The 57,671-nt window shown below is 39.6% G+C and carries 52 protein-coding genes and 4 pseudogenes (1 of these 56 cut by a window edge); 29 read left to right on the forward strand and 27 right to left on the reverse strand.

Annotation, left to right across the window (positions count from 1 at the left end):
* The 3 genes from ACZ8ZH_RS07495 to ACZ8ZH_RS07505 all read right to left on the reverse strand — a co-directional run.
* Positions 1–102, reverse strand: partial view of an FKBP-type peptidyl-prolyl cis-trans isomerase gene (locus tag ACZ8ZH_RS07495; RefSeq protein ID WP_058951812.1) — the start only. The gene continues 381 nt to the left of window position 1, outside the view; the window shows 102 of its 483 coding nt (coding positions 1–102); the start codon lies at positions 100–102; its stop codon lies off the left edge, out of view.
* 138 nt (positions 103–240) lie between these two features.
* Positions 241–1,542, reverse strand: a complete 1,302-nt coding sequence (locus tag ACZ8ZH_RS07500; protein WP_119063375.1) for an NAD(P)/FAD-dependent oxidoreductase — start codon at positions 1,540–1,542, stop codon at positions 241–243.
* 127 nt (positions 1,543–1,669) lie between these two features.
* Entirely contained in the window at positions 1,670–2,980 is a 1,311-nt protein-coding gene (locus ACZ8ZH_RS07505) for a D-alanyl-D-alanine carboxypeptidase PBP6B (RefSeq protein WP_119063376.1), read from the reverse strand.
* Between the two features lie 179 nt (positions 2,981–3,159).
* Between ACZ8ZH_RS07505 and ACZ8ZH_RS07510 the strand changes: the two genes are divergently transcribed.
* The gene (locus tag ACZ8ZH_RS07510) at positions 3,160–4,863 is read left to right on the forward strand and encodes a M61 family metallopeptidase (protein ID WP_119063377.1); all 1,704 of its coding nucleotides are present in this window, start codon (positions 3,160–3,162) and stop codon (positions 4,861–4,863) included.
* 85 nt (positions 4,864–4,948) lie between these two features.
* On the opposite strand, the gene uraH is transcribed toward ACZ8ZH_RS07510, so the two are convergent.
* A complete protein-coding gene (uraH, locus tag ACZ8ZH_RS07515; protein WP_086210213.1) occupies positions 4,949–5,347 on the reverse strand; it encodes a hydroxyisourate hydrolase in 399 nt (132 codons plus the stop codon).
* Positions 5,348–5,769: 422 nt separating this feature from the next.
* Between uraH and ACZ8ZH_RS07520 the strand changes: the two genes are divergently transcribed.
* The 3 genes from ACZ8ZH_RS07520 to ACZ8ZH_RS07530 all read left to right on the forward strand — a co-directional run bounded on the left by ACZ8ZH_RS07520 (position 5,770) and on the right by ACZ8ZH_RS07530 (position 8,820).
* The gene (locus ACZ8ZH_RS07520; RefSeq protein WP_086210212.1) at positions 5,770–8,001 is read left to right on the forward strand and encodes an NADP-dependent isocitrate dehydrogenase; all 2,232 of its coding nucleotides are present in this window, start codon (positions 5,770–5,772) and stop codon (positions 7,999–8,001) included.
* A 99-nt stretch (positions 8,002–8,100) separates the two neighbouring features.
* The gene (locus ACZ8ZH_RS07525; protein WP_119063378.1) at positions 8,101–8,379 is read left to right on the forward strand and encodes a hypothetical protein; all 279 of its coding nucleotides are present in this window, start codon (positions 8,101–8,103) and stop codon (positions 8,377–8,379) included.
* 66 nt (positions 8,380–8,445) lie between these two features.
* A complete protein-coding gene (locus ACZ8ZH_RS07530; RefSeq protein ID WP_119063379.1) occupies positions 8,446–8,820 on the forward strand; it encodes a hypothetical protein in 375 nt (124 codons plus the stop codon).
* Positions 8,821–8,882: 62 nt separating this feature from the next.
* On the opposite strand, the gene ACZ8ZH_RS07535 is transcribed toward ACZ8ZH_RS07530, so the two are convergent.
* The 3 genes from ACZ8ZH_RS07535 to ACZ8ZH_RS07545 all read right to left on the reverse strand — a co-directional run bounded on the left by ACZ8ZH_RS07535 (position 8,883) and on the right by ACZ8ZH_RS07545 (position 11,117).
* On the reverse strand, positions 8,883–9,671 hold the full coding sequence (locus tag ACZ8ZH_RS07535; protein ID WP_086210209.1) for a pseudouridine synthase: 789 nt from the start codon (positions 9,669–9,671) through the stop codon (positions 8,883–8,885).
* Between the two features lie 534 nt (positions 9,672–10,205).
* A complete protein-coding gene (locus tag ACZ8ZH_RS07540; RefSeq protein ID WP_162622360.1) occupies positions 10,206–10,376 on the reverse strand; it encodes a hypothetical protein in 171 nt (56 codons plus the stop codon).
* Positions 10,377–10,433: 57 nt separating this feature from the next.
* Positions 10,434–11,117, reverse strand: coding sequence for a tetratricopeptide repeat protein (locus tag ACZ8ZH_RS07545; protein WP_119063380.1), 684 nt, complete (start codon positions 11,115–11,117; stop codon positions 10,434–10,436).
* 193 nt (positions 11,118–11,310) lie between these two features.
* Between ACZ8ZH_RS07545 and ACZ8ZH_RS07550 the strand changes: the two genes are divergently transcribed.
* Both ACZ8ZH_RS07550 and ACZ8ZH_RS07555 read left to right on the forward strand, forming a co-directional pair.
* A complete protein-coding gene (locus ACZ8ZH_RS07550; protein WP_086210207.1) occupies positions 11,311–11,805 on the forward strand; it encodes a hypothetical protein in 495 nt (164 codons plus the stop codon).
* Between the two features lie 287 nt (positions 11,806–12,092).
* The gene (locus ACZ8ZH_RS07555) at positions 12,093–14,240 is read left to right on the forward strand and encodes a TonB-dependent siderophore receptor (protein WP_162900255.1); all 2,148 of its coding nucleotides are present in this window, start codon (positions 12,093–12,095) and stop codon (positions 14,238–14,240) included.
* 107 nt (positions 14,241–14,347) lie between these two features.
* Here the strand turns inward: ACZ8ZH_RS07555 and ACZ8ZH_RS07560 are convergent.
* Together ACZ8ZH_RS07560 and ACZ8ZH_RS07565 are read right to left on the reverse strand one after the other, a co-directional pair.
* Positions 14,348–14,540 (reverse strand): annotated as a pseudogene (locus tag ACZ8ZH_RS07560) (DUF6500 family protein).
* A 78-nt stretch (positions 14,541–14,618) separates the two neighbouring features.
* Positions 14,619–15,544 (reverse strand): annotated as a pseudogene (locus tag ACZ8ZH_RS07565) (tyrosine-type recombinase/integrase); the annotation flags it as partial.
* A gap of 19 nt (positions 15,545–15,563) precedes the next feature.
* On the opposite strand from ACZ8ZH_RS07565, the pseudogene ACZ8ZH_RS07570 reads away from it, so the two are divergent.
* A pseudogene (locus ACZ8ZH_RS07570) lies at positions 15,564–16,028 on the forward strand (isocitrate/isopropylmalate family dehydrogenase); the annotation flags it as partial.
* Between the two features lie 291 nt (positions 16,029–16,319).
* Here the strand turns inward: ACZ8ZH_RS07570 and ACZ8ZH_RS07575 are convergent.
* Complete coding sequence (locus ACZ8ZH_RS07575) at positions 16,320–16,505, reverse strand: hypothetical protein (RefSeq protein ID WP_470247896.1); 186 nt, start codon at positions 16,503–16,505, stop codon at positions 16,320–16,322.
* Positions 16,506–16,815: 310 nt separating this feature from the next.
* On the opposite strand from ACZ8ZH_RS07575, the gene ACZ8ZH_RS07580 reads away from it, so the two are divergent.
* Positions 16,816–17,367 carry a M23 family metallopeptidase gene (locus ACZ8ZH_RS07580; RefSeq protein ID WP_086210205.1) on the forward strand — a complete coding sequence of 184 codons (552 nt, stop codon included), beginning with the start codon at positions 16,816–16,818 and terminating at the stop codon, positions 17,365–17,367.
* A gap of 210 nt (positions 17,368–17,577) precedes the next feature.
* On the opposite strand, the pseudogene ACZ8ZH_RS07585 reads toward ACZ8ZH_RS07580, so the two are convergent.
* Together ACZ8ZH_RS07585 and ACZ8ZH_RS07590 are read right to left on the reverse strand one after the other, a co-directional pair.
* Positions 17,578–18,780 (reverse strand): annotated as a pseudogene (locus tag ACZ8ZH_RS07585) (YbfB/YjiJ family MFS transporter).
* Between the two features lie 108 nt (positions 18,781–18,888).
* Positions 18,889–19,494: a flavin reductase family protein gene (locus ACZ8ZH_RS07590; RefSeq protein WP_119063382.1), complete on the reverse strand. Its 606-nt coding sequence runs from the start codon at positions 19,492–19,494 to the stop codon at positions 18,889–18,891.
* A gap of 159 nt (positions 19,495–19,653) precedes the next feature.
* Between ACZ8ZH_RS07590 and ACZ8ZH_RS07595 the strand changes: the two genes are divergently transcribed.
* From ACZ8ZH_RS07595 to ACZ8ZH_RS07605, 3 genes are all read left to right on the forward strand, one after another.
* Positions 19,654–21,042, forward strand: coding sequence for an L-cystine transporter (locus ACZ8ZH_RS07595; RefSeq protein ID WP_119063383.1), 1,389 nt, complete (start codon positions 19,654–19,656; stop codon positions 21,040–21,042).
* Positions 21,043–21,194: 152 nt separating this feature from the next.
* On the forward strand, positions 21,195–22,022 hold the full coding sequence (locus tag ACZ8ZH_RS07600; protein ID WP_119063384.1) for a PhzF family phenazine biosynthesis protein: 828 nt from the start codon (positions 21,195–21,197) through the stop codon (positions 22,020–22,022).
* A gap of 146 nt (positions 22,023–22,168) precedes the next feature.
* Positions 22,169–24,946, forward strand: a complete 2,778-nt coding sequence (locus ACZ8ZH_RS07605) for a M16 family metallopeptidase (RefSeq protein WP_119063385.1) — start codon at positions 22,169–22,171, stop codon at positions 24,944–24,946.
* A gap of 75 nt (positions 24,947–25,021) precedes the next feature.
* Here ACZ8ZH_RS07605 and ACZ8ZH_RS07610 read toward each other — a convergent pair whose 3' ends face one another.
* The gene (locus tag ACZ8ZH_RS07610; RefSeq protein WP_119063386.1) at positions 25,022–26,089 is read right to left on the reverse strand and encodes an amidohydrolase family protein; all 1,068 of its coding nucleotides are present in this window, start codon (positions 26,087–26,089) and stop codon (positions 25,022–25,024) included.
* 121 nt (positions 26,090–26,210) lie between these two features.
* On the reverse strand, positions 26,211–26,606 hold the full coding sequence (locus ACZ8ZH_RS07615) for a DUF3144 domain-containing protein (protein ID WP_470247897.1): 396 nt from the start codon (positions 26,604–26,606) through the stop codon (positions 26,211–26,213).
* A 114-nt stretch (positions 26,607–26,720) separates the two neighbouring features.
* On the opposite strand from ACZ8ZH_RS07615, the gene ACZ8ZH_RS07620 reads away from it, so the two are divergent.
* A complete protein-coding gene (locus tag ACZ8ZH_RS07620) occupies positions 26,721–27,353 on the forward strand; it encodes a hypothetical protein (RefSeq protein ID WP_086210198.1) in 633 nt (210 codons plus the stop codon).
* 68 nt (positions 27,354–27,421) lie between these two features.
* Here the strand turns inward: ACZ8ZH_RS07620 and ACZ8ZH_RS07625 are convergent, their stop codons facing one another.
* Together ACZ8ZH_RS07625 and ACZ8ZH_RS07630 are read right to left on the reverse strand one after the other, a co-directional pair.
* Positions 27,422–28,882 carry a CYTH and CHAD domain-containing protein gene (locus ACZ8ZH_RS07625; protein ID WP_119063387.1) on the reverse strand — a complete coding sequence of 487 codons (1,461 nt, stop codon included), beginning with the start codon at positions 28,880–28,882 and terminating at the stop codon, positions 27,422–27,424.
* 401 nt (positions 28,883–29,283) lie between these two features.
* Positions 29,284–30,744, reverse strand: a complete 1,461-nt coding sequence (locus ACZ8ZH_RS07630) for a CYTH domain-containing protein (RefSeq protein WP_119063388.1) — start codon at positions 30,742–30,744, stop codon at positions 29,284–29,286.
* A 285-nt stretch (positions 30,745–31,029) separates the two neighbouring features.
* On the opposite strand from ACZ8ZH_RS07630, the gene ACZ8ZH_RS07635 reads away from it, so the two are divergent.
* The 6 genes from ACZ8ZH_RS07635 to ACZ8ZH_RS07660 all read left to right on the forward strand — a co-directional run bounded on the left by ACZ8ZH_RS07635 (position 31,030) and on the right by ACZ8ZH_RS07660 (position 38,137).
* Positions 31,030–31,416 carry an Mpo1-like protein gene (locus ACZ8ZH_RS07635; RefSeq protein ID WP_086210195.1) on the forward strand — a complete coding sequence of 129 codons (387 nt, stop codon included), beginning with the start codon at positions 31,030–31,032 and terminating at the stop codon, positions 31,414–31,416.
* Positions 31,417–31,931: 515 nt separating this feature from the next.
* Entirely contained in the window at positions 31,932–32,552 is a 621-nt protein-coding gene (thiE, locus tag ACZ8ZH_RS07640) for a thiamine phosphate synthase (RefSeq protein WP_086210194.1), read from the forward strand.
* Between the two features lie 41 nt (positions 32,553–32,593).
* Positions 32,594–33,892 carry a glutamate-1-semialdehyde 2,1-aminomutase gene (gene hemL, locus ACZ8ZH_RS07645; RefSeq protein WP_086210193.1) on the forward strand — a complete coding sequence of 433 codons (1,299 nt, stop codon included), beginning with the start codon at positions 32,594–32,596 and terminating at the stop codon, positions 33,890–33,892.
* A gap of 75 nt (positions 33,893–33,967) precedes the next feature.
* Positions 33,968–34,393, forward strand: coding sequence for a GlcG/HbpS family heme-binding protein (locus ACZ8ZH_RS07650; protein ID WP_086210192.1), 426 nt, complete (start codon positions 33,968–33,970; stop codon positions 34,391–34,393).
* A gap of 404 nt (positions 34,394–34,797) precedes the next feature.
* Positions 34,798–36,483 (forward strand): aspartate-alanine antiporter, encoded by a 1,686-nt coding sequence (gene aspT / locus ACZ8ZH_RS07655; protein WP_119063389.1) that lies wholly within the window; start codon positions 34,798–34,800, stop codon positions 36,481–36,483.
* Positions 36,484–36,538: 55 nt separating this feature from the next.
* On the forward strand, positions 36,539–38,137 hold the full coding sequence (locus ACZ8ZH_RS07660) for a bifunctional aspartate transaminase/aspartate 4-decarboxylase (protein ID WP_119063390.1): 1,599 nt from the start codon (positions 36,539–36,541) through the stop codon (positions 38,135–38,137).
* 372 nt (positions 38,138–38,509) lie between these two features.
* Here the strand turns inward: ACZ8ZH_RS07660 and ACZ8ZH_RS07665 are convergent, their stop codons facing one another.
* Both ACZ8ZH_RS07665 and ACZ8ZH_RS07670 read right to left on the reverse strand, forming a co-directional pair.
* Positions 38,510–39,202: an aspartate/glutamate racemase family protein gene (locus ACZ8ZH_RS07665; protein ID WP_119063391.1), complete on the reverse strand. Its 693-nt coding sequence runs from the start codon at positions 39,200–39,202 to the stop codon at positions 38,510–38,512.
* A complete protein-coding gene (locus ACZ8ZH_RS07670; protein WP_086210244.1) occupies positions 39,199–39,411 on the reverse strand; it encodes a tautomerase family protein in 213 nt (70 codons plus the stop codon). The genes ACZ8ZH_RS07665 and ACZ8ZH_RS07670 overlap by 4 nt, the downstream gene beginning before the upstream one ends.
* A gap of 104 nt (positions 39,412–39,515) precedes the next feature.
* On the opposite strand from ACZ8ZH_RS07670, the gene ACZ8ZH_RS07675 reads away from it, so the two are divergent.
* Together ACZ8ZH_RS07675 and ACZ8ZH_RS07680 are read left to right on the forward strand one after the other, a co-directional pair.
* On the forward strand, positions 39,516–40,376 hold the full coding sequence (locus tag ACZ8ZH_RS07675) for a LysR family transcriptional regulator (protein ID WP_119063392.1): 861 nt from the start codon (positions 39,516–39,518) through the stop codon (positions 40,374–40,376).
* 130 nt (positions 40,377–40,506) lie between these two features.
* The gene (locus tag ACZ8ZH_RS07680) at positions 40,507–40,833 is read left to right on the forward strand and encodes a hypothetical protein (protein ID WP_086210187.1); all 327 of its coding nucleotides are present in this window, start codon (positions 40,507–40,509) and stop codon (positions 40,831–40,833) included.
* A 4-nt stretch (positions 40,834–40,837) separates the two neighbouring features.
* On the opposite strand, the gene ruvC is transcribed toward ACZ8ZH_RS07680, so the two are convergent.
* Positions 40,838–41,383: a crossover junction endodeoxyribonuclease RuvC gene (ruvC, locus tag ACZ8ZH_RS07685; protein WP_086210186.1), complete on the reverse strand. Its 546-nt coding sequence runs from the start codon at positions 41,381–41,383 to the stop codon at positions 40,838–40,840.
* Between the two features lie 122 nt (positions 41,384–41,505).
* Here ruvC and ACZ8ZH_RS07690 point away from each other — a divergent pair, with 122 nt between their 5' ends.
* Together ACZ8ZH_RS07690 and ACZ8ZH_RS07695 are read left to right on the forward strand one after the other, a co-directional pair.
* A complete protein-coding gene (locus tag ACZ8ZH_RS07690; RefSeq protein ID WP_119063393.1) occupies positions 41,506–42,087 on the forward strand; it encodes an FxsA family protein in 582 nt (193 codons plus the stop codon).
* Positions 42,088–42,215: 128 nt separating this feature from the next.
* A complete protein-coding gene (locus ACZ8ZH_RS07695; protein WP_086210184.1) occupies positions 42,216–42,857 on the forward strand; it encodes a LysE family transporter in 642 nt (213 codons plus the stop codon).
* On the opposite strand, the gene ACZ8ZH_RS07700 is transcribed toward ACZ8ZH_RS07695, so the two are convergent.
* On the reverse strand, positions 42,819–43,031 hold the full coding sequence (locus tag ACZ8ZH_RS07700; protein WP_119063394.1) for a hypothetical protein: 213 nt from the start codon (positions 43,029–43,031) through the stop codon (positions 42,819–42,821). The genes ACZ8ZH_RS07695 and ACZ8ZH_RS07700 overlap by 39 nt on opposite strands.
* Positions 43,032–43,345: 314 nt before the next feature.
* Here ACZ8ZH_RS07700 and ACZ8ZH_RS07705 point away from each other — a divergent pair, with 314 nt between their 5' ends.
* Positions 43,346–43,591: a hypothetical protein gene (locus tag ACZ8ZH_RS07705; protein WP_162900260.1), complete on the forward strand. Its 246-nt coding sequence runs from the start codon at positions 43,346–43,348 to the stop codon at positions 43,589–43,591.
* 96 nt (positions 43,592–43,687) lie between these two features.
* Here ACZ8ZH_RS07705 and metK read toward each other — a convergent pair whose 3' ends face one another.
* The gene (gene metK / locus ACZ8ZH_RS07710; protein WP_086210181.1) at positions 43,688–44,854 is read right to left on the reverse strand and encodes a methionine adenosyltransferase; all 1,167 of its coding nucleotides are present in this window, start codon (positions 44,852–44,854) and stop codon (positions 43,688–43,690) included.
* A gap of 720 nt (positions 44,855–45,574) precedes the next feature.
* On the opposite strand from metK, the gene tkt reads away from it, so the two are divergent.
* From tkt to ACZ8ZH_RS07730, 4 genes are all read left to right on the forward strand, one after another.
* A complete protein-coding gene (gene tkt, locus ACZ8ZH_RS07715) occupies positions 45,575–47,563 on the forward strand; it encodes a transketolase (RefSeq protein ID WP_119063395.1) in 1,989 nt (662 codons plus the stop codon).
* 117 nt (positions 47,564–47,680) lie between these two features.
* Positions 47,681–47,896: a hypothetical protein gene (locus tag ACZ8ZH_RS07720; protein ID WP_004696769.1), complete on the forward strand. Its 216-nt coding sequence runs from the start codon at positions 47,681–47,683 to the stop codon at positions 47,894–47,896.
* A 114-nt stretch (positions 47,897–48,010) separates the two neighbouring features.
* Positions 48,011–48,460, forward strand: coding sequence for a GNAT family N-acetyltransferase (locus ACZ8ZH_RS07725; RefSeq protein ID WP_119063396.1), 450 nt, complete (start codon positions 48,011–48,013; stop codon positions 48,458–48,460).
* A 123-nt stretch (positions 48,461–48,583) separates the two neighbouring features.
* Positions 48,584–49,162, forward strand: coding sequence for a YceI family protein (locus ACZ8ZH_RS07730; RefSeq protein WP_119063397.1), 579 nt, complete (start codon positions 48,584–48,586; stop codon positions 49,160–49,162).
* A gap of 678 nt (positions 49,163–49,840) precedes the next feature.
* On the opposite strand, the gene ACZ8ZH_RS07735 is transcribed toward ACZ8ZH_RS07730, so the two are convergent.
* The 3 genes from ACZ8ZH_RS07735 to ACZ8ZH_RS07745 all read right to left on the reverse strand — a co-directional run bounded on the left by ACZ8ZH_RS07735 (position 49,841) and on the right by ACZ8ZH_RS07745 (position 52,457).
* Positions 49,841–50,494, reverse strand: a complete 654-nt coding sequence (locus ACZ8ZH_RS07735; RefSeq protein ID WP_470247928.1) for a flagellar biosynthesis protein — start codon at positions 50,492–50,494, stop codon at positions 49,841–49,843.
* 564 nt (positions 50,495–51,058) lie between these two features.
* Positions 51,059–51,778: a glutamine amidotransferase gene (locus ACZ8ZH_RS07740; RefSeq protein WP_119063398.1), complete on the reverse strand. Its 720-nt coding sequence runs from the start codon at positions 51,776–51,778 to the stop codon at positions 51,059–51,061.
* Between the two features lie 106 nt (positions 51,779–51,884).
* Positions 51,885–52,457, reverse strand: coding sequence for a TetR/AcrR family transcriptional regulator (locus ACZ8ZH_RS07745; RefSeq protein WP_119063399.1), 573 nt, complete (start codon positions 52,455–52,457; stop codon positions 51,885–51,887).
* A 94-nt stretch (positions 52,458–52,551) separates the two neighbouring features.
* Here ACZ8ZH_RS07745 and ACZ8ZH_RS07750 point away from each other — a divergent pair, with 94 nt between their 5' ends.
* Together ACZ8ZH_RS07750 and ACZ8ZH_RS07755 are read left to right on the forward strand one after the other, a co-directional pair.
* Positions 52,552–53,319, forward strand: coding sequence for an SDR family oxidoreductase (locus ACZ8ZH_RS07750; RefSeq protein ID WP_119063400.1), 768 nt, complete (start codon positions 52,552–52,554; stop codon positions 53,317–53,319).
* Positions 53,320–53,330: 11 nt separating this feature from the next.
* A complete protein-coding gene (locus tag ACZ8ZH_RS07755; RefSeq protein ID WP_119063482.1) occupies positions 53,331–53,921 on the forward strand; it encodes a 2-hydroxychromene-2-carboxylate isomerase in 591 nt (196 codons plus the stop codon).
* Between the two features lie 49 nt (positions 53,922–53,970).
* Here the strand turns inward: ACZ8ZH_RS07755 and eutC are convergent, their stop codons facing one another.
* From eutC to eat, 3 genes are read right to left on the reverse strand one after another with little or no spacing between them, the layout of a single operon-like run.
* On the reverse strand, positions 53,971–54,786 hold the full coding sequence (gene eutC, locus ACZ8ZH_RS07760; RefSeq protein WP_119063401.1) for an ethanolamine ammonia-lyase subunit EutC: 816 nt from the start codon (positions 54,784–54,786) through the stop codon (positions 53,971–53,973).
* A gap of 10 nt (positions 54,787–54,796) precedes the next feature.
* The gene (locus ACZ8ZH_RS07765) at positions 54,797–56,182 is read right to left on the reverse strand and encodes an ethanolamine ammonia-lyase subunit EutB (protein WP_119063402.1); all 1,386 of its coding nucleotides are present in this window, start codon (positions 56,180–56,182) and stop codon (positions 54,797–54,799) included.
* Between the two features lie 14 nt (positions 56,183–56,196).
* Positions 56,197–57,651 carry an ethanolamine permease gene (gene eat, locus ACZ8ZH_RS07770; RefSeq protein ID WP_416332343.1) on the reverse strand — a complete coding sequence of 485 codons (1,455 nt, stop codon included), beginning with the start codon at positions 57,649–57,651 and terminating at the stop codon, positions 56,197–56,199.
* Positions 57,652–57,671 lie beyond the last annotated feature (20 nt).

Here is a 57,671-nt window from a genome sequence, read left to right on the forward strand (position 1 = left end):
ATATGCAAGTGGTTCACCTTGTGATTGGTCTAGCGTTTCGCCTTCTGCGTTAGTCAATTTGTAGTTGAAAGAAACCACGTGATCATTTGCGATAGCAGTCATGTTTTTCGTCCATTCATTTAGAATTTAAGGGGTATATCATAAAGTGAAAAGCAGCTTTTGTAGACTAAATTTAGTAAAAAACTGCATTTTCCACGTTCTTATGGCGTTTTTTTATTAGTGGGGACACATTTTTAGATTTCAATGCAATTTTATTTTTGGACCGACTTTTTTATTCATCAGATCCTTTGCGGTCATTAATCCAGCTTGAGTATAACCATGTAGGGTCGCTTGATGGAGTCGATATAAAGAAACATACATGGATTTTGCCAGCACGCCTTGCACATTGACTTGTCCAAGGAGTTCGCCGACTGCTTTATATTGGCTGAGGGAAACCAAAGAACCTTTGTCAGAAAATTTAAACATCGGCAAAGACTGACCATGAATGCGCGCTTTGAGCGCTCGAACCAAAAAGGCAGCTTGTTGACTAGCCACTTGAGCGCGTGGGCCAAGGACTGGCTCATCGGCAGCAGGTTGGCAGTGCGCACAGTCTCCAAAGGCAAAAATATTGGGATCAGTACGAGTTTGCAATGTCGCGTAGACGATTAAGCGACCAATCTTGTCTTTTTGGAAACTTTCAAGGCTATTTAAAACTTGAGGTGCTTGAATACCTGCCGCCCAAACTTTTAAATCAGCATCAATTTGTTGACCATCGGCAAAATAAATATGGTCTTTGTCTAATTTTGCAACACGGTGATGAGTGAGGACTTCAACACCAAGCTTTTCCAATTGCGCATGAGTGTGATTTGCCATTTTGGTGGATAGGGCGGGAAGAAGACGATCCGCTGCCTCAATCAAGGTGACTTTCACTTTGTTTGGGTCAATTTTATTGAGACCGTATTTAAAAAAGGTGCTTTTCGCATGGACCAATTCGGCAGCAAGCTCAACTCCTGTGGCACCTGCACCAATAATAGCAATATTGAGTGCACGTGTTTCGGGACGGTTTTGTGCATCTAAATACAAATGTAGAAGGTCTTGCTGGAAAATTTCAGCTTGTTGGCGACTGTCGAGGAAATGGCAGTAATGTTTAGCGCCTTCGGTCGCAAAGTCGTTAGAGGTCGAACCAACTGCAAGGACTAAGCTGTCGTAGTTGAGTGCAAACTGCGTGGTTTCACTGCTTTGTTTGGCATATTGGCGTGCTTCAAGTTTTACTTGTTTATGTTCTTGGTCTAAGCCGACAAAACGACCCAAAACAAACTCATAATGATGTTTAGAGGCATGGGCAAAGTAATTGATTTCTTCAACACTAGGGTTGAGTGTACCAGCCGCAATTTCATGTAATAACGGTTTCCAGATATGCGTCAGGTTTTGATCGACAAGGGTGATTTTTGCTTGTTTGGATTTTCCTAAGCTGTCTCCGAGTTGTGTTGCTAACTCTAGACCACCTGCACCGCCACCAATAATGACAATATGGTGTGGCACTTGTTCTGTTTGTACAGCCATATGAAGCAACCTATTTTATTATTAAAAAAAAAGAAGATGACATTGAATATGCCATCTTCTTGATTTAATGATAATTAGATTGTCTTACAAGTTACATAAAGTATAAAACTCAAGATATGTTTTAAACCTAGCCTAGAGTATAGGTTTTGGCCTGAGGTTCATCGCTTGATAAAAATGGAAACAAGCTTTTGAACCAGATCATGAGTCTCTGGAAAATATTGGCTTCTTCAATATGTACGTCATCTTCTATAGTAAAAGTTTGAATAAGCTGGTTATTTTGATAAACCTGAACTTTAGCCAGTTGCATTACTTCTGCAAGTGGTGCGGTTAGTTTGTTCTGTAAAACTTCTATATTAAAATGTGTTTTAGTCGATTCTAAAGGTGCGATCGGTTGGATTGTACCATTGCCTGTATTGAGCATAATACGTTGATTGGTTTGATCAAAGGCATGTAAATCAATTGCATAAGGTTGATCGTACAATGATGTGGTCACAATTTTCGGTTGTTTGCTTTCGACTTTGAAAATTTTCAAAGTTGATTTGACAACGGGAAGTTCCGCAATGATTTGTTTATCCTTCAGCGCAACTTCGTTGCGTGTGTAGGTATAAGACAAATTCATGAGATTGTGCGCAACCTCTGCACGTTTTGCTGCACTTTGCGTTCCTAATACAATCACCACCAAACGACGGTTTGGGTTTTCAGGGTTCATTGTTGGGCGGTTCGCTGTTAGGGCTAGGTTATATCCCGCTGCTTTGGTATAACCCGTTTTTAAGCCATCGACTGTTGGGTCTTGTTTTAACAGAAGATTGGTCGCACGGTGAAAGCGTTGGTTATAACTAAAACTTTGCTGTTTTGAATAGTACAAATAGTCGGGTGTTTCATTCACTAAGGCTTGACCTAACAGCGCTAAGTCATGTGCAGTCGAATAGTGTTCGGGCATGGTAATACCTGCTGGGTTCTGAAAATGTGTTTCAGTCATTCCCAGTGCTTTGGCTTCTTGGTTCATTCGTGCCACAAAGTGAGGAATATCACCAGAAATACGTTCTGCCAAAGTCACCGCTGCATCATTGGCCGACATCACCACTAAACCCGCTAAAAGCTGATCAACTGAAATCTGTTCACCTTGTTTTAAATACATTTGCGACTCATCCCACATCACCGTACTAACCACAGGTGTCGCGGTAAGAATTTCGCTTTTGTTTAGTTTTCCTGCATTAATTTCTTTCAGTGCAATGTAGGCAACCATCATTTTGGTGAGCGAAGCGGGAGCACGCTGCACATGACTATTGTGTTCTGCAATGACTTGCCCTGATTGGCTGTCAAAAACGGTCCAAGCTTGAGCTTCAACTGTTTCAGGAACAATGTTGAGCAATGCGGCTTGAGTGAAACTTGAACACAAGGCGAAGAGTGTAGCGATAAAGTAGATGACAGCTTTCAATGAAATTCCCTAACTAAGCCATTCCGTGACTTTTAAACCGAAAACAGCTGCAAATGCTATGCCTTTTTTTCGCCAATGACCAGTCAAAAATGCAGACAAATGTGACTGTGACGCAAAACTGGCTTAAATAATGATAAGCTAAGTTATAACTCATTTCATTTTATTTTGTATTGCCCATTATGTTGCATTATCAGATCGAATTTGACGATTATCGTCAGCACCTTATACACGTGACTTTACGTTTTGTAGCAGACCCAACACAGGTACTTTCATTACCGACTTGGATTCCGGGTAGTTACCTCATTCGTGAGTTTTCAAAGCATATTGAATCTGTTCGTGCTTATGATGAAGAAGGGCGGTTATTACAAATCCAAAAATTTGAAAAGAATAAATGGCGTCTTTTTAATACCGATCATGAATTGATTACGGTTGAATATGATGTATATGCTTATGATCTGTCGGTGCGCGGTGCGTATGTAGATCAAACCCGTTTATATGTCAATCCTGCATGTGCATGTTTAGGTCTGGAAGGTCAAGAGGATAAAGCTGTTGAAGTTGAACTGTTCCTTCCTGATGAGCTGAAACACTTCCAATTAGCGACAGGTATGGCTTCAAAAAGCCTTGTTAAAGGTCGTTTTACCTTAAAAGCCAAAAACTATGCTGAGCTAATTGATGCACCATTTGAGTTGGCAGAGCAGACTCGTTTTGCTTTTGAAGCCAATAGCATTCCACACGAGTTTGTAGTGTCAGGCAAACATGCCATGAATGCTGCACGTATGCAGCAAGACATTGAAAAAATCTGCGCAACAGAAATCTCAATGTTTGGCTCAGCGCCATTTGCAAACTACACCTTTATGACGATGGCTACAGCAAATAGTTATGGTGGTTTGGAGCATCCAAATTCAACCAGTTTGATTAGTCCACGTGAAGACTTGCCCAAAGTTAATGAGCCTGAAGAACCATCTGAAGACTATCAACGTTTCTTAGGTTTATGTAGTCATGAATACTTCCACTCATGGTTGGTCAAATTCATTCGTCCTGAAAACTTTGTCAATTATGATTTAAACAAAGAAGGCTATACCTCTTTGCTTTGGATTTTTGAAGGTTTCACGTCTTATTATGATGACCTGATTTTGCTGCGTAGCGGTGTGATTTCTCAAGCCTCATATATCAAACTACTCAAAATTCAGATTGATCGTTATTTACAAAATCCAGGTCGTTTTGTTCAGTCTGTGTCTGAGTCTAGCTTTGATGCATGGGTGAAATTTTACCGTCAGGATGAAAACTCGAACAATGCAGGCACCAGCTATTACAACAAAGGTTGTTTGGTTGCCCTATGCTTAGACTTGGGTTTACGGTTACGTGGTTCAAGTCTAGACTCGCTTATGCGTAAACTTTATGAAAACGCGCAAAAGGGCATACAAGTACATGAGCGTACGATTGTTGAATTGTGTAATGAACTCACAGGTGATAACTGGATTGAGCAAATCAATCACCTCATTAACACCACAGATGAGTTGCCGCTCGATCAGCTTTTCCCTGAGTTTGGTTTAAGCTATAGCCTGAAAAATGATAAGTCATTACCGTTGGGTTTAAAGCTTGTAGATAAGCCAGAGGGTGTGTTGGTGCAAAGTGCGCGTCGTGATGGCTCTGCTGCTCAAGCTGGTCTTTCTGCCCATGATGTGATCATTGCGATTGATGGTCTCAAAGCAACGGTGAAATTGGTAGAAAAATATGCCAAGCAAGACGATACCTATAGCATTCTGGCATTCCGCCGTGATGAGTTGCTGAGCTTTGATGTAAAAGCTGCTGGTTCAGAACTGACCGAAGTTGAATTGAAAGTCGAAGACCAAGCGAAAGCAGAAAAGTGGCTCAAGCTTTAATGCTTAACCTACTTTATTTGTCATTCTGTTGAGATAAAAACCGATGTTTAGACATCGGTTTTTTATATTTTTTCGTTTGTGAATGTTAACTACCACGATAAGTTGAATAACCGTACGGACTGATCAATAATGGAATATGATAATGATCCAATGAGCCATCAATCACAAAGACAACAGGCACTTCTGGAAAAAAAGAGCGCTGATTTTTTTGACGAAACCAATCACCTGTTTTAAAAGTAACTTTATAGACACCTTTTTGTAGACTGGTATCTTTAGGGTATAAATCATTGATACGGCCTTGATCATCCGTTGCCGCTGAATTGATTTCAGTCCATTTATCATTTTGTTGTGCTTCAAGCGTTACTTTGACATTAGCTGATGGTAAACCATTTTCTAAATTCAGTACGTGTACACTTAATGGGTTCTGTGCAAAACATAATGAAGAAAAACCAAGTCCAATGAGAGGAAGGAGTATTTTCATCATCTAATTGATCCTTAATGTTGCATAAAAGTATTAAGTTTAACCAAAGTCATAAAAATCATAGGTTTAAAAAATGTAAAATTGGTTTAATAAGAAATAAATTTTTGGCTTTTTTCTTCATCGAGTTTGCGAGTCTAAGCTCTATAATGAAGCAAGTGATTCTATTTTTCTCTAAATTCGCACTGTTTTAGGGATCTTGTTGTCAATTTTCCAGAAGATTGTAGAGCGTTTGCGGAAAACAGGAAGGATTAGAGTAAATATTCAGCATCATTTTTTTTCGAAATGTCGTTATCACAGGATATTACGTTGACTGAAAAGCAATGAAAGCCGATACTTTCAGGGTTTTATTCAAGCACATCGGTTCGCAGGGGCTGAGCCAGAAGCTCATCACCCTAAAAAACTCAATCTAACGCAAGGGGCTATATATGGCTGGTGGAAAGTCAACCATCATTTACACACTGACCGACGAGGCGCCATTGCTAGCGACTTACTCGCTACTGCCGATCATTGAGACCTTTACTAAACCTGCTGGTGTAGAGATCGTTAAAACTGATATCTCTGTTGCCGCACGTGTTCTCGCAGAATTTTCTGAATACCTAAAAGAAGAACAAAAAGTTCCAGACAATCTTGCAGAACTTGGTCGTCTTACACAAGATCCTGATACTAATATCATCAAACTGCCAAATATTAGTGCCTCTGTTGCTCAGCTAACAGCATGTATCAAAGAGCTTCAATCAAAAGGCTACGCGATTCCTGATTACCCAGAAAACCCTACTACTGAAGACGAAAAAGCGCTTAAAGCACGCTATGGTAAATGTCTTGGTTCAGCAGTGAACCCAGTATTACGTGAAGGTAACTCTGACCGTCGTGCGCCTGCTGCTGTTAAGAACTATGCGAAAAAACACCCGCACTCTATGAGCGAGTGGAAGCAATGGTCTCAAACTCACGTTTCTCACATGGATGAAGGTGACTTCTACCATGGTGAAAAATCAATGACTTTAGACCGTGCCCGCAATGTGAAAATGGAACTCGTGACAAAGTCTGGTGAAACCATCGTTCTTAAGCCAAAAGTTGCGCTTCAAGATGGCGAAATCATTGATTCAATGTTTATGAGCAAGAAAGCGCTTTGCGATTTCTATGAAAAAGAACTTGATGATTGTAAAGAAGCAGGCATTTTGTTCTCTTTACACGTGAAAGCAACCATGATGAAAGTTTCACACCCGATCGTTTTCGGTCACTGTGTGAAAATTTACTACAAAGATGCTTTTGAAAAACACGGTAAATTATTTGATGAGCTAGGTATTAACGTTAACAACGGTATGGCGGGTCTTTACGAGAAGATTGCAACTTTACCGACATCGTTACGTGAAGAAATCATCGAAGACTTACACGCTTGCCAAGAACACCGTCCAGCACTTGCAATGGTTGATTCTGCGAAAGGCATCACGAACTTCCATTCACCAAACGATGTAATTGTGGATGCTTCTATGCCTGCAATGATCCGTGGTGGCGGTAAAATGTGGGGCGCTGACGGCAAACCTTATGACTGTAAAGCAGTCATGCCTGAGTCAACTTTCGCACGTATCTACCAAGAAATGATCAATTTCTGTAAGTGGAATGGTAACTTTGACCCACGTACTATGGGTACAGTGCCGAACGTTGGTTTGATGGCGCAAAAAGCGGAAGAATACGGTTCACACGACAAGACCTTTGAAATCTCTGAGGCAGGTGTTGCAAACATCACTGACTTAGAAACTGGCGAAGTGTTGATGTCTCAGAACGTGGAAGAGGGTGACATCTGGCGTATGTGTCAGGTGAAAGATGCACCAATCCGTGACTGGGTGAAACTGGCAGTAACACGTGCGCGTAACTCAGGTATGCCTGCGATCTTCTGGCTTGACCCATACCGTCCACACGAAAATGAACTGATCAAGAAAGTACAAACGTATTTGAAAGATCATGACACAACTGGTTTAGACATTGAAATTATGTCTCAAGTCCGCGCGATGCGTTATACACTTGAACGTGTTGCACGTGGTCTAGATACGATTTCTGTAACGGGTAACATTCTGCGTGACTACCTCACTGATTTGTTCCCAATTATGGAGCTTGGTACATCTGCGAAGATGTTGTCTATCGTTCCGCTTATGGCGGGCGGTGGTATGTACGAAACTGGTGCGGGTGGTTCAGCGCCTAAACACGTACAGCAGCTTGTTGAAGAAAACCACTTACGTTGGGATTCTTTAGGTGAATTCTTGGCACTTGCTGTATCTCTAGAAGAGATGGGTATTAAAGAAGATAATGCGAAAGCAAAACTTCTTGCGAAGACTTTAGACCAAGCGACAGGCCAGTTACTGGATAATGATAAGTCTCCATCACGCCGTACTGGTGAGATTGATAACCGTGGCAGTCATTTCTACTTAGCGAAGTTCTGGGCTGAAGCTTTAGCAGCTCAAGACGAAGATGCTGACTTGAAAGCGAAGTTCGCTCCTCTTGCAAAAGCGCTTGCTGAAAATGAAGATAAGATTGTTGCTGAGCTTTCTCAAGTTCAGGGTCAAGCTGCGGACATCGGTGGTTACTATGCTGTAGATACTGCTAAAGTAAATGCTGTAATGCGTCCAAGCACGACTTTGAATGCAGTACTTGAAGCGATCTAAGTCAAAACTAAATCGGTAAATTTGCCGATGAAGTAAAAAAAGCCGATGTGAAAACATCGGCTTTTTTTATACTAAAAAATATTTCAAATGGCTAAAAAGATGAATAAGAAAAATTTGAATAGGGTTATAGCAATTACAGTCATTTGGTTGGGTGGGATTGGCTTAACTTGGATATTTGGAAGTTTGAAATCACCAGAATCACTCAATGAATTAGGTGATTTCCTTGCAGGTGTTTTTGCACCTATTGCATTTCTTTGGTTGATTTTAGGTTATATCCAGCAAGGTAAGCAGTTAGATCAAAACACGAGAGCTTTGGAACAACAAGAAAAGGCGCTCAATTTGCAAATTGAGGAAATGCGAGAAAGTGTTAAGCAATAAACTGAATTAGCAGAAATTCAGCAAAAACAATTTGATGCAATCAATTATGCCTCCAATCCCAATTTATTGATTAGCTCATGTGAGTGTGAAATATACTCTGGGGGATACTCAGAGGAAGAAAACGAAGTCAATAATTTATGTAGTTTAAACCTCAAAATATTTAATAAAGGTATTGGGGAAGCTTTAGATATTAGGATAGAAGTAAACAATAAAAAATTTTTGATAAGTGAAAGAATTTTTGTAGATGAAGTCATTAATGTAGTAATTTATCTTGAACCTGATCTGGTTAAACTATCTAAAAATTTAGATTTTTTAAATGTTGAGTTTACTCTTATTTGTGCAAATAAATTCAACGCTCAAATAAAAGAGCATTATGAAATTGAGGTATATTTTATTGAAGATTCATGGGAAACAGAGCGAGTAAATATTATAAAGAGATAAGATTATTGTTTAGATATTTATGATAAAAAGCCCACTTTCGTGGGCTTTAAAACAATCAAATCTTAACGACCATTACGTCCGCGACCACGTGGCGCTTTCGTATTGGGGCGAGTAGTACCATTGGTTTTACGTTTTGGCTTCTCGCTTTCGTCCATTTGCCAAATACGCTTTGTACCTGACTTTTTCACAGAACCATCTTTGTTCTTACGAACCATAGGCTTACCGCCTGTACCACCCGGTTTTTTTACATAAGAGCGTGAACGGTAAGGTTCTTCAGCAGGAATGTTTTGAAAGTCAGGGTATAAAAGTGGCTCGATTTCTTTGGTTTCGCCTGGTTGTAAACCCATTTGAACCAAATCAATTGCACCAATTTTAGTACGGATTAAACGTAAAGTAGGAAAACCTACAGCAGCAGTCATACGACGTACTTGGCGGTTACGGCCTTCACAAATTGAAATTTCAACCCAAGATGTCGGCACGGATGCACGAAAACGTACAGGAGGATCACGTTCCCATAACCATTCAGGTTGTTCAACTTTAGATGCTTCAGCAGGTAAAGTCATACCATCTTTAAGTTCCACACCTTTACGCAACTGCTCAAGGGCTTCTTCAGTGACATCACCATCGACCTGAACCAAATAGGTTTTAAATTTTTTATTGGCAGGGTTGGTAATGTATTGGTTTAAACCACCATGGTCAGTTAAAAATACTAAGCCTTCAGAGTCCATATCCAAACGGCCAGCCAAGCGCAAAGTCGAGTCGCTGACAAAGTCAGACATCGTCATATGTGCTTCATCTTTACGGAACTGGGAGAGGACGTCATAGGGTTTATTCAAGATGACGATTTTCATTATAACCTACTAAAATATATCAATTAATTCTGATGTGGTTTCCTGATTACCCGTTTAAGTACCCGTTTTGGATGAGGTAGGGTGAAAATTAGGAATAAAATGCCCACTAAATTGTGGGCTACTATATCAGATTTAGGCTTATGCTCCTCAACTTTATTCTTAACGTAGGAGGAATACTAGAACACATCCTTATCAGAGAGTCTAACTGGTTGCTGGATATCTCCTGCATTAATCATGTTGTAAAACTTATCTTTTCCAATAGCTAACAGTTGCTTATGTTCACCTAGAATCTAGTTCACAATTAAATTAATTTTTAATAAATAATAAATTTAAATACTTAGGTTGCTAAAACAACAATTTATAAAATATTTGGTCCATGAACCTAGCTATGAATACATAGCTTCCTACTAAAAAGGTCTTAAGAATAGACTAAATTTGTCTAGGAGAGTGGTGGTAGTCCAACCACTAACTAAAAGGTGTCTACAAAATCGGTGGCTATTCACTCTAAAGATATACTTGATGGCTATAGGGTTTTTATTTAAAGAAAGAACCAACAAACATAACTAAGACACCAGGTAACATTCCTAAGAAGCTTGCTGCCTTTGCATCCATATGATTATTTACTTTTTCACGAAATACATGAGGACCAATAAACGTCCCTACAATACTGATGATTAGTCCAATAAATATTAAAAAATCTCCCACAGCCTTTCCTTCCTTTTTTATTTCGTATAACGTGCATTATGTTAATTTTAGAATAACTTAAAGTTCTGCAAGTACTAATTTCGCTTGTGAGTGCCCATTATTAGTGGCTTTTCTATACCACTCAAGTGCCTTTTTATCATCTTTTCCTATACCTTGACCATTCTGATACAGTGATCCAAGATTATACTGTGCCTGAGCATTACCTTGATTAGCCGCCTTGCTATACCATTCAAATGCTTTTTCATAATTTTGTACAACACCTTCGCCATTGTCATACATCAAGGCAAGGTTAGTCTGTGCTAGATCATCTCCCTGTATAGCTGATTTTTCATACCACTCAAATGCCTTTTTATTATCTTGCGCTACACCCTGACCGCGATAATACATCAACCCAAGGGTATTTTGTGCCATCGCAAATCCTTGATTAGCTACTAAACTGTATAGTCCAAATGCTTTTTGATCATCTTTTTCTACACCTTGACCATTCTGATACAGCAGTCCAAGATTATACTGTGCCATTGCAAACCTTTGATTAGCTGCCCTGCTATACCACTCAAATGCTTTTTCATAATTCTGTATAACACCTTCACCATTGTCATACATCCATCCAAGGTTATATTGTGCCAACACATCACCATTTTCAGCTTCTCTTAATAAATCATCTGAGAACGTTGGATTCGCTAAGATTTCCATGGAAAAGACCAACCCAAAAGTAATAGCGATAAGTTTGAAAAATTTCATTTTCTGCCTTTGAATCGAAATAATATTTAATTCGTTAGATTATTAATAATACTTTATAAGAATGGAAATTTGAATGTATTTAACTTATGTTCACCTAGAATCTAAAAATGGGAGCTTTTAGCTCCCATTTTTAATTTCGTATCAGTGTATTATGCTAATTTTAGAGAAAATAAAGAATCATTTGGACTAATCAATGACATTAAAAGCGTTATATATAGAACTTTATTATGGAGAATATTCTCACTCAGAAACGATAAAAAAATTAATTGAATACGTTGATAAAAATGAAAGTATTCCTGTTGAACTACTAGAGTTATATCCTAACTATGAACCACTATTACTTAATGTAATACAGGCAAAAGATTCTGAATTTTCATCTAATTGTTTAGAGGCTGAAATAATGGCAGCTAATTTCTTTTTAGATGTTTTAGCTGACTATAAAAATGGTAATTTAAGCCCTCTTAAACTATGTACAATTTTTAGTAATTTAGAAAGTGGATTCCTTGATGCTCCACGAGGACTTAAAAATAGCATAGCTTACTATCCGGAATGGATAGGTGACCTCTATGATGCTTGTGACTGGTGCGATGAAACATGGACAATCGAAAATTCGCCTCATTTAATAGATGCTATACAACATCAAATTAATGTAATTCATGAGTGGCTTTTGAAGCCCCATTTAACATAATAGCACTTATATGAAACTCTTGAAACTTTAATATAAGTATCAATGTCTTAGTTATATATGTTCTAGTGCTTAGTGGGCTGGAACGTATTTTTTGGTGATTTCTATAGTTGTAAAAAAAGCTCTCAAGTGAGGGCTTCCAGTCTCTCATTTTTGATTCGGCTTAGGAGGCTGTATTAATTATAAAATGAGAATAAAAATCATTTACGTTTGGTGTTTGTTTTTGTACTATACATGCGGCAATTAGGTAGTCAAATCTCTCCAATGGACACAAAAGGTAAATATTGATCGTGAATAATTCAAAAATGAAAATGAAGCCTTTAGCTTACTCAATAATATTAATTACAAATATTTGTTTTATACATCCATCTTTTGCCGAACAGAATACGATTGATACAGTTCAAGATAACAATTCTCCTGAGACCTTACCTGTCATTAATTTAAAAGCTCAGGAATCGACTTCTAATTTAAGTAAAAAAACACAAACTGGTGTGCTGGGTAACAAATCAATTTTAGATACACCATTTTCTATTACAGTGGTCGATAGCAGCGATATAGAAAAAAGAGGTGCTGATACTGTTGGTCAAATATTTATTAATGATCCTGCTGTCTATAGTCAAAGTGCAGCAAAAGCTACTAACTGGTGGGGCACATCAGTTCGCGGTTTAGGAGTAAAAAACTTTTATATTGATGGAATGCCGATGAGTCTCAATTGGGGTGGTGACTACCCAGCAGAGTTTGCCGATAGTGTTACTGTACTGAAGGGGTTAACAGGATTTATGTATGGGTTTGGCTCACCAGGTGGTGCCATCAGTTATCAATTAAAACGTGCTAAAGAAAATCCTGAAACTGATATTACGGTTGGCTACCGTAATCCAACATTATTTAATGTTTTGGTTGATCATAGCGATCATGTAGATGCTATTGATATGGACTATAGGGTTACTCTTGGAGGGGAGAAAGGCGAAGCATATAATGGCAGTGATCAAAATCGTTTCATAGCATCATTAGCTTTAGATAAGAAAATCTCAGATAACCTAACCTGGAAAGCAAATATTTCTTATGAAGATAAGAAAACTGAACATGAACCACCAATATTTTCTTTAAGTAAATTAACAGATGGTTTGCCTAAAGCTACGTATGACTATGATAAGTTAATCGTCGATAATTCATTTTATAAGACTAAGTTATTTACCGCTAATACAGCAATAAATTGGCAATTTGATCCAGATTGGTCACTTGATTATCAAGTTGGATATACGCGTAAACTACAGCAATCCAATCTTGTTTTTAATTATTTAACCAACACATCAGGCGATTACACTGGAAGTTTATATCAGTTTGCATATCTTGAAAAAAGCTTTATTAATCAGATTGTTCTTGCAGGGAATTTTTCAACAGGTAGTGTTAAGCATGAACTAAACACGGGTTTAGGTTATACAAATAGCACTGTTCAAAATTCTAATTATTATTGGAATGGTAGTCTAACAGCAGATGGCTATATTGGAAATATTTTTGAAAATCAGAATTATATAATTACACATCCTAAGGATTATTCACTAAAACCTAAAAGCTCTGACATTAGTCAATCCTATGCATTTATAAGCGATACTTTGAATTTTAATGATAAATTTCAAGCCATTTTAGGTGCTCGTTATACGTATTACGATTCTGAGGATCTTGATTATAATCCAGCATCAAATTCGGGGTATAGCACAAAAGCAACTACACCTACTTTTGCATTGATATATAAACCAACAAAAAATAGTACGACGTATTTGAGTTATGTTGAGAGTCTTGAGAATGGAGGGATTGTAGGCTCAACCTATAAGAATGCTGGAGAGGTTTTAGATGCGACGATTAGTAAACAATATGAATTAGGGCTTAAGTATGATGCAAATCTATTTTCTGCAACAGCTGCTATCTTTAAAATTCAACGTGCTGCAACTATCACAGATGCAAATAATTATTTAAGTCAAGATGGCATAACGAATTACAATGGCATTGAACTTAACACCAATTTTAAACCTGCATCTAAGTTAAAAATTGGTGCGGGTATGATGTATATGGATGCAGAGATTGATAAGGTTAGTGCATCTAATATTGCTTTGATAGGTAATCGTCCAGCAGGTGTTGCAAAGTGGACTGGTACTTTAAATGGAGAGTATTTAATAGATAGTATTGCTGGCTTAAGTTTACATGGCAATGTTAGATATAATGGTGATTCTTATACAGCTAATACAAATACAGTAGAAATACCATCATATATCTTAGTCAATGGCGGACTGGCATATCAATTTAATCTGGGTGGGCATGATGCTACTTTGAATGCCAATATGAATAATATTTTAAATAAAAAGTATTGGGCATCAAGTGGTACATGGGCGAGCATTGGCGAGGGTAGAAATGGTGTGGTGTCACTGAATGTTAAGTGGTAATTTAAAATTAGAATATTCCATATAATATATTATATTCAGCAGACTAAATAATGAGGGTTATACATTGGCTCTCATAATTTAGTTACTGTACTTCAGTAGATCGATAATTAGGATTTACTTAAAATAAGCTGTCTAATCTTAACTGCTTTCTCAAAAGTGATCTAGTTTGTGCTTTAGGTTCCATCAGTTTGTAGTCTCCATCAATAGTTCTGGTTTATCGTTTTTATTTTTGAAGAAAGCATAAAATGATAGACCAATATTTTCTATCCTTGTCCCAATTTCCGCATAACTCCCAGTCAATTACTGGTGTGGATTTAGCTTTCATTGCTTGCGCGAGCATAAAGGGTAACTGTATGAGGGGGGTGATACTTTCATAATTTATGCATTCCAACTATCAATAATATCAGCCCAATCTTGTAGCATTTTTCTACGATCATTTAAATACTTGGCATGATTGTATGCTGCCCGTGTTTTATTTGCTTCAGCATGTGCAAGTTGTGTTTCGATCCAGTCAGAATTGTAGCGAAGGCTATTTAATTCGGTTGATGCTGTAGCTCTGATGTCATGAGCTGTTACTTGATTTAAGCCGATATAAGTCAGCATCTTGTTTAGTGTAGTTCTAGAGATCATGCAGTCTCTTTTTTGTGGAGAAGGGAATACATATTTTTGGTCTTTAGTAAAAGCATACTGTTCATTCAAGATATTAAGCAGTTGATCAGAGATGGGAACGATATGAATTCTATTTTTCTTCATTGTACGTTCTTGTTTTAAGCGTTTTGAAACTTTTGGGAATTTGATAATCCTTTCTTTAAAGTCCACAAAGTTCCATTCCATTTTTCTAATCTCAACAGTTCTGAGCGTAGAATAGAGCATTGCCAAACATGCATTCTTGACCGTTGTAGAACCACCATAAATGTCAATCTTTTCTCGTAGAGCATTCTTCTCATGCTTTTCGAATGGTCGATCATGTTCTATCTTAGGAGACTCAATGGCTTCGCTTACAGCATAGGTGGGATCATTCTCAACACGAAGAGTCACAATTGCATAACGCATAACTAAACCAATAAATCTACGATTAATGTTAGCTGCAGATTCACCTGTACCATGCTTTCCTTGGTTTAATACACGTTCAACGGTGTTCTTCATAATGGATAAGATATCTGCTGAGCTAACGTCTTTAATTGGTTTATTGCCAAAGGCTTTGTAGACATCCTTTTCCATTGAGTTGTTAAAGCGTGCAATATAGTCCTCAGATTTTATTCCATCTTTTCTTGAACGTATTCTTTAGCGATAGCTTTAAACGTGGGGATATTCGCTCTTTGAATAAAAATTAAAAACCCGAAAAATGGTAAAGACATCATTATAAAAGATGTGATTGCCGATGCGTTCTTGCAACAGATTTTAATGCGTCCTGCAGATTACTCAGTGATTGCGACTCTAAACCTGAATGGTGACTATATTTCTGATGCGCTGGCTGCTGAAGTCGGAGGGATTGGTATTGCGCTGGGTGCGAATATTGGTGGGGCGATTTCTGTTTATGAAGCCACGCACGGAACAGCACCAAAATATGCTGGTCAGGATAAAGTCAATTCAGGTTCTATTATTCTTTCTGCTGAAATGATGCTACGGGATATGGGTTGGGTAGAAGCTGTAGATTTGATTATTAAAGGTATTTCAGGAGAAATTGAGGCGAAAACGGTCACTTATGATTTTGAGCGTTTAATGCCGAATGCAACCTTATTACGTTGTTCAGAGTTTGGTGAGGCTATTATTGCCAATATGGAATAAGTCTTAATTGAACAGACTGTAAGAAAACTCGCACTTGTTGCGGTTTTCTTTTTATAAGTTGAAAATAGCTATTGAAATATGTTTGCAATGTAAGACTAGGTTAAGACATTCGTGCTTTAGGTGAGTGAAAGTACAGTCTAACAACACGATAGTTTGATTTATAAAGGGAAATTAGAATTGTCATTACATTGAAGTACTTTGATACAGCTTATAGCTTGGGTTTTTGAGCCAGTGTTGTATGGTGGTCTTTGTCGAATGTTACGGCAGATGATCAAAGGAGTAGTCTCGTGGCTAATCAACAAAATCAGCAGCAGCGTCAACAGCAACCCAATCAACCGCAACAAAAGCCAGATCAGCAACAACAGCAACAGTAGCCAAATCAAGGCCAGCAAAAACAACCGAACCAAAACCAACAGAATCCAAATCAGCAACGTTAAAGTTGTCGTGATTTAATGAATTTATCTTAAAACACAGCACGGAGGAATCACGCAAAAGGAATTGGACTAACAGGAGGACTCTATGTCGAATAATGTTGTGAAAACATTAAAACAGAAGATCAAAGCTCGTTTAAAAAAGATTTCTAAGCATCAGTCTAAGCTGAAAGCCTTAGAGAAAAAACTGAAGAAGCGTAAGTAGTTTTACGTAGTTTATTTGAAGAAAAGCCCTCATTTTATATGAGGGCTTTGCCGTTACATATATAAGATATCTTTCAATATATGAAGCATTTAGTATGAATAAGTAACTTTATCTTATTTGCATATCTAAAAATTAGCTGAGTAGTTGAATCATGTCTCGTTTAGTTCTGAGTGGAGCTATTTTAAGTACAAATCTGCTGATGAGTGGATGTCAGCCACCGGCTTCGGGTGAAGCAGCGGGTTTGAGTTACCCCTATTTATATTGGCAGTTATATAAGACGCCTTTAGCGAAAAATTTAAATGTGCCTGTAGAAGGAGTAAGCCACAAGCAGATACAGGACACTTGGGGGGCTGCACGTGGGCAGGGACGAAAACATCAAGGTATTGATATCTTCGCTAAACGCGGAACACCAGTCTTAAGCGCCACATCAGGCATTGTATTGGATGTTGGGATCAATAGTCTAGGTGGACAAGTGGTGTGGGTGATGGGACCTAACTTAAGCCGTCACTACTATGCACATTTAGATGCTTATGCGCCTGATATTCAAACGGGGGATTGGGTTGAAGTGGGAGAGGTATTGGGCTATGTCGGAAACACGGGCAATGCTAAGAATACGCCACCACATTTGCACTATGGAATTTATAGGACTGGAAAAGGAGCTGTGAATCCTTATCCGTATTTAACTTTAAATGCATTGAAATAGCCAAGTTTTGATCTACAGTTGTAAAAGTTCGAATGCATTCATTGTTTTGCTCATAGATGGTTCATCAATTTTTTTCTTATTCTTACATCGTTCATTTGTAATATTTAGGGGTAAGTTAAAATATCACACGTATTTAACATGGACGACCCTCTATAAAGTAACCTACTAACGCAAGTAGGTTACTTTTTTGATTCTCTTTAATATGAAGGCTTAAAAGGCCTTCTTTTTACTGGTTGGATTGGAGGTGGATGTCGTACGGGTAAAATAAAACAATTGCAGTGTTCCTAAACCGAGGACTCCAGCAGCAAGCATAAACTGAAAGTGATATGACCAACCCAAATGCTGCAAGGTACTAAAACTTAAACCACCAACCAGCTGTACCGTTGCAAAGCTAAGTGTTGCCATACTCCACAGTTTTTTATAGGCCAAGCCGTAGAGTTGTAAGATGGTGTAGGAGGTGAGAAAGACCACTGCAGGGTTCAGTAGACCTGTGAGAAATGAAGACAGGAGCGTAAATACAGGCGAAAAACTCAGAACTGCAATAAACACTGCCGCAATATAGACACTGTATAAAATCTTTAAAGCCAGAAAGTTGCCAAATTTACGTGCTAAAGCATAAGCTGTTGCAGCACCTAGAGCACTGCCTAGGCCATATAAAATCCAGTTAAAATTGATCCAATATAAATTTAGCGTTAAAACATGGCTTAAATAATCAATCCAAAACAAAGAATGGGGAATATACGCAAAGGCGCTGCAGGCATACACAATGAGTAAGCTATAGTAAATTTTATTCACTGTATGAGTCTGGGGCTGGCTTGTAGGAATACTGTGCAGTTGCTTTTGGAAAGGACGAACCAGTGTCCATAATTACCATGTAATGACAAATGCAAAGCCACAGAGAATGAACCATGCGCTGGTGATGGCAATGCGGTCTAAATACGGCATAAACAGCGTGGCTGCCAATACACCAATTCCTATTCCGCTAAATCCAATTAGATTAATTTTAAAACGGTGCTGTAACTCACTGTACTGCGCCACAATGCTGGGCGATAGAATCATCAGCAAACCACCGCTGATACCTGAAATGATGCGCCACACCAAATACCAAACTTCATTAAAATGTGCAAATGCACAGGCAAATAGGCTGATTGAACCAAACAACGCAGCAAAAATGATATAGATCGGCATTTTTGCATTTTGTGGCAGCCTCATCGCCCAGAACGCGCCGATCAGATAGCCCAGCAGATTAGCACTACCGAGTAGGCTGGCGAAATTGTGTGACCATTCATAGGCTTCGCGAGTGGACGGCAGTAGAGCGGTATAAGAAAAACGTAAGATGCCAATTCCCAAGCACATACTCAGGCAGAGAAAGAGACTCAGTTGTACGGTGCTCGAGAACGTCCTGTTCATCATCATTTGACTATTTGTTTAAAAAACACACTTGAACTATAAGGTGAAATTTACAATAAAACAATCGAGTAATGTTCGCCTTTAGTCGAGCGGAGTAAAGGTGAAGCCAATTTACTCAGTGTCTTTAAGTGTATTGATATCCACTGCATCACCAATGGTATAAAAATGTCCGCCTGCAACATGATGGATACTTTTCCATTCCTCTGCGGCTTCATGGTAGTACCAATGCCCATCTCTAAAAACGCGATCATCTGCATAAGCGGCAATGACTTTGCCAATAAACAAGTCATGCTGTTGCTGATTATGCGGTTCAGGAATCAGTTCACACAGAATCCATGCGCTACAGCCTTCAACCACTGGGATAGGGCTGTGACCAAACTGAAAAAGTTCGACCCCACACTGACGTAACTTTTCAGGCGCATCATATTGACTGATCATGCCAAGTGCGTAGACCATTTTTAACTGTTTAAATGTAGGGACTTGCAGCGCAAATAGACCTGATTTTTCAATGATACTGCGGGTTTTCGTAGATTTATCGAGTACGACCGTCACTTTGGCGGGGCTAAACTCTAGGGCGCAAGCCCAAGCCGCTGCCATGACATCGGTGCTTTCATCATCTTGACTGGAAACCAGCACAGTTGGGCCGTGGTTGAGTAGCCGATATGCTTTTTCTAAAGGGACGGGCAGAATGTGAGGATTAAGCAGAGATTGATTCATGTAAAAGAACACTTTAACAGCCGTTTAAATGCTTTATACCACATTCTAAAACTGCCAATTCAGTCTAAATTTGTACATTCAGCGTGGAATATGGCGCAAAACAGTAAGCCCGTTTAAATTTTGATTTATAATTATGACAGCATCATTTAGGGAAACAATATGAATATCCCCTTAATCGTCAATGTCATCATTTTTATTGCATTGCTTTTTTTACTGGGCCAAACCCGTAAAACCGATTGGAGTTTAGCGAAGAAAGTACTGTCAGGTCTCTGTCTCGGTATTGTTTTTGGTCTCGCTTTACATGGGTTTTATGGTACGCATTCGCCTGTACTGCAAGAGTCGGTACAGTGGTTTAATTTGGTCGGTAAAGGCTATGTCAAACTACTACAAATGGTGGTGATGCCTTTGGTGTTTGTTTCCATTTTAGGCGCTGTGATCAAGCTGCACGATGCGGGTTCATTGGGTAAAATTAGTTTTATTAGCATTGGAACCTTGTTATTTACCACAGCGATTGCTGCATTTGTCGGCGTGGTGGTGACCAATTTGTTTGGCTTAACTGCGGCAGGTTTGGTACAAGGGACACAAGAAACTGAACGTTTAAATACGATTCAAACTGACTATGTCGGGCAAGTGGCTGATTTGCAAGTGCCTGATTTATTTCTGTCATTTATTCCGAGCAATCCTTTTGCCGAGCTGACAGGGGCACATCCAACTTCCATTATCAGTGTAGTCATTTTTGCAGTGTTTTTAGGCATTGCAGGCTTGAACCTAATGAAAGCGGATGCTGAGAAAGGGCAAAAGCTGTTGTCTGCAATTGAGATCTTGCAAGCGTGGGTCATGAAGTTGGTGCGTTTGATTATGATGCTCACTCCTTACGGTGTGTTCGCACTCATGACCAATATTGTGGCCAACTCTAAAATGGCGGACATCTTAAACTTAGGTGGCTTCTTGGTTGCGTCTTATATCGGCTTGGCGATTATGTTTATCGTGCACGCCGTGATTTTGGCGCTCACAGGTATGAACCCAATTCAGTTCTTTAAAAAGGTTTGGCCTGTGCTGACTTTTGCGTTTACCAGCCGTTCAAGTGCTGCCAGTATTCCTTTAAATATTGAAGCACAAACACGACGTCTGGGCGTACCTGAGTCAATTGCCAGCTTCTCAGCCTCATTTGGTACGACCATTGGGCAAAACGGCTGTGCTGGGCTATATCCTGCAATGTTGGCTGTTATGGTCGCACCGACAGTAGGTATTAATCCACTCGATCCGCTTTGGATTTTGACTTTGGTTTGTGTCGTGACCTTGAGCTCGATTGGGGTGGCAGGTGTAGGTGGTGGTGCAACATTTGCAGCACTGATTGTCCTGCCGATGTTGGGCTTGCCTGTGACTTTGGTTGCACTGCTCATTTCAATTGAGCCTTTGATTGATATGGGTCGTACGGCTTTGAATGTGAATGGTTCGATGACTGCAGGTGTCGTGACCAGCCAAGTCTTAGGTCAAACCGATAAGCGTATTTTTGAGCAAGACAATGTGGACTTAAAAGAAGTCTAAGCTGAGTAATATATCGCTTATGAACTGGAAAGAAGCCTATCTTAATGATTAGGCTTCTTTTTATTGGGCGTGTATCCATAAATGACTAAAAACTGTATCTACTTTTTTACTCAGTTTTTTGCAAAATAAAGCCTCAATTTAGGAGAAAAACGATGAAAATGTATCAAGTCGATGCCTTTACAACTGAATTATTCAAAGGTAATCCTGCCGCTGTGATTGTGCGTGATGAATGGTTAGCAGTAGATTTGATGCAGAATATTGCCTTGGAAAATAATTTGGCAGAAACGGCTTTTGTGAAAGTAATTGATGCTGAAAACTATGAAATTCGCTGGTTCACTCCTCAGGTTGAAGTGGACTTTTGTGGGCACGCGACTTTAGCCAGTAGTTTCGTTCTGTTTCGTGATTATACCGATGCTAAACGTATCCAGTTTCATGTCAAAGACTTGGGTGTTTTTATCATTGATCAAGATGCTGACGGCAAGATTCATATGAATTTTCCAATTCGTGCACCGCAAAAGTTAGAAGACTATCCTGCGGAAATTCATGAGTTGGTCGATTGTGAAATTAAAGAAGTCTATTTAAACCCACAGGCTTATATTTTAGTCTGTGAGTCTGAGCAGGCAGTTAAGGATGCCAAACCGAACTTAGATAAAATTCGTCAAATGGCAGAAAAGCATAAAGTCAGTACGGCGATTACCGCTGAAAACTTAGATGTTACCTTGACTTCAACGTCGCAAGATTATGATTATATCGCGCGTTATTTCGCACCGCATAAAGGCATCAATGAAGACCCTGTGACAGGCTCCATGCATACAGGTCTTGCACCCTTGTGGGCGGAGAAGTTGGGTAAAACCTCATTGCTTGCCTATCAGGCATCGAGCCGTGGAGGATTACTTTACTGCGATATTCAGTCTGAAACACGGATCCAAATTTCTGGCTATGCCAAGTTATATATGACGGCTGAATTGTACTTAGATTAAGTTGTAATTCTCTTAAAATAAAACTACTGGTGAAAAATAAGCATTGATTAAAATGCTGTTTTTCACCAAATTACTATAAAAATAATTTCACTTTCCTCTATGATGTTGAGAATCATTCATATTTTGTCGAATTATTTGGAAAAATAATGTTAATGCGTTTTAAAACATTGAGTTTGTCGGTATTGCTACTTGGCTTTGGGGGCACAGTATGGGCACAACCCGTATTGGTAAAATCGGAACAGAAAATTGAAGAATATAAATTAGATAACGGTTTACGCATTATTCTTGCGCCAAACGATAAAGAAAATAAAGTGTATATGAATATGGTCTATTTGACTGGTTCATTGAACGATCCTAAAGGAAAGGGCGGTTTAGCGCATCTATTGGAACACTTAGCGTTCAAGGGAACTAAAAATGTTCCGGGAGATGAGTTTCAGCGCCGTTTAGATCAGTACGGTTTAATGAATAATGCCAGTACAGATTATTATTCAACCAAATATATTAATGTGGTTCGTCCTGAACAAAATGCGATTAATGAGCTGATTCATCTTGAAGCTGAGCGCATGGATGGCTTGGTGCTCCAAGAAAAATATGTACCGTCTGAAATCGCGATTGTAAAACGCGAGCGTGAAGTCCGTATGGATCAGCCTTTTTCGGTACTTATGGATCAGATGTGGAAGTCCGCTTATGGCAATCAATATTTAGGGCGTTTACCGATTGGTGATTTAAACGAGTTACAGTCAATCAAAATGGCTGAGCTGAATAAGTTTTATCGTGATTGGTATGCACCGAATAATGCGGTATTTGTCATTTCAGGGAAGTTTGACCAAGCTGCTGTACTAAAACAGATTGATGAAAAGTTTAGTGCGATTCAAGCGCGCGCTGTGCCTGCGAAAGTTAAAGTACCTGTCTTAGATGCCAGCAAGATTAAAGATCGCCAGTTTGTGGTGAAAAAAGGCAGTAACTTCGCCAAATACAATATTTACCTAAATGGTAAAAACGAGAACATTAAAACTGCGTTGGCGGTGTCACCGTATTTATATACCATGCAACCCAGCGGGCATTTGTACCAAAATATTGTAGAGACGGGAACGGCGACAGCAGTTCAGTCAACCACATGGTTAGATCAAGATTTTAATATGGTGTTTATGGGCGCAGTTTATGCACCCAACCATGATGTGAAAAAAGTCGAGTCGGCTTTGGTTGATGGGGTCGAAAAAACACCAAAATTCAACGAGGTTGAGCTTAACCGTGTGAAGAGCATGATTAAAAATTCACAAGAAAGCATGTTCAGTAGTGCAACGGCAGTCGGTGGCATGCTCAGTGACTACGTGGTTTCTGCCAACGGTGATTGGACACAATACTTTAAAGATCAGCAACAGTTACAACAGCTCAGCGTTACTGATGTGAACCAACGCTTAGATGACTTTTTAGTGCCTGAGCATCGTATTTCAGGCACTATCTTACCAACCCCAGAAGATCAGAAAAAAGCACTTGAACAAGCGGCAGCAGCCACGCCTACAAAAACTTTAGATCAGCAAGCCGTTGCTGAAGAGCCATTGAAAGATGCAAGTGTGTATAAGGCAGAAGTGGCTGGATATGTAAAAAGTTCAAAGCAATATTTAGAAAGTGCTGAAAAACAAATTCAGCGTGGCAAGCTAAAAAATGGTATGCAATACGCATTGTACCCGAGTACCACGCGTGACGATAAGACCTATGCCACCATTTCGATTGACTTTGGTGCGGCAGAAAGTTTGTTTAATAAGGCCGAGCTATTAGACCTAACTTCTTATTTACTGCTCAGAGCGTCAACTCAATATAGTTTGCAAGATATTGCTGATCATTCTATTGATGCTGGCGGTGGTGCAAGTGCAGCAAGTAATGGTAACGGCATCAATATTTCAATCGTGGCGAAGAAAGAAAAGTTTGATGAATTTTTTAACTTTGTTGTAGATGTCCTTAAAAATCCAACTTTTGAACAAAGCCAGTTTGATTTGATTAAGTCACAAAGCTTAGCAAGTCTAGATCGACCGTATACTGAGCCTGAAACTGTAGCAGCTTTAACCATTGCGCGTTTACTTGAAACTTATCCAATTGGGGATATTCGCCATCACTTCGAGCCTGAATATGCCAAGAAGCAGTATCAGGCTGCAACACAAGCACAGGTTAAACAGCTGTATCAGCAATTTTTTGCGATGAATCATGCACAAATTTCGGTGACGGGTGTGATTGATACGAAAAAGATGAAAAAGACTTTAAATCAGGCCTTTGCAAACTGGAATTCGGCAGCGCCTTATCAGCGGATTACTTCTGACTTTACGGCATATAAAGCGCAGCGGGTACACGCGCTGTCAGAGCAGCGTGAGTTTGGTAGCTATCAGAGCATTATGACGTTCCCTGTGGGCACGTATCACCCAGATGCACCTGCTTTGCAGGTACTCGAGCACATCTTAGGTGAGTCGCAGTTGTCCTCTCGTTTGGCGCAAGAGCTACGTGAAAAGAATGCTTTGGTCTATGGTTTTGGCAGCAGCATTTCACTCGATGACTGGACGGAGTCAGGAGCGCTGACAATTGACGCAAACTATAGCGCAGGCAAATCGGCTCAAGTGTCTCAAGCCGTGTATAAAGTGTTGAATGAGTTACTGGCAAAAGGCGTTACTGAACAGGAAGTCGAAGCTGCGAAAGCTGATATTTTGAAAAAGCGTGTGACTGCACTTGAAGATAGTCGCAATATCCATCGTATGTTGATTCCTCAAATGAAGCGCAATCGTACTTTACTGGATCGTGAGCAACGCGATTTAGCATTGGCAAAAATTAGCAAGGCTGATGTTGATACGGTGATTCAGAAATATATTCAGCTGGATCAATTGGTTGAAGTGATGGCTGACCAATATGGCAAAGCGCAGCCAGCGTTGAAAAAGTAAAGATCTCAGTTCTCACCTAAAAAGAACCCCTCAATATAGAGGGGTTTTTTGTTATAAGCCTTATGAAGCAGTTTTCTATTCAAGCCGATAAAACTGTTTGGCATTGTGATGAAATACGCGCTCTAAAGCATCAGGGTCATAGGCTGCGACGACATCACTAAAGGCATCAATAATATTGACCAACGATGTACTGACCGAATCCATCGGAAAGTTAGAGGCAAACATCACTCGATAGGTACCAAAACAGGCGAGGGCATGCGTAATCATGGGATGTGCCAGATCAAAGACTTCTTGTCTGGACGCCAGCCGGTCTTCTTTATGAAAACGATGTCCTAATACTGGCATGAAGAGTCCCGACATTTTGGTATAGACGTTTGGACAGCTTGCAAGCTCAGCTAAGTCATCTTTCCAACGGAAGAAAATATTTTCCCGTGCCGTCTGTGTCATCCCTGTATTTGCACCAATTGGACCAAATAAACCTGCGGGTGTACCCAAATGATCCAGCACAATAGAAGTTTCTGGGAACTGCTTGGCCAGATAAATTACATCTTCAAGCTGTGTGGAATAAACCCAAGCATCAAAACTCAAGTTGTATTGGGACAGTACTTCGAAGCCTTTGAGAAATTTCTTATTGCGATATAAGTGTGGCTCATCTGTCCACGCATGGATTGCTTTATCTTCATGAAAAGACGCCATTTTACGAATACCACGAAAGTGTGGTGAAGCTTTATGGTGTAATTTTAGGATCTTCTTAAAGTTACGATCACGCGGATCAGCTGTTGCAACAATGCCACCCAATTTGACCGTATCTGCCCCAAAAGCTAAAGACTCAATAAACTGAGTTTCCTCAACCACACCTTTGCCTTTGCTGTGATGCCAACTGGCTTCAACATGTACCACTTGTTCTACTGTGTATGGGCCAGTATCGTGTTTATAGTCATGAGGTAAATAAGGATGTGTAATATGACGGGTTAGACCGATGGTTTCAATCAGATCTTTAGGTTTCACCAAACGAACCATTTTGTCCAAAAGCTTAGGATGCTTGCCCAATAATTTGACTGCCAAAGCCGCTGCATGTGGCGTGTTATAGGGGTCCCACTGGTGAATGTGCGGATCAATGAGTGCAAAGTCCAAATGCTGCATGTTTTTCCCTAAATTATATTCTTTCAGGATTACCTTACTGCAAATTGAGGTATTGCAACATTGTATTTCATTTCAAATACGACGAAATGAAAAAAGCCTGCACGAGGCAGGCTTTGATTGATCAGTGATCGTGTTTGTGGTCATGCTTATTGGCATGAAATTCTTCGTTATGACGGAAACGAAGATAGTTTTCAAACTGTTCACAATATTCATCATAGTTGTCTTCAAGCATCATTTGGAATTGCTGTAAAATATAAGACATGACTTGCTCTTTGGCATCACGCATTTCGTCGCCATCTTTAAAGTTGTTGGCTGCTACCCACGTGTTAAAACGGGCTGTACCAAACAACATTGCTGCGCTCACTTGTCCACGCATTTCAGCAGGTTTCACTTGTGAACCTTTTTCAGTGCGACAAAAATCGTTTGCTTGCTTAATAAATTCATCTGCATGTTCAAAGAATTTAGCATTCAACGCTTCTTCTTCGGTTACATCTGTTGCTTCAATCTTCTGAACCATGAACTTGTCCTAAAATACATAAATAACTCAGACTGCATTATAGGCAAAGCCTTGCAGAAACTAAACCTTTGCCTTAATCTAAAAATAGCCTAAGCAGTAAAATAGAGAATATTCATGCAAGATGCGATTGCGGTACAAAGTTTAAAAAGTGATATTGCATTATTGCGTCAAAACATTTGGCCACCACAAAATTTGGCCAATGTCGAAGGCTTACCGATCTATTACGCTACAAAAGCAGAGGTCGAAGACTACTACCGTCAGTGGACGGGTTTGATTGAGCGGGCGCAAGACTTATTCCAACCCTTTATGGAAGATGAGGTACTGGACGCGATTCATTTACCCAGTCATTTGAATTTACCGCTATTTTATTTTCACGTCGATCGTATTCGGATTAATAAAACCCGTGCCAAAGAGTCTAAAAGTTTTCGCGGTATTGCGAGCTTAATCGAAAAATGTGGGCAGTTTGAACCCGAGCAAATCCAAGCTATGCGCACTTGGTTAGACAGCGATGATAACGCAGCCTTGGTTGCGCATAGGGAGTTTATTGACCTCAGAACCTATGTGTTTCAGCATGGGCAGAGTGAATATACCCGTACCCGATTTTATGTAAATGGTATCGTGTTAAGTACCGAAGCACACTTTGAGTTGGTCGATGCGCGAGACAAACCACGTAAACAGCGTAGCGATAGTTATAATGATCCACTCGCAGATAACAACACGTGGAAAGTATACGGCAAGTATCGCTAACTTAGGTGCTGGCAGAATTCACTTATAGAAGAAGCTTTCACTGCTGATGTGTGTTCTGATTTAAACGTCTATTTCAACTTTTTGGTTTGACTGAACTGCATCAGTTGTTGTTCAAGCAATTTCAGCATTCTATTTTTTTCCGCAGCAATCCAGCCCGCAGCAAAACTATAGGCAACATTGGGTTCTGTAGCTTGTTGAAATAAGGCTTCTGCAACGACCAAATCGTTATAGTATCCCAAGCTTTCTTGCACTACTTTGAGTTTTTTTAAATAGGTTTTTAACGCTTTTGCATCGAGTAAAGACGCCACAAACTCAATGCTATAACGCAGTTGTTTGACTTGTTTGCGAATACGGTGTTTTTCTTCATCCTCAAGCTGGCTAAAGTGCTCGGCATATGCACATATTTTATCGTGTAAAGCATGGATTACTTTGAGTGCATGCTTTTTCAGTTTGGCTTTTGAAGGCGAATCTAGTTTTTGCTCTGTAAATAAAATCAATTCAAGCCAAAGTTGCATCGTTTCGGGTCGTTGAAATAGGGCAGAGATATCAGTGATGACTTCTGTACTTGGCGCAAGATGATCTAATGGATAACCTGCCTCAATCAGTTGAGGAAGTAAATCTTCATTTAAGGCATCAATGTCGCGGGTTCCACCTAAGGCTTGAAAAATAGTGGTGAGTCCCATTTTCCAGTGCGGTTGAATGGCGTCCGACCATGCAGAAAAACTTTTCAGTGCGGTACGCAAGCGGCGGATTGCCACGCGGGCTTGGTGGACATGTTCACTGGTATACTGCTGTCGCGCAATTGAACTAGCATTAGGGAGTAGGTGCTGTAAGCAATTGGCCACTATGCTTTGCAGAGCCTCAACTTCGCTTGAGCTTCTGTTCAGTGCAAGAGATGTTTGATACTGCGCAGAAAAGTAACTTTGCTGACGGACAGCTAGAAGTCCATAGTCAGATTTACTGTGTGTGTCGAGCGACAGTTGATACTTTTGAATCCAAGGACGTATAAATGCGATCAGCTCCTCTATAGATCCTTGTTTTAATTCAAATTCGATCTCGAAAATATCTACACTGCTTTGTTCTTTAAAAATTTTTCCAATATCGAGTGCAATCTCAACTGTACTGTTCCCAACATCCTGCAAAACACGTAAACGTTGGATGTTAGTTTCAAAGAGCAACTTAAGGGTTGGAAGTGGAAGCCCCAAAGCGCGCTTTAATTGTTTATAGACAGCGGGATAAGCATCATAGCTATGTAAGTCGAGAGTCGTTGTTTCAGGTGGTGCTATATCAAATTCAAGTTCAAATCGACTCAGCGCTTTAGCGTTGTTCACGGCTTTGAAGGTTTGTTTCCATTCATCATTTTCCTGACGACGTCGAATCGCGATGCAATGTTTAGCAAGGGTTTGTTCAGCTGTATCAAAGTATTGTGCTGCCAGATGAATCGGTTCAGCCTTGAGCAAGCTAAAAGCTTTTTGTAAGGCCTTACGCTTCTTAACTGGAACTTGAAACTTAAACTCAATCTCTTGCATAGCGCTTACTCATAACGACCTGCATTTAACTATATGCTAAATCGAATAAAAAAAGACCAATTTTGAATAAATATAAGCTAAAAGAGCAGAAACAGTGTGATAGAGGTCACTTTTAAAATAATGAGGTGGAAGTTAAATGTATGAGGATTAATAAGTACTGATGGTTGCCGTGAAGTGACGATAACTTTGCATTGAGTAGGAATGTATCGCCTTACTTCTTAAGAATAAAAATGGATATAACCTGTATTGTTCTGATGATAGGCCGTTTTGCCATAGATAAATTAGTGGTTTGGAAGATAACAACCACGATTTTCTATCGTGGTTTTACGACTTTTCAGGTCTTGTGGAGGGGCGATAGCAGTCATATATTAATATAACTGCTTATTATGGTATGCAGAGCGTTATTTCAAGAATTTACGGCTGATTAAGAACTGTTCTGTGGCATCTAAAAGTTTATCTGCATAGACTTCAAGTTTTGCTGTGAGCCAGCCCAAAACAAACCAATCACTGGCTTCAAGTTCTGTCTGTTGAATGTACGCAGCAGAAGTCGCTAAGATTTGATATTCATGTGCGGCTTGTTGGGCGTCATTTAACGCTTTACTGTATTTCTGCAAATTTTTCACATCATAAATTGACGTTAAAATAGGAAAGCTAAACTTCAGTTCCTTAATTTTCTGTGCCAATACATCTAAGCTTTCAAAGTGACTAATATCCGCAGCATTTAAGCTTTCTTGTAGCTGTCGATATTGGTTTTGCAGGGTGTTATGTGCATAGGTTTTTAAATCTTGCTTTTGCACTTGATCATGTGGGCTTAAACTAAACGTTAATAATTCAAGATAATGATGGACGTTTTGGGTCGATTTAACTAAATTTCCAAGCTTTTCTTGAGCATACAATATGTCTTTAGCAAGATTTTCTGTTGTGGTTGGATTTTGTAAAAATGCACCTAAGGTATCTTGCATGTGTTGCAAATGCTGTAGTTGGTCGAATTGATGCTTAAATGCGCCCAGTTGCATTGCCCATTTATCAGAAATATTGCTATTCCAGTCTTTGAATAACGCTAGCGTTAGTTGTAAGTGCTCTAAAGCAGTTTGTGCTTGATCAATATGACTTTGCTCAGCAACACCTGCCGAAATTGCGGCAATATTGGGCAGTAAGTGCTGCATTTGCTGACCAATCAGCAAACTCAGGTTATGTGCCGCACTTTCTTTTTTTGATAAGATAAATTCCTTTTCAAAGCGCGCTGGACTCACTGTTTGCTCAAGTGCCAGTAAGTTACCCATTTCGGCTTTACTACGAACATCTAACCACAGTTGATACTTCTTCACCCATTCAAAACTAAAAGCCAAAAGCGACTGCACAGAGCCTGATTTGAGTTCAAACTCTACTTCATGGATGGTCTGTTCTCGACCAGATGCACGAACTACACCGACATCCAAACAGACTTCAATTTCAGCATCTTCAAACTCAATAACGCGATAGGTACGTTGGATGTCCGTTTCAAAGGTGAGCTTTAACGCAGTTGCATCTGATCCTAAAGCTTGGGTTAAAATCTGTTGAGCTTCTGGAATAGCTTCATAAATACTGAGGTCGAGTTCAGGAGATGACTCTAACTCACCCAAATTGTGATTATGTTCAAAACGGTGTAAATGACTTTTACCTGCGGCTTTGAGTGTTTGAATCCAGCAAGTGCCTTCGAGACGCTGACGCAAAGCAGCGCCGTGTTGAGCCAAAAGGCGGTCAGGCGTATCAAAATACTTGGCTTGAAGTTGAATATTTTCAGATTTTTTAGGATCTAAAGCTTTAAGAAGGGCGGTACGTCGTGCTTCGCTAATCTGAAATTTTAATTCAATTTCAACCATGAAAAATTCCTAATTCGAGGGGCTAGGTCAGTGCCAAGCCTTTATGTATTTAGATGCATGATCTGTAGTTTGTTTTATGTGCGCTAAAGGCACACCAATGGACAACTGAATTGTAGCGAAAAAGAGACCGTATGTAAGACTTGACGACACAATAAAACAAAGTTGCAGTGAGAGATTGATCAAAAAACAATTCTGTTTTTATTGGAAACTTTCTTAGAGGCGATTGCACTTTGCAGACTGAACATTTTCGGCTATGTTGGTAGAAAACCATCAGGATGATGACAGATGAATGCACAGGTTGAACCGAAACAGGAACGTGATGTAGAACCTAATTTTCAGTTGCCGATTAAGGACTTTCAGCAGTTTTATCGTTTTTATCTAACAGAACACCGTAACATCATGAGCCGTCGGTTGCATGTCACGGGCAGTTCGATGGGGCTGTACTTTTTCTCTAAAGCCATACTTAAACGCAAACCACGTTATTTTGTATACGGTTTAGTCTCTGGCTATGCCTGTGCGTGGGTAGGTCATTTTGTTTTTGAAAAAAATAAGCCAGCCAGTTTTAAACAGCCTGTGTATAGTTTTATCTCGGATTGGCGCATGTTCTTCGATGTGTTACGCGGAAACCTTAGCTTACAAGATCGTACTTTGGATAAAATTCCAAGTGAGTGAAGTACTTTATGACCAAATGATGAAAATATTCGTCGCAACCCGAAATTAACAGTTGCAATGTTAAAGTGAATGTTCTAATAATGAAGTCGTTGTATATATTTTCATCTTATTGCAAGTAGGCACATTTAGCTTATCTTTGCTTTGAGTTTTCCAAGCCTAGAGTGACCTTCTCTAGGCTTTTTTTATGTCATATTCAAATAAAATACGCGGCTTTTTAGCTTTTTATGATGTTGTTTGAACATCACTGGTTTAAAAAGCTAAAAAGCCGTTTAGATCGCTGCTCATCTCTTATTCTTGTTATGAAGTTGTTATTTTAATTTTGTTCTTGTTACCTTATGTATCCATTAAACTGCGAAAGCGTTGGGGTGGCTATCACTGATAATAGGTATTTTTAGACGGCACTTGTTTAGTCGCGACTTTTTTGTACAAAGCAGTATGTTTTCAATGTCAATTCATTAAGGTTAGATTGATTTTTAGCTTTATAATAGAACAACATAACCCAAAGGTAGAATTAAATGCGCGGTTTATATCTAATTACAAATGATGATCCATTAGAGCTACTTTTGGCTAAGCTGGAGGGTGCGATGGCAACTGGTGAAATTGCGATTTTGCAATATCGTCGTAAGAAAGTACCCAAAGAACAGCAAGACTATGAAGTTGAGTACATGAAAGCTATGTGTGCTGAATATCGAGTTCCTTTTGTGATTAATGATGACTTGGAAATGGCGGTTAAGTACGGCGTTGGGGTGCATTTGGGACAAGATGATGGTGAAGTTGCTGAAGCTGTTGCCCGTTTGCCTCAAGGCGTGGTTATCGGTCGTACTTGTCTAAACTCGATTGAACTTGCTGAAAAAGCGATTGCTGAAGGGGCAACTTATGTGGCTTTTGGTGCAATATATGCAACTCATACCAAGCCAGAAGCAGGTCATATTGGTTTGGAGACTTTAAAAGAAGCCAAAGCCAGATTGAATGTGCCCATTTGTGCAATTGGCGGTTTAACAGTTGAAAATTCAAGTGAAGTGATTGATGCGGGTGCCGACCTTTGCGCAGTGATTAGTGATATATTAGGTCGATCAATGTCTGCGATTCCCGATCGTATTGAACAGTGGGCTGATTTATTTGCATCTAAAGCTTAAGTGTTTTAGATGTCTTTTTATTTTTTGAGTTGAGTAATTTCATGAGCTTATCTCCAAAGCAAGAACAATTGTTTAAACAAGCTAGCAAACATATTCCAGGTGGTGTGAACTCACCTGTACGTGCCTTTAATAGTGTAGGTGGAACGCCTGTCTTTATTGAAAAGGCGCAAGGTGCGTATTTGTATGATGTGGATGGTAAACGCTATGTGGACTACGTAGGCTCATGGGGACCAATGATTTTAGGTCATGCTCATCCTGAAATTATTAAAGCTGTACAAAGTGCTGCGGTAGATGGTTTAAGTTTTGGTGCACCTACTGTACATGAAACGACTTTGGCCGACATTATTTGCGAAATTATGCCGTCAATTGAGTTGGTACGTATGACCAATTCAGGTACTGAAGCAACTATGACTGCGATTCGTCTTGCGCGAGGCTACACAGGTCGTGACAAGATTGTCAAATTTGAAGGCTGTTACCACGGTCATTCAGACTCGTTATTGGTCAAAGCGGGTTCAGGCTTGTTAACCAATGGTGAGGGGGAAGCCACCTCAGCGGGCGTTCCTGCTGACTTTGCCAAACATACGCTCACACTTCCGTATAACGATATTGCAACCTTAAAAGAGTGCTTTGCTAAGTTTGGTTCCGAGATTGCAGGGGTGATTGTTGAACCTGTAGCAGGAAACATGAACCTTGTGAAACCAATTGATGGATTCTTGCAAGCGATTCGTGATGTGTGTGATGAATATGGTTCTGTTTTTATCATTGATGAAGTGATGACAGGTTTCCGTGTTGGGCTAGGCGGTGCGCAAGCTCACTATGGCGTGACCCCAGATTTAACCACCTTGGGCAAAATTATTGGTGCAGGCTTACCTGTTGGTGCATTTGGCGGTAAACGAGAAGTGATGGAGTGTATTGCTCCACTGGGTAAAGTTTACCAAGCTGGAACATTGTCGGGGAATCCACTTGCAATGCGTGCAGGGATTGAGATGTTTAAGCACCTGCGCCAAGAGGGATTCTACGAAAAATTGACAGCGCAGCTAGAAAAACTTCTTGCTGGTTTACAAGTAGCGGCCAATGAAGCAGGTATTGCTTTTAAAACACAACAAGTAGGTGGTATGTTTGGTTTGTACTTTACCGATCAAGAAGACATTACCAGCTTCGACTCGATGCTCAAGTGCGATATCGACGCATTCCGTAAATTCTTCCATGGCATGTTAGACCGTGGCGTGAACCTTGCACCTTCAGCATTTGAAGCAGGTTTTATTTCTGCCGCACATACAGATGAAGACATTGAATTTACTCTTCAGGCCGCAAAAGATGTTTTTGCCAGCATGAAGTAAATTTTCAGTTCTATCATTATATAGCCCATCTTAATTGATGGGCTTTTTTGTATTAGGTATTTGGAGGAATGAAAAATGAAAATCAAACATTGTTTAACGTTGGTAGATGCTGAATTTATACTAAGTCATGCTTTTGATTATGCTCAGACGCATGAACTTAATGTAAGTATTGCTGTTGTAGATGAAACAGGAGTTTTACTGACAATGAAGCGAATGGATGGAGCATCGCCTATGACAGCAAATTTATGTATTGAAAAAGCCAAATGTTCAGCAATGAGTCGTCGCCCATCAAAGTTATTTGAAGACTTGATTCGATCTGGGCAGATGGGTTTTCTGAGCATGCAAAGCTTTTCGGGAATGCTCGAAGGTGGCGAACCGATTATGTATGAAGGGCAATTGGTTGGAGCAATCGGAGTATCAGGTGCAAAATCTTTTCAAGATGCTGAAATTGCGCAACATGCACTTTCTATATTTTTTGCACAGTTCAATTTCGAAACTTGAGGGCTTCAAAGTAGCTACAAAATATGGTTGAGTAAAATTCGCAAGGATGCGAGCAATTTTAAAATTCTAGTTGTGAACTAAATCACAATATAAAAAATGGATTATTAAAACAAGATTTTTTTTAAAAATAAATAAATCATACATTTATATTAATATGTAAAAACAAAATAAATATAATAAAAATTATTTTAAATATTGCATGGGGTTTTTGTTACACGAAAAAACATTAATTTCGACTATTTTGGTTGGTGATATGAAAATTAAATAATTTTGAAATAAATAATATTCATTTTTATAAATACAACCAATATATTTGCATTTATATTTTCTGAGGCGTATTTTAACAGTTGGAAAATAATTCTTAGTTTTAACAATAAGCCTAATAATAAAAGTGAGTCCATAATATGATTGAGTGGCTACAAGGTGAATTAAAACATAGTCCCGAAATTCTATTGTTTTTGTCTTTGGCAATAGGCTTTTGGATTGGTCAATTTCAATTTGGTAAGTTTCAATTTGGTGGTGTCGCAGGATCATTGCTGGTTGCAGTGATTCTCAGTTTGATTGGTGTTCCTGTTGATAATGGTGTGAAAGCCATTCTGTTTGCACTATTTATTTACGCAGTTGGGTTTGAAAGTGGTCCACAATTCTTCAAATCTCTCGGACCTCAGTCGATTAAAGAAATTTTACTGGCTGCCTTTATGGCCATTTGCGGACTTATCACCGTGCTTGCTATGGCAAAAATCTTTGATTTAGATAAAGGTTTGGCTGCAGGCTTAGCCGCAGGTGGTATGACACAGTCTGCCATTATTGGCACAGCAGGCGATGCTCTCTCGCGCTTAGATTTGCCAATGGCAGAGATTCAACGACTGCAAGCCAATGTCGCAATTGGCTATGCCGTGACTTATATTTTTGGTTCTCTAGGTGCGATTATTATTTGTGTGAACATCTTGCCGAAATTTATGGGGCGAGAAATTCATGATGATGCACTTAAAGCGCAGTCTGAGCGTTTAAAAGGTGCTTTTGAACTTGCCCCAGGTCAAGAACTGGCGATGCCAGAAATTGTAGGACGGATTTATAAAGTCCAACAAGCCTCTGGAAAAACAATTGAAGAATTAGAAGCCCAAAAATCAGGCATTACCATTGAGCGGCTTAAACGTAAAGATCAGTTTATTGATGTATCTCCTGAAATTACGTTACAAACAGATGATGTGGTTCTCATTGTCGGTCGCAGAGCAAGTGTTGTTTCTATTGCAGAGAATATTGGTTCAGAACTCCAATCGTCCCAAGGCATGGAAATGGTCATGGATACGACGGATGTCATTTTAAGAAATTCTAAATACATCAATCGAACACTAGGCGATGTCAAAGCCAAGACGCCTGATTATCTTAAACACGGTATTTATGTATTGGGCATTAAACGTCAAGACGAAACACAACTCTTAAATGATGAAACCATGTTGCGTCAAGGCGATGTGGTGACCGTATACGGAACCAAAAGTGATCTTGAGCGTTTAGTCAAAGAAGCAGGTAAAGCCTTACCAGAGAGCTTAAAAACAGACTGGATCTTCCATGGCGCGGGTTTAGTGGTGGGTCTATTAATTGGCTTATTTGTCGTGCGTATCGGTGATGTTCCGCTGACGCTTGGTGCTGGCGGTGGCGCACTTTTATCAGGTCTGTTGTTTGGTTGGTTACGTAGCCGAAATCAAGTTCATGGCAATATGCCTTTAGCCGCTTCGCAGTTACTTAAAGATCTAGGTCTTGCAGGATTTGTGGCTGCTGTTGGTTTACAGTCAGGATTACAGGCCATTCAAACCATTAAAGACAGTGGCTTGTCATTATTTATGATTGGTGTAGTGGTCACGGTTGTGCCACTCATTCTTTCGATGCTTTTTGCACGTTATGTTCTGCGTTATGACAATGTCGCAGTCATGGCAGGTGCCTTAACTGGTTCACGCAGTGCAAACCCTGCATTTGGTGGAGTGCTTGATAAAGCAGGCAATTCAATTCCTACAGTTCCTTTTGCAATTACCTATGCATTGGCCAATGTTTTCCTCACCTTGCTGGGTCCACTGATTGTGGGTTTAGCTTAAAAATTGATGTTTAACAATAAATCTTTGGCTTCACTATAATTAAAGGAGACTTCCCATGGGGAACGTTGATTACTCAAAATACGCAAAACTAAGCCCATTTGAATTAAAAGATAAACTGATTGCACTCGCAGAAAGTCGAACTGACCGGATGATGCTGAATGCAGGTCGAGGAAACCCAAACTTCCTTGCAACTGTGCCTCGTAGGGCTTTTTTCCAGCTGGGTTTATTTTCTGCAACCGAATCTGAGTTTTCATTTTCATATATGCCAGAAGGGCTCGGGGGCTTTCCACGACCTGTAGGCTTGCAATCTCGTTTTGATAACTTTGTACTTGAAAATCGTGATAAGCCAGGCGTAGTGTTTTTAGGAAAAGCGATTTCTTACGTCCGAGACCAGCTGGGCTTAGATCCTGATGCATTTTTACTGGAAATGGTTGAAGGTATTTTGGGCTGTAATTATCCTGTTCCAGATCGCATGCTACGCCTCAGCGAAACCATCATTAAAGAATATGTGCTGCGTGAAATGGGCGTGCAAGGTATGCCAAAAGATGGCTTAGATTTGTTTGCCGTAGAGGGCGGAACAGCAGCAATGGCATATATTTTTAACTCGCTTAAAGAAAATAAAATTATTGCTACGGGTGATCGAATTGCTATTGGTACCCCGATTTTTACCCCTTACTTAGAGATTCCAAAACTCAATGATTATCAGCTAGAAGAAGTATTGATTGAAGCAGATCCAAAACAAGGATGGCAATATCCAGAGTCAGAGCTCCGCAAATTAGAAGATCCATCAATTAAAGCTTTCTTCTTGGTGAATCCAAGTAATCCGCCCTCAGTTAAAATGAGTGATGAAGGCTTGGCGATTTTGGCAGATATTGTTAAAAAACGTCCTGATCTGATTATTTTGACCGATGATGTGTATGGAACATTTGCTGATAATTTCAAATCATTATTCGCCATTTGTCCAGATAACACCATTTTGGTTTATTCGTTCTCCAAATACTTTGGTGCGACAGGCTGGCGTCTTGGGGTCATCGCCATGACCAACAATAATATTTTGGATAAGAAGCTTACTGAATTATCTAAAAAAGACAAAAAAGAACTAGAAGAACGCTATTCATCACTTACGACTGACCCATCGAGTATCAAATTTATTGATCGTCTGGTGGCAGATAGTCGTAATGTGGCCTTAAATCACACCGCTGGACTGTCTACACCACAACAGGTTCAAATAGTTTTATTTGCGTTATTTAACTTAATGGATTCACGTCAAAGTTATAAAAAAGCAGTTAAATCTGTAGTGCGTGAGCGTGATGCAGCACTGTATCGACAACTGGGTGTTGATGTTCCTCAAGATCCAAATGCAGTCGATTACTATACACTGGTGAATTTGGAAAATACTTCGCGGACGCTTTATGGTGATGAGTTTGCAGACTGGGTTATGAAGAATAAAAACCCAACTGAATTACTTTTCCGTGTGGCGGATGAAACGGGCGTGGTTTTACTTCCAGGCTCGGGTTTTGGTGTACAACATCCTTCCGCACGCGCATCCTTGGCAAATCTGAATGAATTTCAATATGCAGCCATTGGTGATTCATTGCGACGCTTTGCGGAAGAGTCTTATCAGGAATATCTAAAATCTAAAAAGAAAAAGTAAGCTTGAACGGTCTGGATTAAACCAGTTATAAAAAAGCCCATCTCATTTGATGGGCTTTTTTATATTGTTTTAGATGCAGAATAAAAAAGAGACGTTAGATAGACAGGAACGAAAGCTTTTCAATATGCGAAGAGTAGAAAATATATAATTCAGTATTTCTTTACTTGACTGAATTTTTAAATAAAGCATCTGATAGAACAGAAAGGCTATAATTTTCATGAAATACTTTATAATCAATGTCTTGGATATATTTAATATGCTTATTGCACTATAAAATGGATGGTTTAGGAGTAAGTATATAAAATCCATTAATCTCTATTTGCACAATTAGAACTTTCTGGGAATCTAGATGAAGTCACTTTTAGGGGGGTATTAATTACAAATTACGTTGATTAACTCTTGAATGTGAACATCTAAGGTATCCAAAGTAGGTAGCGGTAAAATAGTATCTTTAAATATTAAAGGCAGTTCCGTACAGCCTAATATAATGGCATCAATATCATCTTCCTCATGCATTCGTTGCACAATTTGGAGCATCTGTTTTTGTGTTTCAACGGAAACAATCCCATGTTCTAATTCGCTAGAAATTTTGTCTGCAATAAATAACTGCTCATCCGCGTGAGGCATTACAATATTTATTCCAGCTTCTACAAAAGGCTTTTTAAAAAACGCTGCCTGCATTGTAAACTGTGTTCCGAATAGCCCAATTTTTGCATAATTTTGACGTTGTGCTTCCTTTTTTGTCGCCTCTACAATACTTATTAAGGGTACTGTCGAATTTGCTTGAAGTTGATCAAACACAATGTGAGGGGTGTTGCCTGTTAAGGCAATAATTTCTGCACCACCAGCAATGAGGCTATTAATTCCTTTCATTAAGTATGAAATCAGCCCTTCAAAATCTTCATGCTCACAGAACGCTAAAACTTCAAATACATTTAGGCTTTCGATTGCTAAGTTGGGGAAGAATGTTGGTCCAACTTTTTCCTGTAAGGAATAAACCAGTTTTTTATAATAAAGCAGGGTAGATTCGGGTCCTATACCACCAATTAATCCAAGTTTTTTCATTTTTGAGCCTCTAGTCGACGTTCTGTTGTGGTTTTTCCCGCGACACCCCAATTGTCCATTTCAACTTCATCAATAATGACCATCGTTGTTGCTGGATTTTTATTTAAAACGGTGACTAAGAGCTGAGTAATCCCGTCAATAATTTGCTTCTTTTGTTCAATCGTAGGCGCTTCATTTCCACCTGTCACTTTCACATTTACGAAAGGCATCGACATCCTCTACACATTATAAAATTAAGGTCTCGAATGTTAGAGGGTATTTTTCTTCAATAAAATTAAATAATATTGAGTAAATCGTTTAATTTTATTGAATCATGGAAATTAGCCAACTTAAAACGCTTATTGTGCTTATTGAAACTGGAAGTATTACTGGTGCAGCCAAAAAGTTAAACCGAGTACCTTCCGCAATTACTATTCGCTTACAACAGCTTGAGGAGTATTTGGGAGTGTCACTTTTTATTCGAGAGAAAAAAAGTTTAGTTGCGACACCCAAAGCATTATTACTATATCAATATGCAAAGCAAATCGTAGCACTGGCGTATGAAGCTGAAAATAAAATCAAAGCTGATCAACCTTGTGGGCCTTTACGAGTGGGGGCATTGGAAAGTATGGCGGCAACAAGATTACCCGCACCACTGGCTCAGTTATATTCGATTTATCCTGCAATTAAATTGGAACTGGTTACAGGTATACGCGATGGTTTATATCAATCTTTACTGGATGGCGAGTTAGATGTGGTTCTAATTGGAGATGCTCCTCAAAATCCACTGTTGAATCGTTCGCTCATTTATGATGAAGAACTTATAATTATTGCACCTAAGGGGCATCCTAAAATTTTAATGCCTTCAGATGCTGAAAGTGCAACTATTCTTGCATTTAAAGAGGGTTGTTCTTATCGGGATCGACTTTTAAACTGGTATCAGTCCTTTAATATCACACCAAAAAGGATAGCTGAGGTTGCATCCTATCACGCAATTCTAGGTGGTGTAGCCGCGGGCATGGGGATTGCGATTATTCCCAAAACAATGTTAGATACTTTTCCAAATCAAGATTTATTGTCCGTACATTATATAGATTCAGCATTAGGACGCATCCAGATTGAATTAATTTGGAGAAAAGAATTAATTTCTGCAAATATTCAAGCTTTAGAAAAGTGCCTCCTGAATAGGACGTAAATGATTGATTTAATCTTATTCTCGTATGAAACTTTTGGTGATCTTTTTTGCATATTTTATTGGTCAATCTTATGATGTTTCTAGCGTTTGAATAGAAACTATTGAATTCAAAAATAAAAATGGGGGAAGAATGGATAAATACTTACTGGTCGCCTTGGTGGTTGGTGCATGTATACTTTTGGTGATTTACACTCAACTTGCACCAACAGGTGGGCAAAAAAACTTTAAGCAAATTGTGCAACAGGCATTTAGTCGTTATAAAGTGATTGAAAAAAATTACACCATTATGATTTGTGAGATCAACCATCGCAATGAACCAGAAGAGTTGGTCTTTATCCGTATTGACCCTGCTCAAAAGAAAAATTTGCGCACTTCAGGAAGAATGCTGATCGCCACCTATCCCAAAGCACCTTCAGTACGTGAAATGCGTAAAGACTTTAAAGGCTATGTCACTTAATTCATTAGCGTCGACGAGAGCTACTACGGCTGCGTCCACGTGCCATGCCACCTAAAGCATTGAGTACAGCAAGTTTGGTCATACTGCCCGAAGCATGCGCATGACAGATGGCAGCAGCAAGCGCATCGGCGGCATCTTGCTGTGGTTTGATGCTTAGGTTTAAAAGTTTCATCACCATCATTTGTACTTGTTCTTTATCTGCAGCACCGTAACCGACCACAGACTGTTTAATTTGACGGGCTGTGTATTCGGCAACTTGTAAGTCTAGGTTTACTAGTGCAGCAATTGCGGCACCACGTGCTTGCCCGAGCTTCAGTGCAGAGTCAGGGTTTTGTGCCATAAAGACTTGTTCAACAGCAGCTTCAGTTGGACCATGAAATTTTACAATACGATCAATCCCTGCAAAAATACGCTTTAGACGCTCAGGCATTTCAGCTGTTTCAGTACGAATGGTGCCAGCATCGACAAAAATTAGTTTTTGACCTTCTTTTTGAATAATACCGTAGCCTGTGAGGCGAGAACCGGGGTCAATACCAATAATTAATGACATGCAAGCCCTTTAAAAAAAAATATATGCCCATATTGTTACATAAGCGGATGAAAAAAGCTTGATGTAGATTGAGCAGTTGATCATTGCACCTTATTCATTTTGTTGAGATTAGATTAATTTTCATGAAATTATTTCTTTTTATATTGGCTGGTGTCATTCTCGAAGTTTTCGTATGGATTGGCGTGGGCGACCTCGTTGGTAGTATGTGGTACGTATTCTTCTGGTTTATTGTTGCTTTCTTTATTGGCATGAGCCTGATTCGCAAGTACTCAGCAGGTTTAATGCCGCAAATGCAGCAAATGCAAACAGGACAGATGAGCGGTGATCCTGCACTAACCAGTAATCTACCTAAAATTATTGCAGGTTTTCTTTTATTGATTCCTGGTTTGCTAACGGACGTGCTAGCTGTGCTTTTACTTATCCCTGCTGTCCAGAAAGCGATGACAGGCGCATTGATGAAAGTGATGATGAAGCGTCAACAAACGATGATGGAAAAAATGATGGGTGGTATGATGGGCGATATGAATGGCATGGGCGGTGGTGCTCAAGGTCAAAACCCATTTGCAGACATCATGCGTCAGATGCAAGAAATGCAACAACAGCAGGGTGGTTCAGGCTACCGTGACTCGAGTATTATTGATGGTGAAGCACGAGAAGTAACACCCGATGCGAAAAAAATTGAAATGAAAGATGTGAACAAATAATTTCATATTTAATCTTAAAGCCGAGTTTGACTCGGCTTTTTTTATTGCTTTAAAAATGTTGAGGTGATGATGATTTAAAATAAATATAACAAACGATATAATTATTTTTTAAAATTATACTTCTTTTTATGTCATTGCTTTTCACGATTTGTGCTTTGCATTTTGTTGCACAGCTTAGTCCCGGTCCTGATGTTTTGCTGATTGCCAAAAGTTCAGCTTCGACCACACAAAAAAATACGTTAAAAACTATCTTAGGTATTTCCGTTGGCATCGTGGTTTGGGTGGTTTTAACCTTGTTAGGTTTTACTGTACTCATCGACAAAATGCCATGGATTCAACAGCTATTGATGTTGGTTGGTGGGGTGTTTCTCGCACGTATGGGCTGGTTCATGTTGAAAACAGGCATCAACACAATACAGCAAGACGCAATGCTGGATGATGGTCAAAAACTGGCTACACCGAAGGCCAACCATTATTTCATGTCAGGTTTGCTGACGAACTTGTCCAACCCGAAAACGCTGATTTATTTTAGTAGTGTGTTTTCACTAGCCTTGAGTTCTAGCGCAAGTCCTTACTTAAAAATGCAGCTTGCGGTGATTATTCCAATTCAAACTTTTATGACTTTTGCATTGTTGATGATGCTTTTGTCATTACCTAAAATTAAGGCGGCTTATCAGCGTTCAGGAAGTTATATCGACATTTTTTCTGGTGGGTTGTTCCTGATTTTTGCTTTATGGCTTTGGTATGATGCACTTGCAATCTACATCTAAGTTCTCTTTAAGTTCTTTAGATGATGGGATCTGTTCCAAGGTGGAGGCCTCGTCTTTTTTACTCTGTGTATAACGGTTAGGCTGCAATGTCGCTTCGGTATTTTCTGAGCCCTTATAGCTACGACTACGGTTGGCACGTTCGCGTAAACCGCCTTTTTTGATCAACTGAACCATTCTTTCTTCCTCATCGTTGCATCGTATTTTAATAAACAATCGCTAGAAAACTAAAGGGTTTTAAGCAAATATGATGGAATACGTCAAAAACTATTATGTTACAAAATGAAATTGTCATGATTGGGTGTTATAACAAGGAATTGTTTTTAATTCAGTTGATTAGTTTTACGGTGTAAGTTTTTGCTGACAGCATTTCAGGTTAATGGTACTTGTGCCTCAACAAATACTCACATAAGATAAATTAATCTAACATTCTGTGAGGCAGGGTGATGGACAATAAAAACAAGAAAGTAAGAAAACAAAGGGGGAAAGTTATGCTCTATCAATATCACTGCGCTTGTTGCGAAACAGTTGTCGCATCAACAGACAAAGACTGCCCAAACTGTGGATCACACAATATTAGAAGCCCTTTTGGATTTTGGATTTTCTGTATTGTTGCATGTTTAGCAGCGGCCATTATTGTTAAATCTGTACAAGTTTATTTGACGGATCGAAATAGTGAACCTACCGCTGTGACTTCACTTTTTGATGTGCTTAATCATGAAAATAAACCAAAGTAAGTGATGTTCAATGACTTCACGATTGAACTGATGGGCTATTTTCCATCAGTGAAAATAAAAAAACCCGCATTAAGCGGGTTTCTTTTGGAATCAAACTTATAGACCAGCTGCAGCTTTAAGCGCTTCCACTTTGTCAGTTTTTTCCCATGTAAATGCAGTATCTGAACCTTCGCGACCGAAGTGACCATAAGCAGCAGTTTGCTTATACATCGGTTGAATGAGGTCAAGCATACGAGTGATACCGTATGGACGTAAGTCGAAGTGTTCACGGACTAATGCAATGATCAGCTCTTCAGATACTTTTGCTGTATTGAAGGTATTGATTGAAATAGACGTTGGCTCAGCCACACCAATGGCATACGACACTTGGATTTCACATTTGTCTGCAAGACCCGCAGCTACAATGTTTTTCGCAACATAACGACCTGCGTAAGCAGCAGAACGGTCAACTTTAGATGGATCTTTACCAGAGAAAGCACCACCACCGTGACGTGCCATACCACCGTAGGTGTCTACGATGATTTTACGGCCTGTTAAACCACAGTCGCCCACTGGGCCACCAATCACAAACATTCCTGTTGGGTTGATGTGGAATTTGGTGTCTGCATGGAACATCTCAGCAGGAATTACTTTTTTCACGATTTCTTCAATAACAGCTTCTTTTAAGTTGCTTTGAGAAATTTCAGGATCGTGCTGGGTAGACAGAACCACTGCGTCTAAACGAACAGGCATGCCATTTTCATAAGCAAAAGTTACTTGGCTTTTTGCATCTGGACGTAACCATGGTAAAGCACCACTGCGACGTAGTTCAGCTTGCTTTTCCATTAAACGGTGTGCGTATGAAATTGGAGCAGGCATAAGCACGTCAGTTTCACGGCTTGCATAACCAAACATTAAACCTTGGTCACCTGCGCCTTGATCTTCAGGCTTTTGGCGGTCTACACCTTGAGCAATCTCTGGTGACTGTTTACCAATCATGTTGATCACAGCACAGGTTGAACCATCAAAACCTAGGTCAGAATGGTGATAGCCAATGCCATTTACGGTTTGGCGTACTACTGCTTCAAAGTCAACATTTGCAGTTGTTGTGATTTCACCGGCAAGTACTACCGCACCCGTTTTTACAAGCGTTTCACAAGCAACCCGTGCATATGGGTCTTCTTTTAAGATCGCATCCAAGATAGCATCACTGATTTGGTCAGCCATTTTATCTGGATGGCCTTCGCTTACAGATTCCGAGGTAAATACAGCGTACTCGCGCATAAGTCCTATCACAGTTAATTTAAAAGACGCAATATGGTACATCGACTTAGCCATTTGAGCCAGTTCTACACGACCAAAATGACTGAATTTATTTCAATTCAACGACTTTTTATCTGATATAAGCATCTAAAAAATTGATATAGCGTTTATTTTTAGTTCGAAATGACAAAATAACGGGTTTTTCTTCAAAATATAGAGGTATGTATTTTGGAGGGTTATGCGCTGTTTATATTTTAATATAAAACAAAAACTTGACGTATTTTTTATTGGTTTTCTTGTTTTGGCATTAAATAAAAAATGCTCAAAATATGTATCATAAAAGAATCAATAATTTGTCCTAATTCATGAAAAATCTAAAAAAATGAATAAAATTCACCATGCGTGTTTAATTGTATGTAAAAAATACAAATGTATGCTGTGATGTGTTTGATACTCAAAGATAACGGTTTGTTCTGATTAGTGAATAGGATGATTGAGCTTTGTTTTTAAAAGTTGAAGATTCTATCGTATGGGATTTGAACCAGAGAAAAGCTAGTGAGGCATTTCTGAGTGAAATTGTTGTGATTTTAGGCAATGCCCGCATTTATTAGACATTGATGATGAATAAATAGCGAAATATTGTCCATTAGGCTTTACCCATTCCTCTTTTTTTAAGACAATACACCTATCTTTGAATTCTATTCATCTTACTCTTTAAATCATTTGTTTGGACTCTGACCTATGACAACCCCGCTTAACGAACGTCGTATTGCAAACGCAATTCGTGTATTGGCAATGGATGCTGTGCAAAAAGCAAACTCTGGACATCCAGGTGCGCCAATGGGGATGGCTGATATCGCTGATGTGGTATGGCGTGAGTTTTTCAACCATAACCCGACTAACCCACAATGGGCGAACCGTGACCGTTTTGTACTATCAAATGGTCATGGCTCTATGTTGCAATATGCGTTATTGCACCTTACGGGCTATGATTTATCAATTGAAGATTTAAAAGCATTCCGTCAACTGCACTCTAAAACGCCGGGTCATCCAGAATTAGGTTATGCACCAGGTATTGAAACTACGACTGGCCCGCTTGGTCAGGGGATTGCAAACGCAGTTGGTTTCGCTCTAGCTGAAAAAACATTAGCAGCGCAGTTCAATAAAGATGACCTAAGTGTTGTTGACCATTTCACTTACTGTTTCTTAGGTGATGGCTGTTTAATGGAAGGTGTTTCTCACGAAGCATGTTCACTTGCAGGTACTTTAGGTCTGGGTAAACTGATTGCTTACTATGATGACAACGGTATTTCGATTGATGGTGAAGTAGAAGGTTGGTTCTCTGACGATACAGAGCAACGTTTCTTGGCTTACGGTTGGCAAGTCCTTAAAGCTGATGGTCATGATGCAGATGCATTACGTGCTGCAACTTTGCAAGCAAAAGCTGAAACGAAAAAACCAACGATCATCATCTGTAAAACGATTATTGGTCTAGGTTCACCAAACAAACAAGGTAAAGAAGACTGCCACGGTGCGCCACTTGGTAATGACGAAATCGCATTAACACGTGAAGCATTAGGTTGGGCAGAAGGTCCATTTGAAATTCCTGCTGACGTTTATGCAGCATGGGATGCAAAAGCAAAAGGCACAGCTTCTGAAGCGGCTTGGAATGAGTTATTTGCGCAATATGCAGCAAAATATCCAACTGAAGCAGCTGAATTGAAACGTCGTCTTTCAGGTGAATTGCCAGCTGAATTCCTGGCTCAAGCCGATGCGTTTATTGCTGAAACTAATGCAAAAGCCGAAACCATTGCTACACGTAAAGCAAGCCAAAACACATTGCAAGCATTCGGTCCATTATTGCCTGAATTATTAGGCGGTTCTGCGGACTTGGCTGGTTCTAACTTAACACTTTGGAAAGGTTGCCAAGGTGTTCAAGACAATCCAGCGGGTAACTACGTACACTATGGCGTACGTGAGTTTGGTATGACTGCAATTGCAAACGGTGTTGCGCTTCACGGTGGTTTCATTCCTTACGTTGCAACATTCCTTATGTTTATGGAATATGCGCGTAATGCAGTACGTATGTCTGCGTTGATGAAACAACGTGTAATCCATGTATATACACATGACTCAATTGGTTTGGGTGAAGATGGTCCAACGCATCAACCTGTAGAGCAAATTGCATCTTTACGCGGTACACCAAACTTAAATACTTGGCGTCCATGTGACACCGTTGAAGCCGCTGTGTCTTGGAAATCTGCACTTGTACGTTCAGAAGGCCCAACTGCGTTGATCTTCTCTCGTCAAAACCTACCATTCCAAGCACGTACAGATGCACAAATTGCAAATGTAGCGAAAGGTGGTTATGTATTGGCTGAAGAAAAGGGCGAATTAAAAGCGATTATTATCGCGACAGGCTCTGAAGTATCTTTAGCAATGGAAGCACATGCACAGCTTGAAGGTGTGCGTGTCGTATCTATGCCATGCGCAGAAGAATTTGTGAAGCAAGATGTAGCGTACCGTGAAGCGGTTCTTCCATCAAATATTCGTGCACGTGTTGCTGTTGAAGCAGCGCACGTAGACTACTGGTGGAAGTTTGTAGGTCTTGATGGTCGTGTAATTGGTATGACGACTTATGGTGAATCTGCACCAGCGAAAGACTTATACCAATACTTCGGTATTACCACTGAAGCGGTTGTTGCTGCAGTAAAAGAATTGACAGCTTAATCCCCCTCGGTTGACTGTTAAAAAGACGCCCCAGTTTAGGGGCGTCTTTTATTTTGAATGACATATACAACATGCAAAATACTGATGCCAGTAGTTGCATAAATTTTAGGTGAAGATATGAGCTTATATGATCAAATTCATGACGAAGTCGTGTTAATGGATGCGGGCGAACAGAAGTGGATTGGACCAGATCTACCTTTGGAAGCGATGGTGGCGGTTGAACTACTATTGCAAGACTTGGCAGAGGATAAGCAAATTAAGATTCGCCGTAAAAACCATGAAAAACAGACGGGTATGAAGCTGATTGATCGGATTTTGATTGAAAAATTATGATGGTTTTCACGTCTAAAAGAAGCCTTATTGAAGTGATTCAATAAGGCTTTTCTTTGGGTAGATTTCGGTTTAAATATAAGCCATACAAAAAATCAACATCCCTTTGAGAGCAAAATGAAAGTACAAAATATTCATATTGTGTCGTTGACAGAAATAGATCAATCGATCTGGTCTACATTATGGCGAGCTTATCAAGTATTTTATCAGGCTGATTTATTGGAACAGATATCTGAAAACACGTGGCATAAACTGACTGGTTCTAAATGTGAACATATGTATGGTTTTGCCGCAATTATAGCAGGTCAGGTTGTAGGCATTGTGCATGTGATCGAACATGATAGTTGTTGGACGTTAAAGCCTTATGCATATCTACAAGATCTATTTACGCATGAGGAGTATCGTGGGCTAGGGGTTGCAAGAGCTTTAATCGAACATGTCAAAATGCATACCGAAAAGCGAGCATGTGATCGAATCTATTGGCTTACCCATCAGGATAATTTAGTCGCTCAGCAACTCTATAATAAAGTCGCGAAGAAAACAGGTTTTATTCAATATAAAATGTAGTGCTAAGACTACATTTTAGAACAAATTTATCGTTCTAAACTTGCAACATATCGTTTTATCTTTATGGGTGTATTCGCTGTAAAACTCTATAAACTAAACAGTATTCCAGTGTGAGATAAAAACATGAACTTTAAAGCTTTAACAATCGGTTTGGCTGTTGCAACTGCAACGACATTTGCTATGGCGAAACCTGTAGCATATCAAATTGACCCTACACATACTGCAACAGTGTTTTCATGGAACCACTTCGGTTTTTCAACACCATCTGCAAACTTTAGCGACATTCAGGGTGTCATTAATGTTGATAATGCAAAACCTGCAAATTCGTATGTGAATGTAACGATTCCATTATCTAGCTTGAATACCAATGTAAAAGCTTTGGATGAGCACTTACAGGGTGCAGATTTCTTTGATGCAACAAAATATCCAAACATCACTTTTAAAAGTACTAAAGTACAAGCAGTTGGTGCAAACAAATACAAAATCACAGGTGACTTAACTGTTAAAAACGTGACTAAGCCTGTTGTATTGGATGCTGTATTGAATAAGCAAGGTGAGCATCCAATGACGAAAGCTCAATCTATTGGTTTCAATGCGACAACTTCATTTGACCGTTCTGCATTTGGTGTAGGAGCTTATGTGCCGAACGTAGGTGATAAGATCACAGTGAATATCACGACTGAAGCATCGGTTGCAAAATAATTTTTGTAATACAAAAGCTTATCAAGGAAGGAGAGAGCCTTGGTAAGCTTTTTTGTTTCTAACATCCTCACAAAAAATGTGATCGTTCTGCTCAAAATAATAATAAAACTAATAGGTTTATAGAAATTTTACCCAAAATGCGAGTATCGGAATTTATTTAACGTGGTTTAAACTTGTGCATTACTATGATTTTTTAGAAGTAATGCTATTTAATTATTAGAAATTCAGCAAAAAAATGCGCAGACAGCAGTCCTAAAGCTTCTTGAACTTAATAGTTCGTGGAAAAGTCATAAAATCAATTGGTGAATTTCACACTAATGATTTCCTCCCTTAGAAAAGCATGTATGTTGAATAGAATAACTATGTATTTACTGCAAATATTTATTTTAAGCTGAATATTAAAAAGATCCTTTTTTAATTAAAATACTTATTTGATGGGGAATCATAAATTTTTCATCTATATAGAGGGGGAATTTAATAAAAAATGGCTAGATTAATCTGACACACCCACCCATTATGATAGAAAAATAAAAGTGAGTAGCTGATTTATTGATTAATCTTTACGGCTTGCAATGTTTGATTCTTTTGGGGTTATCTTAAAACTAAATATGTGGATGAATAAAGCCTTTTTTAGGGCTTTATTCATCTAAATTATACTTGGATATATGAATTAAGCTGTTATGGCGTTACTTTTGTTAAGGATGATATTAATTTGGTTTCGTAGTCATTTAGGACATTGTCAATATTTTCAATCCATTTTGTGCCATTGGCAACTTGTGCAGATTTAACTACTTTACTGTAAACATGAACAGGTTCAGCAGCTAAATTTTTTGTATTACTAATATCTGTGTCAATTTCTGAATGGATTTTGATGGATGCAAATCCTGGTTGGAACCATGACCAAAACTTATTGATTTTAATGTTGAGAACAAAGTCGGCATTTGCTCGGTTAGTTTCATTATTTTCAAGAACTACATACCCAGATCGTTCGAGAGCGAGGGTAGTACGTTTTTGTAATAATTCTGAGACGGTTTCTTTTTCTAACAAAATATCGCCTAAAGCTTTTCCATATCCATTTCTTTTACGAGCAACAGCTTTTGCTTTATCTGCTTCAGTTGCCTTAGCCAAGCCATCTTTTAAAGATGGGATGTCGGCAGTTGCAGGTTTATCTTCGAAAGTTCGGTCATCTTCAACGAGTGCAATCACTACTTTTTTAGAATTTGCTGCTTCTTGATAAGATGTAGGATTATGAGGTGTAGGGACTTGAATCAGTCCACGAGATGTTGCACAACTAGAAAGTGTAGTTATTAACAGCCCCAAAGTAAGAATTATGAAAGAGTGTTTCACTAGTACCCCTAAATATTTATATAGTTGGAAAAACGGGATAAATATAAAGAAATAACCCATAAAATGAAAGAGAATTATTCTCATTTGTTAAATTATTAATTTTCGTTGAATATTAAAATATAAAGTCTAGAGTTCTGTGTTTGAATTGAAAGAGCGCCTGTTAATAAGAACTTCTTTATATGCCCCTAGTTGAAAATCATTGGACTTTATAAATAATACTTTATTTATTTGTAAGATTTTCTACATATTCTCGCCATTCGATGCTTTGATTTTATTCTTATCTGAAATATCACTATATTTTTCTGGAGCTGTATATTTATAACTAACTTAGTTGCTCTTTTCATTTTGAAAAAGATGAAAATATGTGCTTTGAATATTGAGCTCACGCCGTAGCCCAATAGGGTTAAAAAATAAGTGATATATTTTAAAAAAGCACCTACTAGAAAGAGATTCAGAGGTGCTTTTTTATAGCATGTCAGATAAGCAATACTAAAAGAATGTGTAACGTATCACTATACTCTATAAAGTTTTAACTCATTTTCATTTGTATTAAGAAGCAGTTTTCACTTCAACCAGCTGTTGCATGTACGTTGCTATAACCTGACCTGAGACTTGCTCTAAGGGTGCTGCAAAACGTAGATTGTCTGCACGTAGGGCTGGAATATTAATCCGTGCTTGGCGCAGCTCTGCGGTATGCCCGATCAACCATTTTTCTAAACCATCGGCGGCGACTTCAGGGTGGAACTGTAAACCGAGAATGTTTTTGCCTACACGAAACGCTTGGTTAGGATAAACCTCTGAGCTGGCTAAAAGTTCAGCCTGCGCAGGGAGGTCAAACGTATCCCCATGCCAATGCAGGACTTCGGTTCCTTCAAGTGCTTGCAATGGATTATGTTCAAGAGTATGGAGCTGTAACTGACTCCAGCCAATTTCTTTACTATGACCTGCATACACTTTTGCATCCAAAGCATGTGCGATTAACTGTGCGCCGAGGCAAATCCCTAAAGTGGGTAATTTTTTTTCTAAACGCACTTTCAGTAGCTCTATTTCTTGTTGTAGAAATGGGTAGTCTTCGGTTTCATACACCCCGATAGGGCCACCTAAGATGACGGTTAAACCGTCATAACTTAATGCTTTGGCTAAGTCATCTTTACCTGCTTCAAAATATCGTACCCGATAACCCAATTGATATAACACATCTTCCCATGCGCCTAGATCTTCAAACGCAAGATGCTGAATGGCGTAAATAGTATCAGGTAATACAGTCATGACAGGCTCGTTTATTGGTACTAAGGAGCCTAAAAATGTACAGGGAAATGAGCCGAAGTTGAAGTCAAGAACGAAGAAAATATGTAGAAAAACACGACAAATGAAATCATTCACTTTGTTTAAGTTGCAACATATTTTTAATCATCCATTTACTTGAGTTTAAGATCTCATGTTGTAAATGTTCATCAGCCATGCTGCGTGCCATGACAATAGCTCCGACCAGTTGGCACAGTACAGCCCAAGCTTGTGTTTCACTGCTCAGATGCTGTGTAAATAAAGCATGACCACGAAGCATTTCCTGTTGAAAGCATTGTTTTGTGCTTTCGCTACTACGTGCAACTTCTGTTGCTAAGGCGGGAATGACACAACCATGATCTGGGCGCAGGACATGAGAGAAAGCTAAATAGCGATCTAGTTCAAAATCAATCCAGTCAGATAGTTTTTCATGAGGATTGGCTTGCCATGCCTGAAAACTGTGTTGTAGCTCTGACTCAATGAGTGCTTCAAATAATTCGTGTTTTGACGAAAAATGTGAATAAAAAGCGCCGCTGGTCATTTGAGCGGCTTGCATAAAGCTATCGACACCAGTATTGGCAAAACCTTGTTTTTTGGCCAGTTGGGCACTGATTTTAAGTAACTCTTTACGTTTTTCTTCTTTATAGCCTGTTTTGTAGCGCATAGTGATTTCATCAAAATATTATTGACTGATTTTGAAAACTATAACATAGTGATCGTTATAATAACGATCGTTATTTTATAAAAGGGAAATATTTATGGATAGAACACAGCAAGAACAACAGTCGCAATTGACCGAAGCTAAAAAGAAAGTGGCATTGGTGATTGGTGCAGGCGATGCAACAGGGGGGGAAATTGCCAAACGTTTTGCTCGTGGCGGTTATATCAGCTGTATGACGCGAAGAAATGCTGAAAAGCTCCAGCCCTTAATTGCGGACATAGAGGCTGAAGGGGGGATTGCGTATGGTTTCGCTTCCGATGCACGTAAAGAAGATCAAGTCATTGCTTTGGTGGAAGAAATTGAAGCTAATATTGGTGAAATAGATGTTTTGGTGTTTAACATTGGGGCGAATGTGCCGTGTAGTATTTTAGAAGAAACTGCACGTAAGTATTTAAAAATTTGGGAGATGGCATGCTTCGGTGCATTTTTGACAGGGCGTGAAGTAGCGAAGCGAATGGTACTGCGGGAACGAGGGAGCATTATCTTCACAGGGGCAACCGCAGGAATAAGAGGTGCAGCAAACTTTGCCGCTTTTGCAGGTGCAAAACATGCATTACGTGCTTTAGCCCAAAGTATGGCGCGTGAATTGGGACCTAAAAATATTCATGTAGCCCATGTGGTGGTTGATGGTGCAATTGATACGGACTTCATCAAAGACACTTTCCCAGAGTTGTATGCACGTAAAGGGCAGGATGGCATTTTAAACCCTGTACATATTGCAGAAAATTATTGGCATTTGTCGCAGCAACCGCGTGATGCATGGACGCATGAGTTGGATTTAAGACCTTGGATGGAAACGTGGTAAAAGGACAAAGCATGAAAACCGTAGAATTTTATTTTGACTTGGGCAGCCCGTATAGTTATTTGGCCTACTATCGGTTACGGCAAATGGCCGAGCAACAAAGTTTTCAAATCATATATAAACCTATTTTATTGGGTGGCGTATTTAAGGAGACAGGGAATAGAAGTCCGATAGAGATCCCGAGTAAAGGTATTTATTCCATGTTAGATATGCAGCGTTGGGCGGATTATTACGGCATTCCCATGCAAATGAACCCACATTTTCCCATGAATACTTTAACCTTGATGCGTATTTTGACAGGCGTTCAATTGTTGCATTTAGAAAAGTTTGAGCAAGTTTTAAAACTTTTATTCGATGCGATGTTTGGTACACCCAAAAACCTTAATGAACCTGCTGTCTTAGCAGAGGTGTTAAAACCAAGTGGCTTTTCTGTAGATGACATCATGAGTATGGTTCAGTCGGATGTGGTGAAGCAAAAACTGATCACTGAAACGGAACTGGCCATTCAACGGGGCATTTTCGGTGCACCGACATTCTTTGTGCAGGATGAGATGTACTGGGGACAAGATCGCTTGCATTTTGTTGAGCAAGCACTGCAAAAGTAAGTTAGATAGAGAGCAGATTAGCCAAAGTAATGGCTAATCTGCTTCAGAATTAAAATAAACGTTTAGGGGTATGCGCAGTGTCCAGACTCACCATTTCGTGTTCGTCTTTTAGCTCAACCCCAGAATAGCCAAGTCTTTTTGAACCACGCATGAGCGACATTAGTCGTTGTGTTGCAATTAGAATACTTAAACCCGCAGGACGAACATTAGAAATACAGTTTCTTTTTGCGTCTAGGGTACCAGTACTAGCTTTCCATGTGTAATAAATCCCCATGCTGTCTGGTGAGCTGAGACCAGGGCGTTCTCCAATCAGCATGACCAACATTGTAGCGTGTAGGCATTCGGCAACTTGGTCACCCAAAGCAACTCGGCTGCCTGTTGCAATAACGATAGGAGCAATAGACCAATGCTCAGCTTGCAAATGCGGGATGAGGTGCTGAATAAACGGTACGGCATTTTCTTCAATTGCACGTGCAGAAAGACCATCCCCAATCACAATACAAACATCATAAGCTTGTGGGTTACTTGCTTTAAACGTTTGTAAGCCACGATAGGATTCACTATTAAGCAAACGCCCTAGATCTGGACGTTTTAGATATTCCTGCTTGTCTTCGGCTTGGCTATGTACGGTTAAAGTATCCAAACTTTGGGTTTTAAAACTAGAGACCAATAGATCGACATCTAAAGCTTGATGTACTGCATCCTGTGCTTCAGCATGGGCCAGTTGGAATTTCAGCATTTCATGCGTAGGAATACTACAACCTGCACGTCCGATTGCAATTCGTGCATCGGTAAATTTTTTAAGATTTTCCCAAACATCCTGATGCTGTTCGGATTGATAGTTTTCGAGAGGAACAAGTGACATAGGTTGCTCCTTATATATGTAAAAGTTTTTCAAACTGAGGTGGCATGTGTTCAGGCCACTGAATGTATTGTTGCTGTTGTTTAAAAATCCCTTGTTCGGCGAGCCACGTATCAAATTCAGGTGCGGCTTTTAGACCCAGAAGCTGTCTTAAATATAAGGCATCATGAAACGATGTGGTTTGATAGTTCAGCATGACATCGTCTGAACCTGGAATGCCCATAATAAAGTTCAACCCTGCTGCACCAAAGAGGGTGAGTAATACATCCATGTCATTTTGATCAGCATCGGCATGGTTGGTATAGCAAATGTCACATCCCATTGGTAAGCCGAGAAGCTTGCCACAAAAATGATCTTCTAAACCTGCTCGGATAATTTGTTTGCCATTATATAAATATTCTGGACCAATAAATCCAACCACGGTATTGACCAACAGTGGGTTAAATTTACGTGCGACTGCATAAGCGCGAACTTCTATGGTTTGTTGATCAACGCCGTGATGGGCATTGCTGGATAAAGCACTACCTTGACCCGTTTCAAAGTACATCACGTTTTGTCCCACAGTGCCGCGTTTCAAAGCGAGTGTCGCTTCATAACCTTCACGGAGTAACTCAAGATTAATCCCGAAGCCGTCGTTGGCAAGTTGAGTTCCTGCAATAGATTGAAACATCAGATCAATCGGCACATTTCTTTCAGCCAGCTGAATGCCTGAACTGATATGGGTTAGCACGCAAGATTGGGTTGGAATTTGATGCTCTTGAATAATATGATCAAGGAGTTTTAAGAGCTCTGATAAATTTTGGAGGTTATCCGTTGCGGGGTTAATCCCTATTACTGCATCACCATTGCCATACATCAGTCCGTCCAAAATACTGGCCGATATCCCCAAGAGATCATCTGTAGGATGGTTGGGTTGCAAACGAGTGGAAAGATGCCCTTTTAAACCGATGGTGTTGCGAAATTGGGTGATGACTTCACATTTGCGGGCCACCAAAATCAGGTCTTGATTACGCATAATTTTACTGACAGCGGCTACCATTTCAGGTGTTAAACCTAAGGCAAGTTGCTGTAACTTTTCTGTACTCGCATCTGCACTGAGCAACCAGTTGCGAAAGTCACCTACAGTGAAATGTGAAATAGGGGCAAATAAATCACTACGGTGCTCATCAATGATTAAGCGTGTGATTTCATCTTGTTCATAGTCAATTAATGCCTCAGTTAAAAATTGTTTGAGTGGAACCTCTGCCAAAGCCATTTGTGCAGCAACACGTTCCGTTGCATGTTCAGCTGCAACACCTGCCAATTGATCTCCCGATCGCAATGGTGTTGCCTTTGCCATAAGCGTTTTTAAGTCATTAAAAACATAATGTTGATGTCCAATCAAAGTTTTATAAGCCATTTTGAAAGGTCCTCTTATAATTCTTGCTCAGCCTTGCGAATATTTTCAAACTCTTCTTCAGGTGTTCCTTGCACCAGTTTATGCCGACTATAAAAGATGAAGTAAGCAATAAATACCACATAGATACCAGCCGCCATAAACCAAACTTTAGGGTCGACCACAAAGCCTGCAATTACTGCGATACTGGCTAAAATTAAGGCAATAGATGAAGTCGCAATGCCACCTGGTGTTTTGTATGGGCGTGGTAGTTCAGGGCGACTGATGCGGAGTTTGATGTGGGACAGCATCATTAAAACATAGGAAATAGTCGCACCAAACACGGCCATTAAAATGAGTAGATCACCTTCACCAGTTAGCGATAGTAAAAAGCCAATGATGCCAGGGATGATAATGGCTAAATAAGGTGCTTTATTTTTATTTGTGAGTGACAGGGATGTCGGTAAATAACCTGCACGAGATAATGCAAAAATTTGGCGTGAATAGGCGTAGATAATAGAGAAGAAACTTGCAATTAAGCCCGCCAAACCCACAAAATTGACAAAACTAGCAAGCCACGTATTTGGTCCATAGACTGCAATAAGCGCATCGACCAATGGGGCACCTGATTCTTTTAATTGATCTGCACCAGCTGCTCCAACACCAAGGAACAAAATGAGCATGGCAAATGCAGCAAGGATAAGCATGGAACCGATTAAACCACGCGGGAGTGATTTAGATGGATCTTTAGCTTCTTCTGCTGCAAGTGGTACACCCTCAACGGCTAAGAAGAACCAAATTGCATAAGGCACGGCAGCCCATATCCCAATATAGCCCATAGGTAAGAAACTGCTTGCCCCAATATTTTCAGTTTGAGCAATATTAAACAGATTGGCACTGTTGAAATGGGGTGCCATTGCGACGAAAAATACAAATAAGGCCACAGCAGCAACTGCGGTAATCACAAAGATGATTTTCAGTGCCTCACCCGCACCTTTGAGATGAATGCCCATAAAAATCAGATAGCAGATCAAATAGATGATCCATCCACCGATACCAAATAATGATTCACAGTAAGCACCAATAAAGCACGCAATAGCAGCAGGTGCGATGGCATACTCGATTAAAATTGCAGTACCTGTGAGATAACCGCCTAAGGGGCCGAAAGCGGTGCGGGCGAAACTATAACCTCCACCAGCTGTGGGAAGCATGGTCGCCATTTCAGACATGGCAAGGCACATACATAGATACATAATGGCAACTACGACTGTTGCAATGAACATACCGCCCCAGCCACCTTGAGCTAAACCGAAGTTCCAGCCTGCAAAGTCACCAGAAATGACATAAGCCACGCCTAAACCGACTAAAAGTAGCCAGCCGACAGCACCTTGTTTAAGTTGTCTTTTTTCAAAATAATCGTCAGAAGTTTGCACTGTTTGTGTTGATAAAGATGTTGAATCTTTAAGCGGAGAGTCTGTCATAGGAAGCTCCATATCTTAAGTTTTTATAGATG

The organism is Acinetobacter sp. SW-226, from assembly GCF_055632855.1.

Excerpts from the sequence above, each read along its gene's own strand:
- ACZ8ZH_RS07650 (WP_086210192.1), top strand. The coding sequence starts at position 33,968 with ATGAAAATCAAACATTGTTTAACGTTGGTAGATGCTGAATTTATACTA.
- ACZ8ZH_RS07605 (WP_119063385.1), top strand. The coding sequence starts at position 22,169 with ATGTTAATGCGTTTTAAAACATTGAGTTTGTCGGTATTGCTACTTGGC.
- ACZ8ZH_RS07590 (WP_119063382.1), bottom strand. The coding sequence starts at position 19,494 with ATGAATCAATCTCTGCTTAATCCTCACATTCTGCCCGTCCCTTTAGAA.
- ACZ8ZH_RS07600 (WP_119063384.1), top strand. The coding sequence starts at position 21,195 with ATGAAAATGTATCAAGTCGATGCCTTTACAACTGAATTATTCAAAGGT.
- ACZ8ZH_RS07720 (WP_004696769.1), top strand. The coding sequence starts at position 47,681 with ATGAGCTTATATGATCAAATTCATGACGAAGTCGTGTTAATGGATGCG.
- ACZ8ZH_RS07635 (WP_086210195.1), top strand. The coding sequence starts at position 31,030 with ATGAATGCACAGGTTGAACCGAAACAGGAACGTGATGTAGAACCTAAT.
- ACZ8ZH_RS07705 (WP_162900260.1), top strand. The coding sequence starts at position 43,346 with ATGCTCTATCAATATCACTGCGCTTGTTGCGAAACAGTTGTCGCATCA.
- ACZ8ZH_RS07695 (WP_086210184.1), top strand. The coding sequence starts at position 42,216 with ATGTCATTGCTTTTCACGATTTGTGCTTTGCATTTTGTTGCACAGCTT.
- ACZ8ZH_RS07545 (WP_119063380.1), bottom strand. The coding sequence starts at position 11,117 with ATGAAATTTTTCAAACTTATCGCTATTACTTTTGGGTTGGTCTTTTCC.
- ACZ8ZH_RS07660 (WP_119063390.1), top strand. The coding sequence starts at position 36,539 with ATGGGGAACGTTGATTACTCAAAATACGCAAAACTAAGCCCATTTGAA.
- ACZ8ZH_RS07550 (WP_086210207.1), top strand. The coding sequence starts at position 11,311 with ATGACATTAAAAGCGTTATATATAGAACTTTATTATGGAGAATATTCT.
- ACZ8ZH_RS07755 (WP_119063482.1), top strand. The coding sequence starts at position 53,331 with ATGAAAACCGTAGAATTTTATTTTGACTTGGGCAGCCCGTATAGTTAT.
- metK (WP_086210181.1), bottom strand. The coding sequence starts at position 44,854 with ATGCGCGAGTACGCTGTATTTACCTCGGAATCTGTAAGCGAAGGCCAT.
- ACZ8ZH_RS07500 (WP_119063375.1), bottom strand. The coding sequence starts at position 1,542 with ATGGCTGTACAAACAGAACAAGTGCCACACCATATTGTCATTATTGGT.
- ACZ8ZH_RS07510 (WP_119063377.1), top strand. The coding sequence starts at position 3,160 with ATGTTGCATTATCAGATCGAATTTGACGATTATCGTCAGCACCTTATA.
- ACZ8ZH_RS07525 (WP_119063378.1), top strand. The coding sequence starts at position 8,101 with ATGAATAAGAAAAATTTGAATAGGGTTATAGCAATTACAGTCATTTGG.
- ACZ8ZH_RS07740 (WP_119063398.1), bottom strand. The coding sequence starts at position 51,778 with ATGACTGTATTACCTGATACTATTTACGCCATTCAGCATCTTGCGTTT.
- uraH (WP_086210213.1), bottom strand. The coding sequence starts at position 5,347 with ATGATGAAAATACTCCTTCCTCTCATTGGACTTGGTTTTTCTTCATTA.
- ACZ8ZH_RS07580 (WP_086210205.1), top strand. The coding sequence starts at position 16,816 with ATGTCTCGTTTAGTTCTGAGTGGAGCTATTTTAAGTACAAATCTGCTG.
- ACZ8ZH_RS07690 (WP_119063393.1), top strand. The coding sequence starts at position 41,506 with ATGAAATTATTTCTTTTTATATTGGCTGGTGTCATTCTCGAAGTTTTC.
- hemL (WP_086210193.1), top strand. The coding sequence starts at position 32,594 with ATGAGCTTATCTCCAAAGCAAGAACAATTGTTTAAACAAGCTAGCAAA.
- eutC (WP_119063401.1), bottom strand. The coding sequence starts at position 54,786 with ATGTCACTTGTTCCTCTCGAAAACTATCAATCCGAACAGCATCAGGAT.
- ACZ8ZH_RS07725 (WP_119063396.1), top strand. The coding sequence starts at position 48,011 with ATGAAAGTACAAAATATTCATATTGTGTCGTTGACAGAAATAGATCAA.
- ACZ8ZH_RS07630 (WP_119063388.1), bottom strand. The coding sequence starts at position 30,744 with ATGGTTGAAATTGAATTAAAATTTCAGATTAGCGAAGCACGACGTACC.
- tkt (WP_119063395.1), top strand. The coding sequence starts at position 45,575 with ATGACAACCCCGCTTAACGAACGTCGTATTGCAAACGCAATTCGTGTA.
- ACZ8ZH_RS07615 (WP_470247897.1), bottom strand. The coding sequence starts at position 26,606 with ATGGTTCAGAAGATTGAAGCAACAGATGTAACCGAAGAAGAAGCGTTG.
- ACZ8ZH_RS07750 (WP_119063400.1), top strand. The coding sequence starts at position 52,552 with ATGGATAGAACACAGCAAGAACAACAGTCGCAATTGACCGAAGCTAAA.
- aspT (WP_119063389.1), top strand. The coding sequence starts at position 34,798 with ATGATTGAGTGGCTACAAGGTGAATTAAAACATAGTCCCGAAATTCTA.
- ACZ8ZH_RS07700 (WP_119063394.1), bottom strand. The coding sequence starts at position 43,031 with ATGGTTCAGTTGATCAAAAAAGGCGGTTTACGCGAACGTGCCAACCGT.
- ACZ8ZH_RS07680 (WP_086210187.1), top strand. The coding sequence starts at position 40,507 with ATGGATAAATACTTACTGGTCGCCTTGGTGGTTGGTGCATGTATACTT.
- thiE (WP_086210194.1), top strand. The coding sequence starts at position 31,932 with ATGCGCGGTTTATATCTAATTACAAATGATGATCCATTAGAGCTACTT.
- eat (WP_416332343.1), bottom strand. The coding sequence starts at position 57,651 with ATGGAGCTTCCTATGACAGACTCTCCGCTTAAAGATTCAACATCTTTA.
- ACZ8ZH_RS07745 (WP_119063399.1), bottom strand. The coding sequence starts at position 52,457 with ATGCGCTACAAAACAGGCTATAAAGAAGAAAAACGTAAAGAGTTACTT.
- ACZ8ZH_RS07595 (WP_119063383.1), top strand. The coding sequence starts at position 19,654 with ATGAATATCCCCTTAATCGTCAATGTCATCATTTTTATTGCATTGCTT.
- ACZ8ZH_RS07675 (WP_119063392.1), top strand. The coding sequence starts at position 39,516 with ATGGAAATTAGCCAACTTAAAACGCTTATTGTGCTTATTGAAACTGGA.
- ACZ8ZH_RS07620 (WP_086210198.1), top strand. The coding sequence starts at position 26,721 with ATGCAAGATGCGATTGCGGTACAAAGTTTAAAAAGTGATATTGCATTA.
- ACZ8ZH_RS07670 (WP_086210244.1), bottom strand. The coding sequence starts at position 39,411 with ATGCCTTTCGTAAATGTGAAAGTGACAGGTGGAAATGAAGCGCCTACG.
- ACZ8ZH_RS07730 (WP_119063397.1), top strand. The coding sequence starts at position 48,584 with ATGAACTTTAAAGCTTTAACAATCGGTTTGGCTGTTGCAACTGCAACG.
- ACZ8ZH_RS07610 (WP_119063386.1), bottom strand. The coding sequence starts at position 26,089 with ATGCAGCATTTGGACTTTGCACTCATTGATCCGCACATTCACCAGTGG.
- ruvC (WP_086210186.1), bottom strand. The coding sequence starts at position 41,383 with ATGTCATTAATTATTGGTATTGACCCCGGTTCTCGCCTCACAGGCTAC.
- ACZ8ZH_RS07520 (WP_086210212.1), top strand. The coding sequence starts at position 5,770 with ATGGCTGGTGGAAAGTCAACCATCATTTACACACTGACCGACGAGGCG.
- ACZ8ZH_RS07625 (WP_119063387.1), bottom strand. The coding sequence starts at position 28,882 with ATGCAAGAGATTGAGTTTAAGTTTCAAGTTCCAGTTAAGAAGCGTAAG.
- ACZ8ZH_RS07535 (WP_086210209.1), bottom strand. The coding sequence starts at position 9,671 with ATGAAAATCGTCATCTTGAATAAACCCTATGACGTCCTCTCCCAGTTC.
- ACZ8ZH_RS07765 (WP_119063402.1), bottom strand. The coding sequence starts at position 56,182 with ATGGCTTATAAAACTTTGATTGGACATCAACATTATGTTTTTAATGAC.
- ACZ8ZH_RS07665 (WP_119063391.1), bottom strand. The coding sequence starts at position 39,202 with ATGAAAAAACTTGGATTAATTGGTGGTATAGGACCCGAATCTACCCTG.